The 57,671-nt window shown below is 61.2% G+C and carries 42 protein-coding genes, 1 pseudogene and 1 riboswitch (2 of these 44 cut by a window edge); of the genes and pseudogenes, 30 read left to right on the forward strand and 13 right to left on the reverse strand.

Annotated elements, in window-relative coordinates:
* Positions 1 to 2,770, reverse strand: partial view of a trifunctional transcriptional regulator/proline dehydrogenase/L-glutamate gamma-semialdehyde dehydrogenase gene (gene putA / locus BMZ46_RS13630; protein WP_074689597.1) — the 5' portion only. Its footprint begins 1,184 nt before the window's first position; the window shows 2,770 of its 3,954 coding nt (coding positions 1-2,770); its start codon is at positions 2,768 to 2,770; its stop codon lies beyond the left edge, outside the window.
* 456 nt (positions 2,771 to 3,226) lie between these two features.
* On the opposite strand from putA, the gene putP reads away from it, so the two are divergent.
* The 6 genes and pseudogenes from putP (at position 3,227) to BMZ46_RS13660 (ending at position 10,869) form a co-directional block, all read left to right on the forward strand.
* Positions 3,227 to 4,711 carry a sodium/proline symporter PutP gene (gene putP, locus BMZ46_RS13635; RefSeq protein ID WP_039766513.1) on the forward strand — a complete coding sequence of 495 codons (1,485 nt, stop codon included), beginning with the start codon at positions 3,227 to 3,229 and terminating at the stop codon, positions 4,709 to 4,711.
* Between the two features lie 228 nt (positions 4,712 to 4,939).
* Positions 4,940 to 6,946 (forward strand): annotated as a pseudogene (locus tag BMZ46_RS13640) (type VI secretion system tip protein VgrG); the annotation flags it as partial.
* Positions 6,947 to 7,998: 1,052 nt separating this feature from the next.
* The gene (locus BMZ46_RS13645; protein WP_074689598.1) at positions 7,999 to 8,388 is read left to right on the forward strand and encodes a hypothetical protein; all 390 of its coding nucleotides are present in this window, start codon (positions 7,999 to 8,001) and stop codon (positions 8,386 to 8,388) included.
* A gap of 6 nt (positions 8,389 to 8,394) precedes the next feature.
* A complete protein-coding gene (locus tag BMZ46_RS13650) occupies positions 8,395 to 9,138 on the forward strand; it encodes a DUF4123 domain-containing protein (RefSeq protein WP_371855304.1) in 744 nt (247 codons plus the stop codon).
* A gap of 331 nt (positions 9,139 to 9,469) precedes the next feature.
* Complete coding sequence (locus tag BMZ46_RS13655; RefSeq protein ID WP_074689599.1) at positions 9,470 to 9,790, forward strand: hypothetical protein; 321 nt, start codon at positions 9,470 to 9,472, stop codon at positions 9,788 to 9,790.
* 239 nt (positions 9,791 to 10,029) lie between these two features.
* Complete coding sequence (locus tag BMZ46_RS13660) at positions 10,030 to 10,869, forward strand: 23S rRNA (adenine(2030)-N(6))-methyltransferase RlmJ (protein ID WP_074689600.1); 840 nt, start codon at positions 10,030 to 10,032, stop codon at positions 10,867 to 10,869.
* 158 nt (positions 10,870 to 11,027) lie between these two features.
* Here BMZ46_RS13660 and msrA read toward each other — a convergent pair whose 3' ends face one another.
* The 5 genes from msrA to aceE all read right to left on the reverse strand — a co-directional run bounded on the left by msrA (position 11,028) and on the right by aceE (position 20,995).
* On the reverse strand, positions 11,028 to 11,693 hold the full coding sequence (gene msrA / locus BMZ46_RS13665) for a peptide-methionine (S)-S-oxide reductase MsrA (RefSeq protein ID WP_074689601.1): 666 nt from the start codon (positions 11,691 to 11,693) through the stop codon (positions 11,028 to 11,030).
* 105 nt (positions 11,694 to 11,798) lie between these two features.
* Positions 11,799 to 14,495 carry a putative bifunctional diguanylate cyclase/phosphodiesterase gene (locus BMZ46_RS13670; protein WP_039766525.1) on the reverse strand — a complete coding sequence of 899 codons (2,697 nt, stop codon included), beginning with the start codon at positions 14,493 to 14,495 and terminating at the stop codon, positions 11,799 to 11,801.
* A gap of 238 nt (positions 14,496 to 14,733) precedes the next feature.
* A complete protein-coding gene (locus tag BMZ46_RS13675; protein WP_074689602.1) occupies positions 14,734 to 16,131 on the reverse strand; it encodes an alkaline phosphatase D family protein in 1,398 nt (465 codons plus the stop codon).
* 278 nt (positions 16,132 to 16,409) lie between these two features.
* Positions 16,410 to 18,338 carry a dihydrolipoyllysine-residue acetyltransferase gene (gene aceF, locus BMZ46_RS13680; protein ID WP_074689603.1) on the reverse strand — a complete coding sequence of 643 codons (1,929 nt, stop codon included), beginning with the start codon at positions 18,336 to 18,338 and terminating at the stop codon, positions 16,410 to 16,412.
* Positions 18,339 to 18,349: 11 nt separating this feature from the next.
* The gene (gene aceE / locus BMZ46_RS13685) at positions 18,350 to 20,995 is read right to left on the reverse strand and encodes a pyruvate dehydrogenase (acetyl-transferring), homodimeric type (RefSeq protein ID WP_039766531.1); all 2,646 of its coding nucleotides are present in this window, start codon (positions 20,993 to 20,995) and stop codon (positions 18,350 to 18,352) included.
* A 262-nt stretch (positions 20,996 to 21,257) separates the two neighbouring features.
* Here aceE and BMZ46_RS29530 point away from each other — a divergent pair, with 262 nt between their 5' ends.
* From BMZ46_RS29530 to BMZ46_RS13760, 16 genes are all read left to right on the forward strand, one after another.
* Positions 21,258 to 21,383: a hypothetical protein gene (locus tag BMZ46_RS29530; protein WP_256574488.1), complete on the forward strand. Its 126-nt coding sequence runs from the start codon at positions 21,258 to 21,260 to the stop codon at positions 21,381 to 21,383.
* Entirely contained in the window at positions 21,380 to 24,319 is a 2,940-nt protein-coding gene (gene glnE, locus BMZ46_RS13690; RefSeq protein WP_074689604.1) for a bifunctional [glutamate--ammonia ligase]-adenylyl-L-tyrosine phosphorylase/[glutamate--ammonia-ligase] adenylyltransferase, read from the forward strand. The genes BMZ46_RS29530 and glnE overlap by 4 nt, the downstream gene beginning before the upstream one ends.
* Positions 24,320 to 24,370: 51 nt before the next feature.
* Positions 24,371 to 25,405, forward strand: a complete 1,035-nt coding sequence (gene waaF / locus BMZ46_RS13695) for a lipopolysaccharide heptosyltransferase II (protein ID WP_039766536.1) — start codon at positions 24,371 to 24,373, stop codon at positions 25,403 to 25,405.
* A 1-nt stretch (position 25,406) separates the two neighbouring features.
* On the forward strand, positions 25,407 to 26,468 hold the full coding sequence (gene waaC / locus BMZ46_RS13700) for a lipopolysaccharide heptosyltransferase I (protein ID WP_074689605.1): 1,062 nt from the start codon (positions 25,407 to 25,409) through the stop codon (positions 26,466 to 26,468).
* Positions 26,468 to 27,589 carry a glycosyltransferase family 4 protein gene (locus tag BMZ46_RS13705; RefSeq protein ID WP_074689606.1) on the forward strand — a complete coding sequence of 374 codons (1,122 nt, stop codon included), beginning with the start codon at positions 26,468 to 26,470 and terminating at the stop codon, positions 27,587 to 27,589. The genes waaC and BMZ46_RS13705 overlap by 1 nt, the downstream gene beginning before the upstream one ends.
* The gene (rfaP, locus tag BMZ46_RS13710; RefSeq protein ID WP_074689607.1) at positions 27,590 to 28,396 is read left to right on the forward strand and encodes a lipopolysaccharide core heptose(I) kinase RfaP; all 807 of its coding nucleotides are present in this window, start codon (positions 27,590 to 27,592) and stop codon (positions 28,394 to 28,396) included. It begins immediately after the preceding gene.
* Positions 28,396 to 29,130, forward strand: coding sequence for a lipopolysaccharide kinase InaA family protein (locus BMZ46_RS13715; protein WP_039766546.1), 735 nt, complete (start codon positions 28,396 to 28,398; stop codon positions 29,128 to 29,130). The genes rfaP and BMZ46_RS13715 overlap by 1 nt, the downstream gene beginning before the upstream one ends.
* Positions 29,127 to 29,879 (forward strand): lipopolysaccharide kinase InaA family protein, encoded by a 753-nt coding sequence (locus BMZ46_RS13720; RefSeq protein ID WP_039766548.1) that lies wholly within the window; start codon positions 29,127 to 29,129, stop codon positions 29,877 to 29,879. The genes BMZ46_RS13715 and BMZ46_RS13720 overlap by 4 nt, the downstream gene beginning before the upstream one ends.
* Positions 29,879 to 31,330, forward strand: coding sequence for a lipopolysaccharide kinase InaA family protein (locus tag BMZ46_RS13725; protein ID WP_074689608.1), 1,452 nt, complete (start codon positions 29,879 to 29,881; stop codon positions 31,328 to 31,330). The genes BMZ46_RS13720 and BMZ46_RS13725 overlap by 1 nt, the downstream gene beginning before the upstream one ends.
* Positions 31,331 to 31,489: 159 nt before the next feature.
* Positions 31,490 to 31,825: a YceK/YidQ family lipoprotein gene (locus tag BMZ46_RS13730; RefSeq protein WP_039766553.1), complete on the forward strand. Its 336-nt coding sequence runs from the start codon at positions 31,490 to 31,492 to the stop codon at positions 31,823 to 31,825.
* A gap of 172 nt (positions 31,826 to 31,997) precedes the next feature.
* Complete coding sequence (locus BMZ46_RS13735; RefSeq protein ID WP_007952261.1) at positions 31,998 to 33,755, forward strand: carbamoyltransferase family protein; 1,758 nt, start codon at positions 31,998 to 32,000, stop codon at positions 33,753 to 33,755.
* The gene (locus tag BMZ46_RS13740) at positions 33,739 to 34,869 is read left to right on the forward strand and encodes a glycosyltransferase (RefSeq protein WP_074689609.1); all 1,131 of its coding nucleotides are present in this window, start codon (positions 33,739 to 33,741) and stop codon (positions 34,867 to 34,869) included. The genes BMZ46_RS13735 and BMZ46_RS13740 overlap by 17 nt, the downstream gene beginning before the upstream one ends.
* A complete protein-coding gene (locus tag BMZ46_RS13745; RefSeq protein ID WP_074689610.1) occupies positions 34,869 to 35,765 on the forward strand; it encodes an antimicrobial resistance protein Mig-14 in 897 nt (298 codons plus the stop codon). The genes BMZ46_RS13740 and BMZ46_RS13745 overlap by 1 nt, the downstream gene beginning before the upstream one ends.
* Before the next feature lie 8 nt (positions 35,766 to 35,773).
* The gene (locus BMZ46_RS13750) at positions 35,774 to 37,219 is read left to right on the forward strand and encodes a PIG-L deacetylase family protein (RefSeq protein WP_039766562.1); all 1,446 of its coding nucleotides are present in this window, start codon (positions 35,774 to 35,776) and stop codon (positions 37,217 to 37,219) included.
* A complete protein-coding gene (locus tag BMZ46_RS13755) occupies positions 37,216 to 38,370 on the forward strand; it encodes a glycosyltransferase family 4 protein (RefSeq protein ID WP_039766564.1) in 1,155 nt (384 codons plus the stop codon). Before BMZ46_RS13750 ends, BMZ46_RS13755 begins: the two co-directional genes overlap by 4 nt.
* A 14-nt stretch (positions 38,371 to 38,384) precedes the next feature.
* Complete coding sequence (locus BMZ46_RS13760) at positions 38,385 to 39,269, forward strand: glycosyltransferase (RefSeq protein ID WP_039766775.1); 885 nt, start codon at positions 38,385 to 38,387, stop codon at positions 39,267 to 39,269.
* Positions 39,270 to 39,287: 18 nt separating this feature from the next.
* On the opposite strand, the gene BMZ46_RS13765 is transcribed toward BMZ46_RS13760, so the two are convergent.
* Positions 39,288 to 40,505, reverse strand: a complete 1,218-nt coding sequence (locus tag BMZ46_RS13765) for an acyltransferase family protein (RefSeq protein WP_074689611.1) — start codon at positions 40,503 to 40,505, stop codon at positions 39,288 to 39,290.
* A complete protein-coding gene (locus BMZ46_RS13770; protein ID WP_074689612.1) occupies positions 40,505 to 42,367 on the reverse strand; it encodes a bifunctional O-antigen ligase/aminoglycoside phosphotransferase family protein in 1,863 nt (620 codons plus the stop codon). Before BMZ46_RS13770 ends, BMZ46_RS13765 begins: the two co-directional genes overlap by 1 nt.
* Positions 42,368 to 42,521: 154 nt before the next feature.
* Between BMZ46_RS13770 and msbA the strand changes: the two genes are divergently transcribed.
* The 4 genes from msbA (at position 42,522) to hldE (ending at position 47,393) form a co-directional block, all read left to right on the forward strand.
* Positions 42,522 to 44,324: a lipid A export permease/ATP-binding protein MsbA gene (gene msbA, locus BMZ46_RS13775; RefSeq protein ID WP_039766570.1), complete on the forward strand. Its 1,803-nt coding sequence runs from the start codon at positions 42,522 to 42,524 to the stop codon at positions 44,322 to 44,324.
* Between the two features lie 233 nt (positions 44,325 to 44,557).
* A complete protein-coding gene (locus tag BMZ46_RS13780; RefSeq protein WP_074689613.1) occupies positions 44,558 to 45,262 on the forward strand; it encodes a sulfotransferase family 2 domain-containing protein in 705 nt (234 codons plus the stop codon).
* Positions 45,255 to 45,866: an adenylyl-sulfate kinase gene (gene cysC, locus BMZ46_RS13785; protein ID WP_074689614.1), complete on the forward strand. Its 612-nt coding sequence runs from the start codon at positions 45,255 to 45,257 to the stop codon at positions 45,864 to 45,866. Before BMZ46_RS13780 ends, cysC begins: the two co-directional genes overlap by 8 nt.
* A gap of 102 nt (positions 45,867 to 45,968) precedes the next feature.
* A complete protein-coding gene (gene hldE / locus BMZ46_RS13790; RefSeq protein ID WP_074689615.1) occupies positions 45,969 to 47,393 on the forward strand; it encodes a bifunctional D-glycero-beta-D-manno-heptose-7-phosphate kinase/D-glycero-beta-D-manno-heptose 1-phosphate adenylyltransferase HldE in 1,425 nt (474 codons plus the stop codon).
* A gap of 66 nt (positions 47,394 to 47,459) precedes the next feature.
* Here hldE and BMZ46_RS13795 read toward each other — a convergent pair whose 3' ends face one another.
* The 4 genes from BMZ46_RS13795 to BMZ46_RS13810 all read right to left on the reverse strand — a co-directional run bounded on the left by BMZ46_RS13795 (position 47,460) and on the right by BMZ46_RS13810 (position 50,904).
* Positions 47,460 to 48,428, reverse strand: a complete 969-nt coding sequence (locus BMZ46_RS13795) for a metal ABC transporter ATPase (RefSeq protein WP_074689616.1) — start codon at positions 48,426 to 48,428, stop codon at positions 47,460 to 47,462.
* A 31-nt stretch (positions 48,429 to 48,459) separates the two neighbouring features.
* Positions 48,460 to 49,272, reverse strand: coding sequence for an aldo/keto reductase (locus BMZ46_RS13800; protein ID WP_074689617.1), 813 nt, complete (start codon positions 49,270 to 49,272; stop codon positions 48,460 to 48,462).
* Positions 49,269 to 50,444, reverse strand: a complete 1,176-nt coding sequence (locus BMZ46_RS13805) for an NAD(P)/FAD-dependent oxidoreductase (protein ID WP_074689618.1) — start codon at positions 50,442 to 50,444, stop codon at positions 49,269 to 49,271. Before BMZ46_RS13805 ends, BMZ46_RS13800 begins: the two co-directional genes overlap by 4 nt.
* Before the next feature lie 127 nt (positions 50,445 to 50,571).
* Positions 50,572 to 50,904 (reverse strand): DMT family transporter, encoded by a 333-nt coding sequence (locus BMZ46_RS13810; RefSeq protein WP_007952237.1) that lies wholly within the window; start codon positions 50,902 to 50,904, stop codon positions 50,572 to 50,574.
* 103 nt (positions 50,905 to 51,007) lie between these two features.
* Between BMZ46_RS13810 and BMZ46_RS13815 the strand changes: the two genes are divergently transcribed.
* Positions 51,008 to 51,910 carry a LysR family transcriptional regulator gene (locus tag BMZ46_RS13815; protein WP_039766582.1) on the forward strand — a complete coding sequence of 301 codons (903 nt, stop codon included), beginning with the start codon at positions 51,008 to 51,010 and terminating at the stop codon, positions 51,908 to 51,910.
* Between the two features lie 11 nt (positions 51,911 to 51,921).
* Positions 51,922 to 53,202 (forward strand): lipid IV(A) 3-deoxy-D-manno-octulosonic acid transferase, encoded by a 1,281-nt coding sequence (gene waaA, locus BMZ46_RS13820; protein ID WP_074689619.1) that lies wholly within the window; start codon positions 51,922 to 51,924, stop codon positions 53,200 to 53,202.
* 31 nt (positions 53,203 to 53,233) lie between these two features.
* Here the strand turns inward: waaA and BMZ46_RS13825 are convergent, their stop codons facing one another.
* Positions 53,234 to 54,667, reverse strand: coding sequence for a TolC family outer membrane protein (locus BMZ46_RS13825; RefSeq protein ID WP_039766588.1), 1,434 nt, complete (start codon positions 54,665 to 54,667; stop codon positions 53,234 to 53,236).
* Between the two features lie 196 nt (positions 54,668 to 54,863).
* Positions 54,864 to 54,969: riboswitch (TPP riboswitch) on the forward strand.
* Positions 54,970 to 55,115: 146 nt separating this feature from the next.
* Between BMZ46_RS13825 and thiC the strand changes: the two genes are divergently transcribed.
* Both thiC and cytX read left to right on the forward strand, forming a co-directional pair.
* Positions 55,116 to 57,005, forward strand: coding sequence for a phosphomethylpyrimidine synthase ThiC (thiC, locus tag BMZ46_RS13830; protein WP_074689620.1), 1,890 nt, complete (start codon positions 55,116 to 55,118; stop codon positions 57,003 to 57,005).
* A 109-nt stretch (positions 57,006 to 57,114) separates the two neighbouring features.
* Positions 57,115 to 57,671, forward strand: the 5' end (the start) of a protein-coding gene (cytX, locus tag BMZ46_RS13835; RefSeq protein ID WP_074689621.1) for a putative hydroxymethylpyrimidine transporter CytX. The gene runs 736 nt beyond the window's last position; 557 of the gene's 1,293 nt are visible here — the first part of the coding sequence; it begins with the start codon at positions 57,115 to 57,117; its stop codon lies off the right edge, out of view.

A 57,671-nucleotide genomic window follows, 5' to 3' on the forward strand; every position in this document is an offset into this window, starting at 1 on the left:
GCAGGCACAGGACGCGCAGGGCCGAGCAACGCTGACCGGCGCTGTCGAAGGCCGACGACACCACGTCGATCACCACCTGTTCGGTCAGTGCCGAAGAGTCGACGATCATCGCGTTCTGGCCGCCAGTTTCGGCGATCAGCGGAATTGGACGGCCCTGGTTGTCGAGGCGGCCGGCGATGTTGCGTTGCAGCAGGCGGGCGACTTCGGTGGAGCCGGTGAACATCACGCCTTTGACGCGCTCATCGCCCACCAGACCGGCGCCGACGGTTTCACCGCGACCCGGCAGCAGTTGCAGCACGCCTTCCGGAATCCCGGCTTCGAGCAGCAGACGCACGGCTTGTGCGGCGACCAGCGGAGTCTGCTCGGCCGGTTTGGCCAGCACCGGGTTACCGGCGGCCAGTGCGGCGGCAACCTGACCGCTGAAGATCGCCAGCGGGAAGTTCCACGGGCTGATGCACACCACCGGGCCCAGTGGGCGGTGGGCGTCGTTGCTGAAATCGTTGCGTGCCTGCACCGCGTAATAACGCAGGAAGTCGACCGCTTCGCGGACTTCGGCGATGGCGTTGGCGAAGGTCTTGCCGGCTTCGCGGGCCAGCAGGCCCATCAGCGGCTGGATCTCGCCTTCCATCAAGTCAGCGGCACGTTCCAGAATCGCGGCACGTTCGGCGGGCGGGGTGGCCTGCCAGATCGGCGCGGCGTTGAGGGCGCATTGAATGGCGTTGTCGACGTCTTCGACCGTGGCTTCCTGCACGTGGCCGACCACGTCACGCAGATCGGACGGGTTCAGCACCGGTGCCGGCGCTTCGTTGCTGGAGGCGCAACCGAGCATCGGCGCGGCTTTCCAGTTGTTGTGCGCAGTCGCCAGCAGGGCGCAGGACAGTGAGGCCAGACGATGTTCGTTGGCCATGTCGATGCCGGCGGAGTTGGCGCGCTCGGAACCATACAGGTCACGCGGCAGCGGAATGCGCGGGTGCGGCAGGCCGAAACCACCTTCCACGGTTGCCATCTGCTCGATCTGCGCAACTGGATCGGCGACCAGTTCCTGAATCGAAATCGACTGGTCGGCGATGCGGTTGACGAACGAGGTGTTGGCGCCGTTTTCCAGCAGACGACGTACGAGGTACGCCAGCAGGGTTTCGTGGGTGCCGACCGGAGCGTACACACGGCACGGACGGTTCAGCTTGCCTTCGGAAACTTTGCCTACAACCTGCTCGTACAACGGTTCGCCCATGCCGTGCAGGCATTGGAATTCGTACTGGCCCGGGTAATAGTTCTGACCGGCAATGTGATAAATCGCCGACAGGGTGTGGGCGTTGTGCGTGGCGAACTGCGGGTAGATGACTTCCGGCACCGACAGCAGTTTGCGGGCGCAGGCGATGTAGGAAACGTCGGTGTACACCTTGCGGGTGTAGACCGGATAGCCTTCCAGGCCTTCGACCTGGGCACGCTTGATTTCGCTGTCCCAGTACGCGCCTTTCACCAGACGGATCATCAGGCGATGACGGCTGCGGCGAGCCAGGTCGATCACGTAGTCGATCACGTACGGGCAACGCTTCTGGTAGGCCTGGATCACGAAACCGATGCCGTTCCAGCCGGTCAGTTGCGGCTCGAAGCACAGGCGCTCGAGCAGATCCAGCGACAGCTCCAGGCGGTCAGCTTCTTCGGCGTCGATGTTCAGGCCGATGTCGTATTGCTTGGCCAGCAGGGTCAGCGACAGCAGGCGCGGGTACAGCTCGTCCATCACGCGCTCGTACTGGGCACGGCTATAACGCGGGTGCAGGGCCGACAGTTTGATCGAAATGCCCGGGCCTTCATAAATCCCACGGCCGTGGGACGCTTTGCCGATCGAGTGAATGGCTTGTTCGTACGAGGCCAGGTACTTCTGGGCGTCGTGTTCGGTCAGCGCCGCTTCACCAAGCATGTCGTAGGAATAACGGAAGCCCTTGGCTTCGAACTTGCTCGCATTGGCCAGGGCCTCGGCGATGGTTTCGCCGGTGACGAACTGCTCGCCCATCAGGCGCATGGCCATGTCGACGCCCTTGCGGATCATCGGCTCGCCGCTCTTGCCGATGATGCGGCTCAGGGAAGAAGTCAGGCCGGCTTCGTTGTGGGTGGAGACCAGTTTGCCGGTCAGCAGCAGGCCCCAGGTTGCGGCGTTGACGAACAACGACGGGCTGTTGCCCAAGTGCGGCTGCCAGTTGCCGGTGCTGATCTTGTCGCGGATCAGCGCATCGCGAGTGCCTTTGTCCGGGATCCGCAGCAGTGCTTCGGCCAGGCACATCAGCGCCACGCCTTCCTGGGACGACAGGGAAAATTCCTGCAACAGGCCCTGAACAATGCCTGCACGACCGCCGGCACTCTTCTGGTTACGCAGTTTTTCCGCGATGGTTGCGGCGAGTTTGTTGGTAGCTTCGGCCATCGGCGCCGGCAGGCGCGCCTGCTCGATCAGCATCGGCACCACTTCCGGCTCGGGGCGACGGTAAGCGGCGGTGATCGAGGCGCGCAGCACCGATTGCGGCAGGATGCTTTCAGCAAATTCGAGGAAGCATTGGTGCGCGTGATCGGTGTGGACTTCACCTGCGTCGTCGGTGTCCTTGGCGGACAAACCGTTCAGCTCGGTCAGGGTTGCACCACCCTCGAGTTTTTCCAGGTAATTGAAAATTGCCTGCTTGATCAGCCAGTGCGGTGTGCGATCAATCGAGGTTGCGGCGGCCTTCAGGCGCTCGCGGGTCGGGTCGTCAAGTTTGACCCCAAGGGTGGTGGTAGCCATATTTTTATCCTCATAGGTGCCGCAGTTGCGCGACAACAGCTGGCGGCAAGATTAGCCGCGAGCCGAAACAGGTGCAACCGGGTGCAACCCTTTTTTGTCGGAATATTCTGCAGCTCGTCAGGAAATAATTTCTGGTACGAAAGTGCTGCTCCTGCTTGGTGCTTTTGCTTCTAGAAAAGCGTTGTCACTGCGTTAAAAGGGAGCAAAAAGCCACTTCCGTAGGATAAATCCGACTGGGTGCAACTAATTCTCAAGAAACTGGTTGCACCTGTTTTGCTTTGTTGCATAGGATTCGCGCCCAAGGTGCAACCGGGGAAACCCGACGCACCGGCCAATGGCTTTCCTGGGGAAACATTGGTCATAAATGCGCGGCCGTGCGAATCGTCTGTCAGGCATCAGTCTGCAAACGGTGCAACCGCCGCCGCTACATAAAAACAAAGCCAGGGCACGTACGTAATGAGCGCAAGCAATCCAACCCTGATCACGTTCGTGATCTACATCGCAGCAATGGTGCTGATCGGCTTCATGGCCTATCGCTCCACCAACAACCTTTCTGACTACATTCTGGGTGGCCGCAGCCTGGGCAGCGTGGTAACGGCATTGTCCGCCGGCGCTTCCGACATGAGCGGCTGGTTGCTGATGGGCCTGCCGGGCGCCATCTACATGTCCGGCCTGTCCGAAAGCTGGATCGCCATCGGCCTGATCGTCGGTGCCTACCTGAACTGGCTGTTCGTCGCCGGCCGTCTGCGTGTTCAAACCGAGCACAACGGCGATGCGCTGACCCTGCCGGACTACTTCTCCAGCCGTTTCGAAGACAAAAGCGGTCTGCTGCGCATCATTTCGGCGGTGGTGATTCTGGTGTTCTTCACCATTTATTGCGCTTCCGGCATCGTGGCCGGTGCCCGCCTGTTCGAAAGCACCTTCGGTATGTCCTACGAGACCGCGTTGTGGGCCGGTGCTGCGGCGACGATTGCCTACACCTTCGTCGGCGGTTTCCTCGCGGTGAGCTGGACCGATACCGTACAAGCCACGCTGATGATCTTCGCCCTGCTGCTGACGCCGATCATCGTGCTGCTGGCTACCGGCGGCGTCGACACCACGTTCCTGGCCATCGAAGCACAGGACCCGAGCAACTTCGACATGCTCAAAGGCACCACTTTCATCGGCATCATCTCGCTGATGGGTTGGGGTCTGGGCTACTTCGGCCAGCCGCACATCCTTGCGCGCTTCATGGCCGCTGATTCGGTGAAATCGATCGCCAACGCCCGTCGCATCTCCATGACCTGGATGATCCTGTGCCTGGGCGGCACCGTGGCCGTGGGCTTCTTCGGTATCGCCTACTTCTCGGCGCACCCGGAAGTCGCGGGTCCAGTGACCGAGAACCACGAGCGTGTGTTCATCGAACTGGCGAAGCTGCTGTTCAACCCGTGGATCGCCGGTGTACTGCTGTCGGCCATTCTGGCTGCCGTGATGAGCACCCTGAGCTGCCAGTTGCTGGTGTGCTCGAGCGCCCTGACCGAAGACTTCTACAAGGCTTTCCTGCGCAAAAACGCTTCCCAGGTTGAGCTGGTCTGGGTCGGTCGTGCCATGGTGTTGCTGGTTGCACTGATCGCCATCGCGATGGCCGCCAACCCGGATAACCGTGTGCTGGGTCTGGTGTCCTACGCCTGGGCTGGTTTCGGTGCAGCGTTCGGTCCTGTGGTGCTGATCTCGGTGATCTGGAAGAAGATGACCCGTGACGGCGCTCTGGCCGGCATCCTGGTCGGCGCAATCACCGTGATCGTGTGGAAGCATTTCGAGCTGCTGGGTCTGTACGAAATCATCCCGGGCTTCATCTTCGCCAGTCTGGCGATCTACCTGGTCAGCCTGATGGGCCAGCCTAGCGCCGGCATGGTTCAGCGCTTTGAAGCGGCCGAGAAGGATTTCCATCTGAACAAGTGATGGGAATGAGCTGAGGCTCACAAGAAAACGGCCCGCTTCCTGCCAGGAAGCGGGCCGTTTTTTATTGCCTGCGATTTTTCCGAAGGAAAAGTCTGTAGTCGAATGCGCCGATTCTTGAAGGGGAGATCGAAGTTTCAAGTAGGGAAAATCTGATTTTTCAGTCACCCAACCTGCATCCCTTGCCCCTCATGCAGAATCGCCCGCCCTCAATCTGCAGAGAGACATCGGATGTTCGCGCCTGCCAATCAACCGCGTTTCACGTTGACCGTCGAAGGCGCCCAGTTTGACCTCAAAGTCCTTGAGTTCACGGGCAAGGAAGCCATCAGCCAACCCTTCCGCTTTGACCTGGAGCTGGTCAGTGAGCGGCCGGACCTGGATCTGGAAAGCCTGCTGCACTGTCAGGCTTTTCTGAGTTTTGATGAAGACGGTTCCGGTATCCACGGTCAGATCTATCGGGTTGGGCAGGGGGATTCCGGCAAGCGTCTGACCCGCTATCACGTCAGTCTTGTTCCGCGTCTGGCCTATTTGGGTCACCGGATCAATCAGCGAATTTTCCAGCATCAGAGCGTGCCGCAGATCGTGACGCAGATCCTCAAGGATCACGCGATCCTGCGCGATGCCTTTGAATTTCGCCTCGGCAGTGATTACCCGGCGCGTGAATATTGCGTGCAGTACGCCGAGAGCGATCTGGCGTTCATCCAGCGGCTGTGTGCCGAAGTCGGCATTCATTTCCATTTTCAGCACAGTCCCGATGGGCATCTACTCGTATTCGGCGACGATCAAACGGTATTCCCCCGTCTGGCCGAGCCGACGCTGTACCTGCCGGGCAGTGGCATGGCTGCGGCGGCGCCGGCGATCAAGCGCTTCACCGTTCGAGTGGAAACCCGCACCAGTGTGGTCACCCGGCGTGATTACGACTTCACCAAACCCCGGCTGGCGCTGCAAAGTCGCGCCGAAAGCGAGCAGCGCCCGGTGCTGGAGGATTACCACTTTCCCGGCCAGTTCACCGAGCGCGAAACCGGCAAGCAACTGGCCCAGCGCACCCTTGAGCGGCATGTCGCCGACTATCGTCAGGCCGAGGGCCGCAGCGATCAATCTGCCTTGGTCAGTGGACATTTCCTGCAACTGACCGAGCATCCGCGCCAGGATTTGAACGACCTCTGGCTGCTGACCTCTCTCGAACACCATGGCCGACAGCCGCAAGTGCTGGAGGAATCGGTCACCAGCGACGGTGATGAATTCCAGGGTTACCGTAATACCTTTCTCGCCACGCCGTGGGACGTGTTCTTCCGCCCGCCGATGGGCCCGGAAAAACCACGGATGCTCGGCTATCAACCGGCCGTGGTCACCGGCCCGAAAGACAGTGAAATCCATTGCGACGAGTATGGCCGGGTCAAGGTGCAACTGGCCTGGGATCGCGACGGTGAGCTCAATGAGCATTCCAGCTGCTGGCTGCGGGTCGCCAGCGGCTGGGCCCATGATCGTTATGGCAGCGTGCTGATTCCGCGGGTCGGCATGGAAGTGCTGGTGGGGTTCATCGATTCCGACGCCGACAAACCGCTGGTCATGGGTTGCCTGCCGAACGCCGCCACTCCGGTGCCGCTGGATCTGCCGGCCGACAAGACCCGCAGTATTTTCCGCAGCCAGAGTAGTCCCGGTGGTGGGGGCTACAACGAATTGCGTATCGAAGATCGCAAGGGCGCCGAGGAAATCTACCTGCGCGCCCAGCGAAACTGGACGCAGCATGTACTGAATGATCAACAGGTACAGGTGGATAACCAGCGCAGTGTTGTCGTCACCGGCCTCGCCAAACACGAGCTGAAAGCCGATGAGCAGCGCATCACCCACGGCCAGCGCCAGACCGAGGTGAGGCAGGACGACCACCTTACGGTGGCCGGCGACCGGCACATCCGCGTGAGCAATCAGGCGATCAACGCCAGTGCTCAATTCCACGTCAGCGCCGGTCAGCAAGTGGTGATCGACGGCGGCGCGAGCGCGACGATTCAGGCGGGCGGGCAGTGGATCAACATCGGCCCCGGCGGGATCTTCAGCAGCGTACCGATCGTTGTGGGTGGTGCGCCGATGGCGGCGATGAGTGCGGCGCCGACAGTGCCGGGGTTGCCGGAGAAACTGGTGGCGGCCCCGGCTGCGATTCTGACTGCCGCGCAAATCATGAGCCTTAAAGGTGATGCGCCTTTCTGTGAAGAATGCGAGCGCTGCAAGGACGGTGTGTGCCCAACTCCGACTCTGCCCCCGAGTAGCTTGACCGACTCCCCAAAGCCCTCGGCCCGGCCGACGCCTTCCGGCGTTGAGCCGGGCTTTCATATTGTTGAACAGGGAATGTCTCGGGCAGCGCTTGAATCAACGTTGTTCCCGCAGCCGGATCCTGCCGTGCTGGATAAATTCCGCAGTCTTAATCCACAACTCACGCAATACGCAAAACCCGGTCAACTTATTGTCCTGAGTGATCCACGTAATACGCAGTGCACGCGCGAAGAAGCGTTGTTGATGGAGGCGGCGCAGAAGGTTGATGCGGCGCTGACGCCAATGAGTGATGCGGAGGCTGAGTTTATGGTTCGACATCACGGTGAGATTCAGTCGTTTTTATCTCAGGGTTCGACGGCCGTGGGGATCGGCTCGGCGATGTTCAGTAATCATCTGGACAATCTTGGCAAGACGCTGGCAGAGCTGGAGATACTGCATAAGCAAACCTTTGATAAACACGGAAAGCTTCAGGGCGCTGATTTCTTTTCCAAGCGCAAAAAGTTGATGGCGCAGCTGGATGGCAGTCTTAGCCCGCTAGTGCGTAAAACGGCTGGTTTGCCCGATCATCCAAACCTGAAAAAAACGTTGGGTATTTCCAGCCGGAGTCTCGTTCACCATTGGAGCAAGGCTGGTATTGCGGGTGAGATTCCCGGATACGCAACGCATATTCAAGGCGTAAGTAAGGCCAGCAAGGTGATCAAGTTAGGTGGTTGGGTTGGGGTTGGTCTGGGGGCGACGGCTTCGGGGTTAAAGGTCAGGGAGACTTGCCGGCTAGGTACGGAGGAAGCTTGCAGGAAAGTGAAGTTCACCGAGACGGCGAAATTTGCCGGTGCATTTGGGGGAAGCCTCGGTGGTGGTATCGCGGGCTCTCTTGTATGCGTTGGCATTGGCCTGGGTACTGCAGGAACAGGTGGGGTGCTTTGCTCATTGGTTCTGGTCGGGGCTGGAACTTTTGGAGGGGGAGTGGGTGGCGAGATTTTGGGTGAAAAGGTTGGTGAGGTCATTTATGAGGGAGTCGGCACATGACGAAGGCTGATGAAATCTGGTTCGTTTTGACTTTTGGCGGAGTGTTCTTTGGTCTTGCTTTCATATCTGTTGTCGGTCAGGTCTATCTGGCTCTATTCAGAAAGGAGGCGATTTTTCGTTTTCTCAGTAATTCGCAAGGCGTGTCAGTGCGTAAGCCTCTGAGTGGTGGGGTTTTGGGTGCTTATTTCATGTTGGCGTGCATAGGCTCGTACCTGCTCCTGCCATCCCGGGCAATCAAGGGGGGGGCTTTGGATGGGAGTGACTTACTGAATTTTCCGAAGGGTTTGTTGCGTTTGATTCGCTTTGTGTATTTATCGGCATTTGGAAGTTTCGTAGTGATGGTTGTTTTTTTATTGGTTACGAACTTTATGGGGTGGATTGAATGAAATTGAATGACTGGCAGTTATAGGTTTATGAGAGACGATTCTGTTAGAAATTGGCTTCAAACCCACCCCCTTGACAGTGCTGAACAACTCTTCGCCATCTTCTGCAATGCGAGCATCGCCGAGCCGTTCAAAGTTTGGCAACGCTCGAAGTTTGCGTCGGCACCTAGCCCTGTTTGGGCGGATACGATCTATACCGAGTGGGATGCGGTGATGCCCTACGTGGGAATCGTCGACGCGGGCAGTGAGTTTCTGGATTGGGTGGCGACCACGGAGTCTCGCGACTGGGGTTGGCTGGCGGTTTCTTCGGCGGGGCTTGAGGCGGTGGTCGAGCACTTTCGCAGTTTGACCCAGGTGCTGATGCCGGACGGGAAAGCGGTGTTCTTCCGCTTTTGGGATGGGCGGTTTTTGTTGCCGATCCTTGAGTCGTCCGAGGTGGATGCCGGGCAATTGCTGCCGGTTCTCACGCGAGGCTTGATCAACGGTCAGGCCGTCGAGATCGGGGGCAGGGCGCGGGTCTCGGGTCGGGAGTTTCCCTGGTGGTCGGTGCCGGAAAAGCTGCTGGCGCAATTCGGTAGTGATGCCCGAATCAACAATGCCTTGCAGTGGTTGAGCGAGGAACAACCGGCGTTGTTCGAGGCGCTTCCCGCCGATGTCTTGCGCTGCAAGGTTGTCAGGTTTTTTGCGGTTTCAGCGTCGGACGAATCGTCGGCTTCGGCATTGCTGGACTACTTGCGGGACGAGTCAGAGTGAAATTTCCGGGCAAAGGCTTCGGACGTTTCCTGCGAGTTGCGGCGGTTTGCGTGAACTGGTGGGCGAGGTGGTGCGGGGATAGTCTTTGGTTGTCTCCGCAAGTGTGGAGACAGGGCGTAGGAGCCCTGATTTCAGAGCAGTGCATAAGCGTCGTTGCCCGATTTGCGGCAGTCTTCGCTCGACCGTAAGATCTTTTGCGGCGGTTATGCGCGGGCACGCTTCGGCGTGGCTGAGTGCTCTGGTCTCAGTCCTCCTACCCCGCGCATGGCTGCCACCCAATCCTGTAGGAGGGAAACGGTGTGCGCCTCTTTCACTACCAGAGGATTAAACAATGAGCACGCTTCATCCAGATCCACCCTACGAACCCTTCATCCCCCACCCCGACAACCGCCTCATGGCGCTGACCAGCAACTGCAACGACATGCCCACCCTGTTCATCGACACCCACGCCCCGCTCGACATCCTGATGGACGCCGCCAACTACCGCATCCGCGCCGTGATTCAGGTCCTGGAAAACATGTGCATGCGCGGCTCGGTCGAGTGCGACTCGGTCATCCTCAGCGACTTCGCCCAACTCTGCGTAATTCCGCTGCGTGACGGCTGTGATGTCTTGGATGTGATTGGCAAACGCCTACACGCCATACCGTCCTGACTCGATCGTTCCCACGTCGAGGCGTCAAACCGTCTACGTGGGAATGCCTCCAGGGATGCACCGCGTTCCAGGCGTCCACCGCAATTGGGGCTGATACCCCATGGACGCGGAGCGTCACGGGCTGCATTCCCACGCAGAGCGTGGGAACGATCATTAGTGCAGCGGCACGCCACTCAGCTGCGAGCCCCTGACTTGCCGCCCGGTAAAAGGTAAACTTCACGGCCCTCGCAGGAGCAGCCATGAATTATCGTCACGCCTTCCATGCCGGCAATCACGCCGATGTGTTCAAACACCTGACCTTGACCCGCCTCATCGCCCTGATGTCACGCAAGGAGCAGCCGTTTGCCTATCTCGACAGCCATGCCGGCATCGGTCTGTATGACCTGCAGGGCGATCAGGCCAACCGTACCGGCGAGTACCTGGAAGGCATCGCGCGGTTGTGGGATCAGCCGGATCTGCCGGCGCTGACTGCCGACTACATGAAAGTGCTGCACGAGATGAACCCGGATGGCCAGTTGCGTTATTACCCGGGTTCGCCGGAGCTGGCGCGGCGTCTGACTCGTTCCCAGGATCGGGTGATGCTCAACGAGAAGCACCCCGAAGACGGCGTCCTGCTCAAGGACAACATGGCCGGTGATCGTCGGGTCAAAGTGCATCTGGGCGAGGGCTGGCATGTCGCCCGGGCGATGTTGCCGGTGCAGGAGAAACGCGCGGTGATGCTGATTGATCCGCCGTTCGAACAGCTCGATGAAATGCAGCGTTGTGCGGCGTCGATGAAAGAGGCCATCGGCCGGATGCGCCAGACCGTCGCGGCGATCTGGTATCCGGTGAAGGATCAGCGCGCATTGCGTCGTTTCTATCAGGATCTGGCCGGCACCGGTGCGCCGAAGTTGTTGCGGGTCGAGCTGCTGGTGCATCCGCTGGATACGCCGAACAGCCTGAACGGCTCCGGGCTGGCGATTGCCAATCCGCCGTGGGGGCTGGAGGAAGAATTGCGTGAGCTGCTGCCGTGGCTGTCCAGGAAACTTGGGCAGACCCAGGGTGGGTGGCAGATGGACTGGTTGATCGCCGAAAGCTGATCAACCGTCAATGATCGTTCCCACGTCGAGGCGTCGAACCGTCCGCGTGGGAATGCCTCAATGGACGCTCTGCGTCCGCTATTGGGACGCGGAGCGTCCCGGGCTGCATTCCCACGCGGAGCGTGGGAACGATCAGTGGCCGCGATCAGTCGAGGTGGTCAGTTACCCGCCAGACTCGGTGGCATGCAAACGCCCGTGCCGCCAATCCCGCAGTAGCCTTCCGGATTTTTCGCCAGATACTGCTGGTGATAGGCCTCGGCGAAGTAAACGGTCGGCGCCTGTTCAATCTCGGTGCTGATTTCACCCAGACCCGCCTTCGACAATTCCGCCTGATAAACAGCCTTGCTCTTCAACGCCGCCTCCAGTTGCTCCGGATGGGTCGCGTAGATCACCGAACGGTACTGGGTGCCGATGTCATTGCCCTGGCGCATGCCCTGCGTCGGGTTGTGCAGTTCCCAGAACATCGCCAGCAGCTCTTCGTAGCTGACCTTGGCCTTGTCGAACACCACCAGCACCACTTCAGCATGGCCGGTCAGGCCCGAGCAGACTTCTTCGTAGGTCGGGTTTGGCGTGTAACCGCCGGCGTAACCGACCACGGTGCTGACCACGCCTTCGCGCTGCCAGAAGCGGCGCTCGGCACCCCAGAAGCAGCCCAGGCCGAAGATCGCGAAGTCGACGTCCTGAAAGAACGGGCCAAGCAACGGCGTTTCGGTGAAAACAAAGTGTTTTTCAGGCAGGGCCATTGGGGTTTCGCGGCCAGGCAGAGCTTGTTCTTTAGTCGGTAGCACGTTTTTGTTCACCAGAATTTCCGAGCGCAGAACCATGATCGTTCCTCTCAGTCAGGATGGGATGTCTATAAGCTGACCCACAGTGTGCCCAATGATGCCCGGTTAATCACCAGGCAAAATGTGCGGATAGTGTCCTGTGGGTTACAGAGAGAGCGGACCGCGCGGGTAGCGCTTGAGCGCCTGGATCAGCTCGCCGCCCGGAATTGGCCGGTCGAACAGGTAGCCCTGGCCGACGTCGCAGCGGTGCCGGCGCAGGAACGCCAGCTGCTCGGCGGTCTCGATGCCTTCGGCCACGACCTTGAGTTTCAGGTTGTGGGCCATGGCGATCACGGCGGAGGTGATTTCCATGTCGTCCTGGTTGTCCGGGATTTCATGGATGAAGCTGCGATCGATCTTGATGATGTCGATCGGGAATTTTTTCAGGTAGCTGAGCGACGAGTAACCGGTGCCGAAGTCGTCCATGGCCAGGGTCAGGCCCAGACGCTTGAGCTGGTCGAGCTGCAAGTGCGTGTCTTCGGTCGCTTCCAGCAGCAGGCCTTCGGTCAGTTCCAGCTCCAGCAGATTGGCCGGCAGCGCTTCTTCCTTGAGGATGTTGGCGATCGAGGCCACCAGATCCGGGTCGGAGAACTGTTTGGGCGACAGGTTGATCGCCACCTGCAGATTGCCCATGCCCGCAGCGGTCAGCGCTTTGCTCATGCGGCAGGCCTGGCGGGCGATCCACTTGCCGATCGGAATGATCAGACCGGTTTCTTCGGCGACGCTGATGAACTGGTCCGGGCGGATCATGCCGCGCTCCGGGTGATTCCAGCGCAGCAGCGCTTCCATGCCCAGCAGACGACCGCTGCGCAGGCACAGCTTGGGCTGGTAGAACACGTCCAGCTCGTTTTGGGTCAGGGCGCGGCGCAGGTTGTTCTCGACGAACAGCTTATAGCTGGCCTCGGCGTTCAGCGCTTCGGTGAACACCTGCACCTGATGTTTGCCGTTGGCCTTGGCCTTGTGCAGAGCGAGGCCGGCGTTGCGCATCAGGGTCTGCGGGTCGCGGCCGTGCAGTGGCGCGCAGGCCAGGCCCACGGAGCCGGTGACGCTGATCAACTGGTTGTCGACGAACATCGGTTTATCCAGCGTCGCCAGCAATTGGTTGGCGATCTGCTGCCCGGTGGCAAGGTCAGTGTCGTCGAGCAATACCGCGAATTCGTTACTGGCGAACCGCGCCAGACTGCCGCTCGGGCTCAGGCTGTTGCGCAGGCGCCGGGCCAGGCTGATCAACAGTTTGTCGCCGGTCTGGTGGCCGAGGCTATCGTTGATCCGCTTGAAGTTGTCGATGTCCACCAGCAGCAGGCTGATCGGGGTATCGCTATCCCGGGCGAAGCGTTCATCCAGATTGCGGATAAATGCAGGCCGGTTACCGAGGTTGGTCAGGTTGTCGGTATACGCCAGGCGCTCGATGCGCTGCTGCGCCAGCTTGGTCTGGGTGATGTCTTCGTAGATGCCGATGTAATGCGTCAGCTCACGGTTGTCGCCGTAGACCTTGGAGATCGACAGTTGGCCCCAGTAGGGTTCGAGGTTCTTGCGGCGGCTCTTGAACTCGCCCTGCCAGCTGTTGCTCTTGGCCAGCGCCGACGGCGCGTCGAACAGCAGCTCGCTTAAGTTTTCCAGGGCTGGCAACTCCGACAGGCGCTGGCCGTGGACTTCCTCGGTGGTGTACTGGGTGATCGCGGTGAAGCTCGGGTTGACGTACTCGACCACGCCGTCGCAGTTGACCAGCAAGAAGGCGTTGGCACTCTGCTCGACCGCGCGCTGGAACAGGTGCAGGGCGCTGGTGGCGGTACGGCGGTTGTGGTTGTTGATGACCTGGGCGAACTGGTCGGCGAGTTCACCGGCAAAGGCGATTTCGTCGGACTGCCAGGCGCGGGTGACGCCGGTCTGCTCCAGGCACAACACGCCGACCACCTGGCCGTCGACGCGGATGCTGGCGTCGAGCATGGCGTTGACGTCGCGCGGGCGAAGGGCTTCGGCCATTTCCCGGGTACGCGGGTCGCGCATCGCGTTGTGCGCGTCGATGGCACGGCTGCCGTGCAGGGCTTCCATGTAATCGGGGAAGCCGCTGACGTCGATCACCTCCGGCAGGATGTATTCCTGGGTGGCGCGGTGGTACGCCGAAATCGGCACCAGCTTCTGACCTTCGAGGTTCCACAGGCTGGCACAGTCGATTTCGTAGATATCGCAGGCGCAGCGGGTAATCAGTTCGGCGGCTTCTTGCAGGGAGTTCTGGCTGCTGTAGCGCTGGCGGGCCAGCAACAGGATCAGATCCTGTTGGGCGCGCACCCGCTCCAGATGCTGCAGTTGTTCCTGCTGGGCGCGCTGATTGAGCTCCAGGGCGATTTGCAGGCGTGAATTCTGGGTTTCAAGGTCGACGGACGGCAGCGAAGGTGCCTCGTCAAACACGTTGTCGACCGCCAGCAGGTAACCGCGCAGCAAGTGGCGGTTGTGCTGTCTGTAGGCTTCGCCGAGTTCGAGAATGCTCAGCGCACCGGCGGCGGTGTGCAGGGTGTAGCGCACCAGATAATGCGGGCTGTGACCGAGTTGTTGCTGGATCGCGTCGTGCAGTTGATAACGCGCTTCGGGTTCCATCAGGCTGGCATAGGGCGAGCCGACCAGAGCGCAGAGTTCGACGGCGGGCTGGCCGAACTGGCGTTCACAGTTGGGATCGAGAAACAACATGGCCCAACTGGCTTCATTCAAGCGCTCGAAACGCAGCATGCCGAGCCGCGAGGGCACAGGCAACTGCGTCACTACCTCGGCCACCATACGGCTGGCGGCATCGGGTTGGCTCTTCATGAAGGGAACTCGCTTGGAAATTTGCTGAACGCGCCGGGCTCGCGCCCTCTTTACTGTTGCCTGCGGCAAGGTTGCATCATTGCGGCACTGACTGACAAGAGACATGAAGGCCAAGTGCTATAAGAATATGTCGGCTGCAGTGAACATTTCTCCAGCACCCGCCGGAAACTAATGCTACCAAGCGTGAAAATGGCCGTTCCAGAGCCTTCCGGCATCCGGAACGGTCGTACCGCTGGATTTATCGCAACGGAATATCGATGGATTGCAGGTGCCTGCCATCCCGATCGTGATAGTTGACCTGGATTCGCCCGGCTTCAACCACCATGTGCGCGAAGTTGTCCTGGCTGACGACCTCGCTGGTCAGTTCGTGCCGGTATTCGCCTGACTCGGTTTGCGCCAGCGCCTGGTCGAGCGTGAAGGTCGCGGCGGTGGCGTAGGGCAGCAGTTTGCTGTTGCTCAGCGGCGAAGACACGACGGTGTGCACCTCGAAGTCCGGGTCTTCGCTGTGTGTCAGGCGACTGGTCAGCGAGCCATGCACATCACCGGAAATGAACACGACGTTCCTGATCCGATGCTGGCGGATGGTTTCCAGCAGGCGCAGACGCTGTTCGGGGAAGCCCGCCCAGGCATCATCGCCGTTCATTTTGCGGTCGGGGTAGAACATGACGCTGGTGACCACGAACTTGACCCGCGCCGGGCTATTGATCAACCACTTGCACAGCGCCTGTTCCTGTTCTTCATCGAGGATGCGCCGGTTGTCATTCGACAAGTTGCGGCGAGTTCGACTGTCCGTCACAAACCATTCAATATCGCCATCGGTGAATTGATACCAATAGTGCTTCAGTGTCGTGCGATCAATTGTTCCGCTGGTTGTTGTTGAACAGATCGGACTGTGACTCGCTTGATAAATATCGTAAGTCGCCATTGCATTGCGATAGAGAGTTTCATCGGACTCGTTGGCGTTCATCGGCCAGTTATCTTCTATTTCATGATCATCAAGAATCATGTAAGTCGAAGTCTCCGACATCAGTCGTCGAATATTAGGCAGGGAAAACGCCGCGCGATACTTTTCAATGAATTCGTCATAGTCGCGATCCGGGGCGAACAGATTCAAGTCGTCGGCGTAGATCTGATCGCCACACATCATGATTGCGCTGATTGCCGGTTGTGCACCCTCGATCAACTGGCTGATGGACGCGAAGATCCGGTCGCCCAGATGCGGGAGCACCGGGACGCCGGCGGTCATGCGCAGGTAACGGCAGGAGCCGAGGATGTAAGCGCGCGGCTGCAAAGGCTGGCTGCTGCGGGTGCGCAGGCGGTAAATCTCCCGTGGCCATTGCAGCGGCAACTCCGCCACGCTGTGGATGGTGTGGACGGGACTCATCGGGCTGAACCAGCCGGTCTGGTATTCGTATTCGGTGTCTGCCTTCAGATGATCGATTACGAATACTTCCGTCATGTCGCGGGTTGAATCAAGTTTGACAAACTGGGCGGGTTGCCATTGTTTCGAATCCAGTGGCCGGTAACGAATGCCGGCAAATACGGACGCATTATGTTGCAGTCCGCCACGAATAAATATCCGCGCCTGATTAGTTGATGTGTGGCCAATGATCGGGCCGACAGTAGGTTTAAGCATGTTCGAATCCATTCGAATAAGTGTTGGTAATTAATAAAGTTTCCCGGTTTGTTGGTGTAACTTCAGTGCGCCAAGGTTAGTTGCCTGGTGCTAAAAAATATCAATATAAAGTGGACTCGAGTCGTGGCCTATATCAGCGCAAGTTGTGGGAAAAGTTCGGGCGACAGTTATTTCAGGCAAAAAAAAGCCCCGCCAAACTGACGGGGTTGAGGTACGAGCGTGTGGCGCTCGAAAACGTGGAACGCGGTCGGCCCTCCGTTGCCGGAGGGCCGAGCGCTTTACAGCAGGATGGTGCGGATGTCCGCCAGCAGGTCGCTCAGACGCTTGGTGAAGCGTGCAGCAGCGGCGCCGTTGATCACACGGTGATCGTAGGACAGCGACAGTGGCAGCATCAGTTTCGGCTGGAAGGCTTTGCCGTCCCAGACTGGCTGGATGGTTGCCTTGGAAACACCGAGGATCGCCACTTCCGGCGCGTTGACGATCGGCGTGAAGCCGGTGCCGCCAATGTGACCGAGGCTGGAAATGGTGAAGCAGGCGCCTTGCATCTCGTCCGACGAAAGCTTCTTGGTCCGGGCTTTTTCAGCCAGGGAAGCAGCCTCGGCGGCCAGTTGCAGCAGGCTCTTCTGGTCGACGTTCTTGATGACCGGTACGAGCAGGCCATCCGGGGTGTCGACGGCGAAGCCGATGTTCACGTATTTCTTGCGGATGATCGCCTTGCCGCTTGGTGCCAGCGAGCTATTGAAGTCCGGCAGTTCCTTGAGCAGGTGCGCGCAGGACTTGAGCAGCAGCGGCAGGATGGTCAGCTTGACGCCGGCCTTCTCTGCGACAGCTTTCTGTGCGGTGCGGAACGCTTCCAGCTCGGTGATATCCGCCGAGTCGAATTGCGTCACGTGCGGCACGTTCAGCCAGCTGCGGTGCAGGTTGGCAGCGCCGACCTGCATCAGGCGGGTCATCGGCACTTCTTCGATTTCGCCGAAACGGCTGAAGTCGACGACCGGAATCGGCGGGATGCCCGCGCCACCGGTTGCGCCAGCAGCTGCGGCCGGTGCTTCCTTGGCCTTCTGCATCATGGCTTTGACGTAGGTCTGCACGTCTTCTTTCAGGATGCGACCGTGCGGACCGCTGGCGCCGACAGCGCTCAGCTCGACGCCGAACTCGCGAGCCAGTTGACGCACGGCAGGGCCGGCGTGAACTTTCGCACCAGGCTTGGCTGGAGCAGCAACCGGAGCGGCAGCAGGTGCAGCGGCTGGCGCCGGAGCACTCGGAGCAGCAGCGGCAGCTGGAGCCGGGGCAGCAGCCGGGGCGGCGCCTTTGACTTTCAGCTTGAGGATCAGATCGCCGGTGCCGACTTCGTCGTCCAGCTTGATGGAAACGCTTTCCACCACGCCAGCGGCAGGCGACGGGATTTCCATGCTCGCCTTGTCGGATTCCAGAGTGATCAGCGACTGGTCGGCTTCAACGCTGTCGCCAGCCTTGACCAGCACTTCGATGATCTTGGCCTTGCCGGCCGAACCGATGTCCGGAACGTGGATGTCCTGAACGCTGTCGGCAACCGGTGCAGCTGGCGCGGCGGCAGGTGCTGGAGCAGCAGCGGCCGGAGCAGCAGCCTGAGCCGGAGCGGCCGCAGCAGGGGCGGCAGCACCCGCCACTTCCAGGTCCAGGATCAGGTCGCCGGTGCCGACTTCGTCGTTCAACTTGACGCTGATGGCCTTGACCACGCCAGCGGCAGGCGACGGGATTTCCATGCTCGCCTTGTCGGATTCCAGGGTGATCAGCGACTGATCAGCCTCGACGGTGTCGCCGACCTTGACCTGGATCTCGATGATCTGGGCCTTGCCCGACGAACCGATGTCCGGCACGTGCACTTGCTGAACCGAAGCGGCAGCCGGAGCTGCGGCTGGCGCAGCCGGTGCAGGCGCAGCTTCGGCCTTGGCGGCAGGCGCAGCAGCCGGAGCAGGGGCCGCTTGCGCGGCGCCCTCGACTTCCAGCTCCAGCAGTTCGTCGCCTTCTTTCAGGCGATCGCCCAGCTTCACTTTCAGGCTCTTGATGACGCCGGCTTTCGGGGCCGGCACTTCCATGCTGGCCTTGTCCGATTCCAGAGTCAGGATGCTCTGGTCGGCTTCGATACGGTCGCCGACCTTCACAAACAGTTCGATTACTTCACCTTCACCGCTGCCGATGTCAGGTACGCGAATGAGTTCGCTCACAGAGTTTCTCCTCAGCAGTCCAGTGGGTTGCGTTTTTCCGGGTCGATGCCGAACTTGGTAATGGCCTCGGCCACGACTTTAGGTTCGATATCACCACGGTCAGCCAGTGCTTCCAGGGCTGCCAACACCACGAAATGACGGTCGACTTCGAAGAAATGACGCAGTTTCTTGCGGCTGTCGCTGCGGCCGAAACCGTCGGTGCCCAGGACTTTGAATTCCTTGGACGGTACCCACTGACGGATCTGCTCGGCGAACAGCTTCATGTAGTCGGTCGATGCGATGACCGGACCCTTACGGCCGCTCAGGCATTCTTCGACGTAGCTGCGCTGAGGCTTCTGGCCAGGTTTCAGACGGTTGCTGCGTTCTACGGCCAGGCCGTCGCGACGCAGTTCGTTGAAGCTGGTGACGCTCCACACATCGGCGCCGATGTTGAACTCTTCACGCAGGATCTTCGCCGCTTCACGGACTTCACGCAGGATGGTGCCGGAGCCCATCAGCTGTACGTGGTGCGCCGCATCGCGGGTGTCTTCTTCGAGCAGGTACATGCCTTTCTTGATGCCTTCTTCGGCACCGGCCGGCATGGCTGGCTGCTGGTAGGACTCGTTCATCACGGTGATGTAATAGAAGATGTCCTGTTGCTCTTCGGTCATCTTCTTCATGCCGTCCTGAATGATCACCGCCAGCTCGTAGCCGTAGGTCGGATCGTAGGTGCGGCAGTTCGGGATGGTGGCAGCCAGCAGGTGGCTGTGACCGTCTTCGTGCTGCAGGCCTTCACCGTTCAGGGTGGTACGGCCGGCGGTGCCGCCGATCAGGAAGCCACGGGTACGGCTGTCGCCAGCGGCCCATGCCAGGTCGCCGATACGCTGGAAGCCGAACATCGAGTAGAAGATGTAGAACGGCAGCATTGGCTGGTTGTGGCTGGAGTACGAAGTACCGGCGGCGATGAAGGAGCTCATGGCGCCTGCTTCGTTGATGCCTTCTTCAAGGATCTGACCTTTCTGGTCTTCCTTGTAGAACATTACCTGGTCTTTATCGACTGGCTCGTAGAGCTGGCCGACGGACGAGTAGATGCCCAACTGACGGAACATGCCTTCCATACCGAAGGTACGGGCTTCGTCCGGGATGATCGGAACGATGCGCGGGCCGATTTCCTTGTCCTTGACCAGTTGCGCGAGGATTCGCACGAACGCCATGGTGGTGGAAATTTCACGGTCGCCGGAACCATCGAGGATTGCCTTGAGGGTGTCCAGATCCGGAGTCGGTACGCTGAAGCTCTGGGCGCGACGCTGAGGCACGAAACCGCCCAGTGCGGCACGACGCTCGGCCAGGTAACGGGCTTCGGCGCTGTTTGGCTCCGGCTTGAAGAACGGCAGGTTTTCCAGCTCTTCGTCTTTCACCGGGATGTCGAAGCGGTCGCGGAACAGCTTCAGGCTGTCGACGTCGACTTTCTTGGTGTTGTGCGCGGTGTTCTTCGCTTCGCCCGCACCGGTACCGTAACCCTTGATGGTCTTGGCCAGGATGACGGTCGGTTGTTCTTTGTGGTTGACCGCTTCGTGGTACGCCGCGTAGACCTTGTACGGGTCGTGGCCGCCACGGTTGAGTTTCCAGATCTCGTCGTCGGACAGATCAGCAACCATCGCCTTGAGTTCTGGCGTGTTGAAGAAGTGTTCACGCACGAACGCGCCGTCTTTGGCTTTGTAGTTCTGGTACTCGCCGTCGATGACTTCGTCCATGCGACGTTGCAGGATGCCGTCGGTGTCCTTGGCCAGCAGTGGGTCCCAGAAACGGCCCCAGATGACTTTGGTCACGTTCCACTGAGCACCGCGGAACACGCCTTCGAGTTCCTGGATGATCTTGCCGTTGCCGCGAACCGGGCCGTCGAGGCGCTGCAGGTTGCAGTTGATGACGAAGATCAGGTTGTCCAGCTTCTCGCGGCCGGCCAGGGAGATCGCGCCCAGGGATTCCGGCTCGTCGCACTCGCCGTCGCCCAGGAAGCACCAGACTTTCTGTTTGCCCGGCTGGATGAAGCCGCGGTGTTCCAGGTACTTCATGAAGCGTGCCTGGTAGATCGCCTGGATCGGGCCCAGACCCATGGATACGGTCGGGAACTGCCAGAAGTCAGGCATCAGCCAAGGGTGCGGGTAGGACGACAGGCCCTGACCGTCGACTTCCTGGCGGAAGTTGTTCATCTGGTCTTCGGTGATGCGGCCTTCCATGAATGCGCGGGCGTAGACGCCTGGCGAGGTGTGGCCCTGGAAGTAGATCAGGTCGCCGCCGTGTTCGTCGGTCGGGGCCTGGAAGAAGTAGTTGAAGCCGATGTCGTACAGGGTCGCACTGGAAGCGAAGCTGGAGATGTGACCACCCAGGTCAGAATCTTTCAGGTTCGTACGCATTACCATGGCCATCGCGTTCCAGCGTACCAGCGAGCGAATGCGGCGTTCCATGAACAGGTCGCCAGGCATGCGTGCTTCGTGGGTAACGGGGATCGTGTTGCGGTAAGGCGTGGTGATGGCGTAAGGGAGCTGCGAACCGCTGCGGGTTGCCAGTTCACCCATACGGGTCATCAGATAGTGAGCACGGTCTTCGCCTTCTTTGTCGAGAACCGATTCCAGGGCGTCCAGCCATTCCTGGGTTTCGACGGGATCGAGGTCTTGCATGGCTTGCTCCAGGGCGGAAAGGCTTCCAGAATCGGTTGCCTGAGTTTGCGACTGGCCTTGTGGGCAGACGATTTAAAATTCTTGGATTGCCGACAGGTTGTTCCGGCGGCGTGTAGTTTTACTACAAATCATCCGGCATTTCAGCCTTTCGAATGTATAGACGAGTAGTAAAACTACAGATGAAAGGCTTGTGGCCTCCGACTGCGTTGTGAGAATAATCGTTAAGGTTGGTCTTTAGCCATCCGAAAAAGGTGAAAGTTTGATGCTGGCTGCCAAAGAAAAAGAAATTTCAGCTATTTCTCACTTTTGTTCGACAGTCCTTCGCGTAGCGGTTTTTCATTCATCACTACAAGCGGCCATTTACACGCCGATCAAGGATAGACCATGACCCTGCCCGCGCTTGCCGAACTGCCCGCCATTCTCCTGCCGTTGGTCAGCCGATCGGAGCAGTCGTTCCGTGCGGCCGTCGCACAACTGGAAGACGATCACGGCTTCTCGTCCTGGACGCCGGAACGCTGGGCGCAGTTCGCCCGCGTCAGCGCCGCCAGCGATTTCGTCATTGAACAGAGCGTTCGTGACCCTTTGATGTTGTTGTCGCTGGTGCAGTCCGGCGAACTCGACCGGGCATTCGCTCCCGGTGAGTTGTGCGGGCAGATGGCGGATGCGGTCGCCACCGCGCAGACCGAAGACGAATTGGGCCGCGTCCTGCGCCGTCAGCGCACCCGGCATCAGGTGCGGATCATCTGGCGCGACCTCAACCGTCAGGCCGATCTGGTGCAGACTTGCCGCGATCTCTCGGACATGGCCGACGCCAGCATCGATCAGGCCTATCAATGGTTGTACCGCCGCCATTGCGAGCAGTTCGGCACGCCGACCGGCCGGCGCAGCGGCGAACCACAGCAAATGGTCATCCTCGGCATGGGCAAGCTCGGCGCGGTCGAGCTGAACCTGTCGTCGGACATCGACCTGATCTTCGCCTACCCCGAGGGCGGCGAAACCGTCGGCGTGAAGCGCCCGCTGGACAACCAGGAATTCTTCATTCGTCTCGGCCAGCGCCTGATCAAGGCCCTCGACCCGATCACCGTCGACGGTTTCGTGTTCCGTGTCGACATGCGTCTGCGCCCGTACGGCTCGTCCGGCGCGCTGGTGCTGAGCTTCAATGCGCTGGAGCAGTATTACCAGGATCAGGGCCGCGACTGGGAACGCTACGCGATGATCAAGTCGCGGGTGGTGGCCGGCGATCAGGTGGCGGGCGAGCAATTGCAGGAAATGCTGCGGCCGTTCGTTTACCGGCGCTATCTGGACTTCTCGGCGATCGAAGCGCTGCGCACCATGAAGCAGCTGATCCAGCAGGAAGTGCGGCGCAAGGGCATGGCCGACAACATCAAGCTGGGCTCCGGTGGTATCCGTGAAGTCGAGTTCATCGCCCAGGCTTTTCAATTGATTCACGGTGGTCGCGACCTGAGTCTGCAACAGCGCCCTCTATTAAAGGTGTTGAGCACGCTCGAAGGGCAGGGCTATCTGCCGCCAGCGGTCATCAGCGAGCTGCGCGAAGGCTACGAATTCCTGCGTTACACCGAACACGCGATCCAGGCGATTGCCGACCGCCAGACCCAGATGCTCCCGGACAGCGCTCAGGATCAGGCGCGAATCGCGTTCATGCTCGGTTTCGCCGACTGGGAAGCGTTCCACGAGAAGCTGATGTTCTGGCGCGGCCGGGTGGCCTGGCACTTCGCGCAAGTGATCGCCGATCCCGATGAGGACGAGGGCGCCGAGAGTGAAGTGGTGGTCGGCGGAGAATGGCTGCCGCTGTGGGAAGAGGCGCAGGACGAAGAGGCGGCCTGTCGCCAGTTGGAGGAGGGCGGTTTCGCCGACGCGACCAAGGCCTTGAAGGCATTGGCGAGCCTGCGTGCCAGCCCGCAGTTGCGAGCGATGCAGCGTCTGGGGCGCGAACGTCTCGATGCCTTTATTCCGCGCCTGCTGGCTCAGGCGGTGGAGCACGAAAATCCCGATCTGGTGCTGGAGCGGGTGCTGCCGCTGGTCGAGGCGGTGGCCCGGCGTTCGGCTTATCTGGTGTTGCTGACGGAAAACCCCGGCGCGCTGCGGCGTTTGCTGACGCTGTGCGCCGCCAGCCCGTGGATCGCCGAGCAGATCACCCGTTTCCCGCTGCTGCTCGATGAACTGCTCAACGAAGGCCGCCTGTTCAAGCCGCCGCTGGCACCGGAACTGGCTGCCGAATTGCGCGAGCGCCTGACCCGGATCCCGGAAGACGACCTCGAACAACAGATGGAAGCCCTGCGCCATTTCAAACTGGCGCACCGCTTGCGCGTCGCCGCCTCGGAAATCGCCGGCAGCCTGCCATTGATGAAAGTCAGCGATTACCTGACCTGGCTGGCCGAAGCAATTCTTGAGCAAGTGCTGGCCCTGGCCTGGCGCCAGACCGTGGCCAAATACGGCACGCCACTGCGCACCGATGGCACGCTGTGCGATCCCGGCTTCATCATTGTCGGTTATGGAAAAGTCGGCGGGATCGAGTTGGGGCATGGTTCGGATCTGGATCTGGTGTTCATCCACGATGGCGATCAGCAGGCCGAAACCGATGGCCCGAAACCGATCGATGGCACGCAGTTTTTCACCCGGCTCGGCCAGCGGATCATTCACTTGCTGACGGCGCAGACCAACTCCGGCCAGCTGTACGAAGTGGACATGCGCCTGCGTCCGTCCGGGGCGTCCGGGCTGCTGGTCAGTTCGCTCGGCGCGTTTGCGCGCTATCAGGAAAATGAAGCCTGGACCTGGGAACATCAGGCCCTGGTGCGGGCGCGGGTGCTGGTGGGCAGCCAGGATGTCGGCCAGGCCTTCGAGAGCGTCCGGGCCCAGGTGCTGGGCAAGGCTCGGGATCTGGCGAAACTGCAACAGGAAGTGAGCGAGATGCGCGCCAAGATGCGCGACAACCTCGGCAGCAAGAGCACCGCCGCCGGCACCGGGGCGAATGCCTTCGAGTCCACGGCGCCGTTCGACCTCAAGCAGGACGCCGGAGGTATCGTCGATATTGAATTTATGGTGCAATACGCGGCCCTGGCGTGGTCGCAGACCCACCCGCCGTTGCTGCGCTGGACGGACAATATCCGCATTCTGGAAGAGCTGGAGCACGAAGGGCTGATGCCGGCCGAAGACGCCAGCCTGTTGCGCGAGGCCTACAAGGCCTATCGTTCCGCCGCCCACCGGCAGGCCTTGCAGAAGGACGCCGGGGTGATACCGGGCGATCAGTTCGCGGACGAACGGCGGCAGGTGATGCGGATCTGGCGTGAGCTGGGGCTAAGCTGATTCTCGAGACGGGGAGGCGTGAAGCCTCCCCGGTTCGTTTATGGAAACCACATGAATATTCTGATCGTTGGGCCCAGTTGGGTCGGTGACATGGTGATGGCGCAGACACTGTTTCAGTGTCTCAAGCAGCGCCACCCACAGTGCGAAATCGACGTGCTGGCCCCGGAGTGGAGCCGGCCGATCCTCGAACGCATGCCCGAAGTGCGCAAGGCCTTGAGCTTCCCGCTCGGCCACGGCGCGCTGGAGCTGGCGACCCGTCGGCGAATCGGCAAATCCCTGGCCGGTCAGTACGACCAGGCGATCCTGCTGCCGAACTCGTTGAAGTCGGCGCTGGTGCCGTTCTTCGCCGGCATCCCGAAACGCACCGGCTGGCGCGGCGAATTCCGCTACGGCCTGCTCAACGACGTGCGCACGCTGGATAAAGAGCGTTATCCGCTGATGATCGAGCGTTTCATGGCGCTGGCTTACGAGCCGAACGCCGAGCTGCCAAAACCTTATCCGCGCCCGAGCCTGCAGATCGATCCGGTGACCCGCGAGGCCGCATTGGCCAAGTTCGGCCTGACCCTCGACCGCCCGGTGCTGGTGCTGTGCCCCGGCGCCGAATTCGGTGAAGCCAAACGCTGGCCGTCCGAGCATTACGCCAAGGTCGCCGAGGCGCGCATCCGTGAAGGCTGGCAGGTCTGGCTGTTCGGTTCGAAGAACGATCACGCGGTGGGCGAAGACATTCGCGCGCGGCTGATTCCGGGCCTGCGCGAAGAGTCCGTGAATCTCAGTGGCGGCACTTCGCTGGCCGAGGCCATCGACCTGATGTCCTGCGCCGACTCGGTGGTCTCGAACGATTCCGGTCTGATGCACGTGGCCGCTGCGCTCAATCGCCCGTTGGTGGCGGTCTACGGTTCGACCTCGCCGGGTTTCACCCCGCCGCTGGCCGAGCATGTGGAAATCGTCCGCCTGGGTCTCGATTGCAGCCCTTGCTTCGATCGCACCTGCCGTTTCGGCCATTACAACTGCCTGCGCCAGCTGATGCCGGACGCGGTCAACGATGCCTTGCAGCGTTTGCAGGGCTCTGTGGTCGAGGTCCATTAACTTGCGGGTATTGCTGATCAAGACTTCATCGCTGGGCGACGTGATTCACGCGTTGCCGGCGCTGACCGACGCCGCCCGGGCGATTCCCGGGATCAAGTTCGACTGGGTGGTGGAAGAAGGCTTCGCCGAGATTCCGACCTGGCACCCGGCCGTAGGCAAAGTGATTCCGGTGGCGATCCGCCGCTGGCGCAAAAACATCTGGAAAACCATCACCAGCGGCGAGTGGAAACGCTTCAAGCAATCCGTTCGGGCGAACAAATATGACCTGGTGATCGACGCTCAAGGCCTGCTGAAAAGCGCCTGGCTGACCCGCTACGTCAAAGCCCCGGTGGCCGGTCTCGACAAGGGCTCGGCCCGCGAGCCGATCGCCGCGCGTTTTTATGACCGCAAACTGGCGGTGGCCCGTGGGCAGCACGCCGTCGAGCGCGTGCGCCAGTTGTTTGCGATTGCTTTGGGTTACGACTTGCCCAAAGGCCTGGGCGATTACGGCCTCAACGTCGAGCGTCTGGTCGAGCTGCCGCGCAAGAATGCCTACGTGGTGTTCCTCCACGGCACCACCTGGGACACCAAGCACTGGCCGGAAGCCTACTGGCGCGAGCTGACCGAACGGGTCGGCTACCTCGGCGTCGGGATCAAGCTGCCGTGGGGCAATCCGCTGGAGAAGGCCCGGGCCGAGCGCATCGCCGCCGGTTTCAAGCACGCCGAAGTGTTGCCGAAGCTGAACCTGGCCGGGGTCGGCAAGGTATTGGCCGGCGCCCAGGCCTGCGTCGCGGTGGACACCGGCCTCGGTCACCTTGCCGCCGCTTTGGATGTGCCGACGATTTCCCTGTTCGGCCCGACCAATCCGGGCCTGACCGGCGCCTACGGCAAGCTGCAGATTCACCTCGGCAGCGATTTCCCGTGCGCGCCGTGCCTGCAAAAGAAATGTACGTATCAACCGACCGCGCAGGATGCCCGTCAGTTTGACCTGAAACGCGAGTGGCCCCTGTGCTTCACGCGTCTGAATCCCGAGCGTGTTGCCAGCCGACTGAGCACGTTGTTGATGGCTGAGGAGCTGCGCTGATGCAATTGGCTTTTGTCCTGTACAAATATTTCCCCTTCGGCGGTTTGCAGCGCGACTTCATGCGCATCGCCCTCGAATGCCAGAAGCGCGGGCACCAGATCCGCGTCTACACCCTGATCTGGGAAGGCGACGTGCCGCCCGGTTTCGAAGTGCTGGTGGCGCCGGTCAAGGCGTTCTTCAATCACCGGCGCAACGAAAAGCTCAGCGCGTGGATGGAAGCGGACCTGGCCAAGCGCCCGGTGGATCGCCTGATCGGCTTCAACAAGATGCCGGGGCTGGACGTCTACTACGCCGCCGACGGCTGCTTCGAAGACAAGGCGCAGAACCTGCGCCATTCGCTGTATCGCCGCTGGGGCCGCTACCGCCACTTCGCCGAGTACGAGCGTGCAGTGTTTGCCAAAGACGCGAAGACCGAAGTGCTGATGATTTCCGAAGTGCAGCAGCCGCTGTTCATCAAGCATTACGACACGCCGCTGGAACGCTTCCACCTGCTGCCGCCGGGCATTGCCCAGGATCGTCGACGCCCTGCGGATGCCGACCAGATTCGCGCCGGTTTCCGCGCCGAATTCAACCTCAAGGACGACGAACTGCTGCTGGTGCAGATCGGCTCCGGATTCAAGACCAAGGGCGTCGATCGCAGCCTGAAAGCACTGGCCGCATTGCCCGCCGAGCTGAAGAAACGCACCCGGCTGTTTGTAATCGGCCAGGATGACCCCAAATTGTTCCAGATGCAGAGTGCGACGCTGGGCCTGGGCGACAACGTGACGTTCCTCAAGGGGCGCAGCGATATCCCGCGTTTCCTGCTCGGCGCCGACCTGTTGATCCACCCGGCGTACAACGAAAACACCGGCACGGTGCTGCTTGAAGCGCTGGTCGCCGGGTTGCCGGTGCTGGTCAGCGCGGTCTGCGGTTATGCCCATTACATCGCCGAGGCCGACGCCGGGCGAGTGCTGGACGAGCCGTTCGATCAGGCGCAACTGACGCAATACCTGACTGACATGTTGAACGACGACGCTGCACGGGCGGCCTGGAGCCGCAACGGTCTGGCCTTCGCCGAGACGGCCGACCTCTACAGCATGCCGCAGCACGCGGCCGATGTGATTCTGGCGGAGCACGCTTAAATGAAGTTGATGCTGGCTGAACCGTTCAAGAGCCTGTGGGCCGGACGCGACCCGTTCGCCGAGGTCGAGGGCTTGCAGGGCGAGGTGTACCGCGAGCTGGAAGCCCGCCGGACGTTGCGAACGGAAGTCGACGGCAATGGCTTTTTCGTCAAGATTCACCGCGGTATCGGCTGGGGAGAGATCTTCAAAAACCTGCTGACCGCCAAGCTGCCGGTACTCGGCGCGGGCCAGGAATGGAGAGCCATCCAGCGCTTGCAGGAAGTCGGCGTGCCGACCATGACCGCCGTCGCGTACGGCGAGAAGGGCAGCAACCCGGCGGATCAGCATTCGTTCATCGTCACCGAAGAGCTGGCGCCGACCATCAGTCTTGAAGACTTCAGCATCGACTGGGTCAAGCAACCGCCGGAGCCGAAACTCAAGCGGGCGCTGATCGCCGAGGTCGCGCGCATGACCGGCATGATGCACCGCGCCGGGGTCAACCACCGCGATTGCTACATCTGCCACTTTCTGCTGCACACCGACAAACCGATCACCCCGGAAGACTTCAAACTCTCGGTGATCGACCTGCACCGTGCCCAGACCCGCCCGGCGATCACCCAGCGCTGGCGCAACAAGGACCTGGCGGCGCTGTACTTTTCCGCGCTGGACATCGGTCTGACCCGCCGCGACAAATTGCGCTTCCTCAAAGGCTACTTCCAGCAACCGCTGCGCCAGATCCTGGCCGAAGAAGCGCCGTTGCTGAGCTGGCTCGAAGGCAAGGCCAACAAGCTCTATGCGCGCAAGCAACGTTACGGGGATGCGCTCTGATGGCGGGTTGGAATCTGGAGCCTGAGTACAGTGAACTTGCGCAGTATTTCGGTAGCCTCGAAGCGGTATTTGCCCTGCAGGGCGAGCGCCTGACCCGCGATCCCTTGTCCGAAGTCATTCGCGTGCAGCTCAACGGCGTCAACTATTACGTCAAGCGCTACAGCGGTGCCGGCAAGGGCCTGCGGCGTTATCTGGGCAAGCCCCGGGTGAAGATGGAATGGCAGAACCTCAAGCGCTTCGCCAAGTGGGGCATTCCCACCGCCGAAGTGGTGGCGTGGGGTCTGGAGCGCAACGGCATGGCTTACGATCGCGGGGCGATGATCACCCGTGAACTGCCGCGCACCGAAGACCTGTCGGCGCTGGCCGAGCGCAACGATCCCAAGCTCAGGGATCGTGCCTGGGTCGACGGCGTCAGCCGGCAACTGGCCGGTTATACACGTGTCATGCACGACCACCGCTTTACCCATAACGATCTGAAGTGGCGCAACCTGCTGATCGACGATCAGGCGCAGTTGTATCTGATCGACTGCCCGAACGGCGATTTCTGGCGCGGTTTCTGGCTCAAATACCGGATCACCAAGGATCTGGCCTGTCTCGACAAGGTGGCCAAGTATCACCTGTCGAACACCCAGCGCCTGCGCTTCTACCTGCAATACCGCCAGCGTGACCGGCTGAATGCCGCCGACAAGCAACGGATTCGCCACGTGGTGAGATTTTTCGAGGGACGCGAATGACTGATTTTCTGGCCGCTGAAGACCGTGCGCTGCTGGAACGCCACGGTCTCGGCACGTTCGATGCGCTGTGGTCCAAGCAGCTCGACGCCGTGGATGAGCCCAACACCGATGGCGGGGGCTGGAGCAGCGTGTTTCGTCTGGAGCTGGAGGGGCATGGCTATTACCTCAAGCGCCAGTGCAATTACCTGACCCGCACCCTGCACGCGCCCTTCGGCGAGCCGACGTTCGCCCGGGAATTTCGCAACATCAGTCGTTACAACAAGCTCGGCATCCCGGCGTTGCAGGCGGCGTTCTTCGGTGAGCGCAAGGTCAACGGCGAAGTCCGTGCGATCCTGCTGACCCGGGCGCTGGATGGCTGGGACGATCTCGATTCGCTGTTGCAGCGCTGGTCGGACCTCGATGCCGCGCAGCAATCGGCGATTCTCAAGTCTTGCGGCCTGTTGGCGCGCCATCTCCACAGCATGCGTCAGGTGCACGGCTGCTTCTATCCAAAGCACATTTTCCTGCGCGCCGAGGGCGACGGCTATCAGGCGCAGTTGATCGACCTGGAAAAGACCCGGCCGTTGCTGTTCGGTCTGCGTGACCGGGTCAAGGACTTGGAACCACTGCTGCGCCGAGCGCCGGAGTGGAGTGACGCGCAATTGCGTGAGTTGCTGGCGGCGTATCTCGATCAGCCGACGGGCAGTTCGCTGGTGGATGCCTGGGTCACGCGGCTGACCGCGCGGCGCAGTCGCAAGGAGGCCCGCTGATGCAGCTGTCCGACCTGAAAAATGCCGGGCGCACGCCGAGTCTGCCGCTCACGGTTTCGCTGGCCGATGCGGCGGGCGCCGCCGATTTGCAGTTGCTCAGTCTGTTGCGGGTGTTGCCGGGGCAGCGTTACGTCGGTGCCGGTGTGTGGCGCGGGCGTCCGGTGCTGGCCAAGTTACTGGTCGGCAACAAGGCTGCGCGGCATTTTCAGCGTGAGCTGGAAGGGGTGAAACTGCTCGCTGCTCAGGGCATGACCACGCCGTTGCTGCTGGCTGATGGATTGACGGAGGGCGAGGGTGGCTGGCTGCTGTTCGAGTTCCTCGAAGGTGCCGAAAGCCTGGGCGATGCCTGGAACAAGGTCGAATCCTTGCCGGTGCTGGCCGACGAACAATCGGCGGTGCTGGCCGAAGCGCTTGGTGCCATTGGTCAGTTACACGGCAAAGGTTTGTGGCAGGAAGACCTGCACCTGGACAACCTGTTGCGCCACGGTGGTCAGCTGTATCTGATCGATGGCGCCGGCATCTGTGCAGAAAGTGCCGGCCAGCCATTGTCCCGGCAGAAAGTGCTGGAAAACCTCGGGGTGTTTTTCGCCCAGTTGCCCAAGTCGCTCGAGCCGTTCACCGAAGAATTGCTGGTGTATTACCTGCTGAGCAACAGTGAACACGCGCTGCCGCTGGAGGCCTTGCAAAAGCAGATCGACAAGGTGCGCGCCTGGCGCTTGAAGGACTTCCTGATCAAGGTCGGTCGTGAATGCACGCTGTTCAGCGTCAAGCGCGGCGCGTTCGGTCTGCGGTCGATTCGCCGCGAGGAAGAGCCCGCGATGCTGCCGGTGCTGGAACAGGCCGATGCCTTGCTCGATCAGGGCCATCTGTACAAGACCGGCGGCGCGGCCAGCGTCGGCAAGGTCGAGGTTGCCGGGCGTCCTCTGGTGATCAAGCGTTACAACATCAAGAATTTTGCCCATTGGCTCAAGCGCTTCTGGCGTCCAAGCCGCGCCTGGCATTCCTGGCGCGAAGGCAATCGCCTGGCGTTTCTCGGCATTGCCACGCCAAAACCGCTGGCAGTGCTGGAAACCCGTTTTCTCTGGCTGCGCAGCAAAGCCTATCTGATCACCGAGCACCTGGCCGGGCCGGACATCATCGAACGCTTTGCGCCGTATGTTGAAAGCGGTGCGGCGCCGGAAGCCGAGTTGCAGGCGCTGGATCAGTTGTTTGCACGATTGATCGCCGAACGCATCAGCCATGGTGACTTCAAGGGTCATAACCTGTTCTGGCAGGAAGACCGCTGGGCCTTGATCGATCTGGACTCGATGTGCCAGCACGGCTCGGTGAGCAGCTTCGCTCCGGCCTATGCCCGGGATCGTGCGCGGTTCATGCGCAACTGGCCTGAGAGCAGTGCGCTGTATCAGGTAATTGATCAGCGCTTGCCCAGGGATGTAGCGGGCGCTGCGTGATTATTTTCGCCAGCGCGTAAGACGTTTCTGCAGTTGAATTCGGGTAAGGCATGTGGCGACAAATCCTTGTGATTTGTCCTACGGCCTTTCCGGAAGCCATGAACTGCCCCTCGCAAAACCCCGATGCTAGTTTGCCCCGACGTTCCCGGAGGGCAAATCTTGACCATCAAAAACGCTATCACGATCGGCGCATTATCCCTGGCACTGTCCGGCTGCGGCACCGCCGTCACGGTGTTGCAGGACGACGACGGCGCCACGCGCGGCCTGCGCAAACAGAAGACCTACTGTCAGTCGATTCCGCGCATCTACAGCGGGCTTGCCCATGATTTCTGCCTGCTGCACGCGCCGCCCGATCCTACCGGCATTCTGGTACCGGTCGTCCTGCTCGACCTGACCCTGTCCGGTGTGTTCGATACGGCTTTCCTGCCGTACACGATCTATCGCCAGGCGGTGGACGGGAATATCAGTGTTTATTGGCGACCAAGCCGTGGATAGTCCCATGGACAAGGGTTCTGTGGGTTGAACGACATGGGGCAATTCGCGCAGGGTCATTCCCGCCACGTTTACGCTATAATCCCGCCCTTTAGCTGTCTCTCGCCCGGTGCGAGGGCACATCATTTTTCAAGGCGCATCGCGCCTGAATGCAGACTAAAGAGGCTAGACCCCTGTGGCATTGACGATTCTTGGCCTGTCCGGCGCCCTTAGCCATGATCCTTCAGCAGCCTTGTACATCGACGGCAAGCTGGTCGCGGCGGCTGAGGAAGAGCGCTTCGTGCGCGATAAACATGCAAAGAACCGCATGCCCTACGAATCGGCGAAGTTCTGCCTGGAGCAGGCAGGCATCAAACCGTCCGACGTAGACGTGGTCGCGATTCCGTTCGCTCCGATCAGCATTTTCGGCAAGGCCCGCTGGCAGTACGCCAAGCGTTACTGGTACGCCCCGGACCGTGCACTCGACGCGATCCTGATGGGCAACCGTCGCTACAAGCGCTATCGCAACAAGATCGTCTGGTGTCTGGAGCAACTGGGCTTCGATCCGAAGAAAATCAAGATCGAGCCGGTTGAACACCACTTGGCCCACGCTTCCAGCGCCTACCACTGCTCGGGTTTCAAAGAGAAAACCGCGATCCTCGGCATCGACGGCAAGGGCGAGTACGCCACGACCTTCTTCGGTTATGGCGAGAACGGCAAGATCCACAAGATCAAGGAATTCTTCGATCCGGACTCCCTCGGCGGCCTGTACGGTGCGATCACCGAGTTCCTCGGTTTCGACATGCTCGACGGCGAGTTCAAGGTCATGGGCATGGCGCCGTACGGTGACGCCAGCAAATATGATTTCTCGCGCCTGGCTTCGTTCGAGAACGGCGAGCTGGTGATCAACACCGACTACGCCAACGTGATCGGCCTGCGTCGCTATAAAGAGAAGGGCAAGGGTTACTACTTCTCGCCGAAGCTGATCGAGTGGCTGGGTCCGAAGCGCGAAGGCGATATTGCCGACGAGCCGTACATCCATTACGCCGCCAGCATTCAGGCGCTGTTCGAAAAAATCGCGCTGCAGATGATCGACTACTACCTGGGCGACGTGCTCAAGGAAACCGGCAAACTGGCCTATGCCGGTGGCTGTGCGTTGAACGTCAAGCTCAACCAGAAAATCATCGCCCGTGATGACGTCAAGGAACTGTTCGTACAGCCTGCCTCCGGCGATGCTGGCACCGCAGTCGGCGCAGCAGCTTACGTGTCCAACGCCCGTGGCGTGCCGGTCGAGAAGATGGAACACGTCTACCTCGGCCCGTCGTACAGCAACGAAGACGTGATCGCCGCGTGCGCCCGTCACGAGAACAAGCCGACCTGGCGCAAGCTCGACAACATGCCGGAGCAGATCGCCAAAATCATGGTCGATGGCAACCCGGTGGCCTGGTTCCAGGGCCGCATGGAGTTCGGTCCGCGTGCACTGGGCGGTCGTTCGATCATCGGCTGCCCGAGCGTGGCTGGCGTGGCTGACCGCATCAACCACCAGATCAAGTTCCGCGAGCGCTGGAGGCCTTTCTGCCCGTCGATGCTCGACACCGTTGCGCCGCAGATGATCAAGATCGATCACCCGGCGCCGTTCATGACCTTCACCTTCGAAGTGGCGGAAGAGTGGAAGACCCGCGTGCCGGAAGTCGTCCACGAAGACGGTACGTCCCGGGCCCAGGTGCTCAAGCGCGAATACAACCCGCGCTACTACGACATGATGAAGGCGCTGGAAGTGCTGACCGGCAACGGCGTGTCCCTGAACACCTCGCTCAACCGCCGCGGTGAACCGATGATCTGCTCGCCGACCGATGCCCTGAACATGTTCTTCGGCTCGGATCTGCAGTACCTGATCATGGAAGACATCCTGGTGGTCAAAGAAGGCGCAAACGCTTATGACACGCTCGGCTGAACGCCATGTGCTGCAGTTCTGTCACGGCTATGACGGGCCGTTCCTCGACTGCGCGCGGCAGTACGCCAGCCTGTTCGCGGGCACCGGTTATCGGGTCACCACGGTCTTTTTGACCGGGGCTGCCGATAGCGAGGTGGCCGCAGCCTGCGCCTCCGATGAAGTGTTGTTCATGGAATACAGCTCCAAGGCCATTCGTGGCCTGAAGCTGGGCGCCATCGGCGATCTGCGCAAGATCGCCGCTTCACGCAATTTCAGTTTCTGCATCGCCCATCGCTTCAAGCCGATCTACATCGCCTTGCTCGGCACTTCGCTGCCGGTGATTGGCGTGCACCACGCGTTTGACGATTACAAACGCGGTTCGCGCAAACTCTTTGCGCACATTTTCCGCAAGCGTCTGAGCCTGCTCGGCGTGTCCGATGCGGTGCGCGACGACATGCGTCGATGCCTGCCGAAATGGCCGGCGGCGCGCATCCAGACCCTCTACAACCGCATCGATGTCGCGGCGTTGCAGATGAGCCAGGTGTCCGCCCGTGAAGCCCGCGAGACCCTTGGTCTGTCGGCGGATGCCTTCATTGTCGGCAACGTCGGTCGCCTGCACCCGGACAAGGATCAGGCCACGCTGCTGCGCGGTTTTGCCGCGGCGCTGCCCGGTCTGCCGGCCAACAGCCAACTGGTGATTCTCGGCAAGGGGCGTCTTGAGGATGAACTCAAGGCGCAGGCCCGTGAACTGGGCGTTGGAGATCGGGTGCTGTTTCTCGGCCAGGTGCCGGACGCGCGTAATTATTTCCGGGCATTCGATGTGTTTGCCTTGAGTTCCGACCACGAACCGTTCGGCATGGTGCTGCTGGAGGCCATGGCCGCCGGCGTGCCGTTGCTGGCCACGGCGTGCGGCGGGGCGAAGGAAGTGGTCGAAGGCGTCGGGATCCTGTTTCCGCTGGGTGACGCCGAGCATCTGGCCCAGGGCCTGAAACATCTGGCCGGTATGGACGAGCAGCAGCGTCGTCAGTGCGCCGAGATGATGTTCGACCGCCTGCGCGAGCGCTTCTCCGACCGCGCCGTACGCGACACCTTCTGGCATTTGCCGCAAGTTACCGATCTGGCACCGAGGGGCTGATGCTCAACCGATTTCAAGGCTGGCGCGAACGTGGCTGGTCGCCCGTTGACGCCTCAACTTATGCACAGGCCTGGCAGCGTTTTGGCGGCAGCGTCGCGACTCATCCCATGGTCGTCGAGCGTCTGGCGGATCTGGCCGGCATCCCGGTGCGCTATCTGGCCTGGGAGCAGCAGGGCGAAATCAAAGCCGCGATCCCGACCTGGGGCCGCGACCTGGCCTTGTCCAAGGACGTGCTCAAGCGCAACGGCAAGAAAGGCCTGTTCGACCTGGGCAACGCCGAGCTGATCCTGCCGGCCACCGCCGATGCCCAGGCCCCGCTGCGCCATCGCGGGCGCTACCTGTCGGCGCTCAACGAAAACCGCTTCAGCGGCCTCAAGTTGCAGCCCGAACAACTGGCTATGGCCCGTACCCCCGAAGAACTGTCGAAGAAGTTTCGCTACAACCAGCGCCGTGAACTGCGCCTGCTGGAAGAGGCGGGCGGCGTGGTGCGGCCGGTCAGCGACTTCTCCAGTGCGGAGTTGGCGGCGATCTACTGCGACCTGTTCCAGCGTCGCTGGGGTTTCCCGGCCACTGGCGCGGCACGCATGGCCGAAGTCATCGAACTGTTGCGCGAGCTGTTGATCGGCTCGGTGATCTTCCTCAACGACGCACCGATCGCCATCCAACTGGTGTACCGCGTCGAAGCCCCGGAGTGGATCAGCGTCGAGTACATCAACGGCGGCGTCGACCCCGAAACCCGTGAATTCAGCCCCGGCAGCGTCCTGAGTTTTCTCAATACGCAAAGTGCCTGGGAGCAGGCGCGGGCACTGAACAAGCCGCTGCGCTTTTCCTTCGGTCGCGCCGACCGTGAATACAAGGATCGCTGGTGCAATCCTGTGCCGGTCTTCACCGTATGAGTCAGCCCATGAGCCGCAAACAGCAATTGCTCAAGCGTCACCGGCGCAATAAACGCATCGGCCTGTTGATCGCATTGATCGTGTTGATCATCCTCGGCGTGCTGGTGGCCTGGTGGTTGCCGCTGGTGTTGGCGGTGATTGGCTGGATCGCTCACGAAGCGTGGTTCGCCGATCACCTGTTCTATTCGCCGAAAGACGATTACCAATACAGCTTTCCGCCGTTCACTCCGCAGCCAAAAGTGCATTTGAACGGTGAGCAATTGCGCCTCGACGAGGGCGTGATGCTGGTGGACGACGCCACGCTGATCCTCGCCGTGAAGGTCAAAAGCAGCTTCCTGGGACGCTTCTTCGACCCTCGGGTCGAGCTGGCCGGTGGCACAAATCCCGATGTGCAGACGTTCGAGCGCGGCGTCAACGGTCTGCGTTATCTGAACCTCAGTGGACAGGCGCAGGCGCTGTCGCAAGGCCAGTTGCGTCTGCGCGGGCGCTTTTGCCGGGTCTCCGGCGAGCCGGTGCTGTGGGCGCTGGAGCAACCGGACTACCGTCAGCAGCGGGTGATGGTCATCGCCCCTCACGCCGACGATGCCGAACTGGCCGCCTACGGACTGTACAGCCAGGCCAAAGAAGCCTGGATCGTGACCCTGACCGCCGGCGAGATCGAAGCCGAACACTATCAACAGATGGGACTGAACAAGGTCGACGCGGCGCGGCTCAAGGGCCGCTTGCGTGCCTGGGACAGTCTTGCCGTACCGCGCTGGGCCGGGGTGCCGCAGGAGCATTGCGTGCAACTCGGGTATTTTTGCCTGCAATTGGCGGCGATGCAGGCTGCGCCGAATCAACCCGTTGGCTCGCGGGAAGCCGATCTGAGCGACACACGCCTGTTCCGTCAGCTGAATCCGTTTGCCTTGCCCGGCGATGCCGACGGCGCGCCGACCTGGAACAATCTGCTGGCCGACCTGCGTGATGTGCTGTTGCGTGCGCGCCCGGATGTGATCGTGCTGCCGCACCCAACGCTCGATCCGCATCCCGACCATATCTGCGCCCAAGAGGCGGTGCTGGAAGCCTTGCGCGGTCTCGATTACCAACCGACGCTGCTCGGTTACGCCAACCACTTGCACGACAACGACCGTTGGCCGATGGGCGACAGCGGGCAGGGCATTGCCCTGCCGCCGACGTTCGATGCGACCCTCGCGATGCAGCCGCTGTGCCTGCCGCTGTCGATCGAACTGCAGCGGGACAAGGCCATGGCGCTGGGCATGATGCATGACCTGCAGCCACCGGCGCCGTTCAAGCGTCGCCTGCGCCGGCTGTTTCAGCGACTGCTGGCTGGTCGGCGTCCATCGGTCTACGGCGAGAACGAATTTTTCCGCAAAGCGGTCAGACGCCAGGAGTTGTTCTGGGTACTGAAGCAGAGCGAAACAGGCGCGACGGGATCGCACCGGGGAGAGGTATGAGTCAACGCGCAAAGGTGCTGCAGCTGCAGCCCGATTACAACGTCAAATCCCATGATTTCGCCGACCTTGCCGAGCAAATCGTCAAGGCGCTGCCGACCGATCGTTACGAAGTGACCGCCGCCTTCCTGCGCGGTAAACCCGGACCGGGCGAGGCGGTCAGCCGTGCCGACCGTTCGGTGTATTTCGAGTTTTCCGACAAGTCCCTCAAAGGCATGCGCCTGCGGGCGATGTGGCAGCTGTACAAGTTCTGCCGCCGGGAAAAGTTCGACGTGGTGATCTGCAACCGCTTCAAACCGGTGAACATGATGCTGACGCTCAACCGCTGGTTGAAGGTGCCGTTGTGCATCGGTATTTCCCACGGCTTCGGCGAGTACGACCGCTTCTACCGTCGTCGCCAGACTCAGCGCCTGATCGACCGCCACTGGCGTTTCGTCGGCGTTTCGCCGGCGGTCAAACAGTACCTGCTGGACTGCGATTGCGGTTTCACTGATCAGAACACCTACGCGATCACCAATGCCATCGACATCGAGCAGGCCGAGGGTTTGCAGCACAGCCGCGAACGTGCGCGCGAATTGCTGGGGATCGATCCGAAGGTGCGCCTGATCGGTGCGCTGGGGCGGCTGGTGTCGGTCAAGGGCCACACTTACCTGTTGCAGGCCTTCGCCCAACTCAAAGACAAATACCCGAACACCCAACTGGCAATCATCGGTGCCGGACGCCTGCAGGCGCCGCTGGCCGCCGAGATCGAACAGTTGGGACTGAGCGGCCGGGCGCACCTGCTGGGCTTCAAGGAAAACGCCCTGCAATACGTGCGCGCGTTCGATATCTGGACCATGCCGTCGCTGGCCGAAGGTCTGGGCCTGGCCTTGCTGGAAGGCATGAGCGGGCATCTGCCGGTGATCGCCTCGAACGTGCCGGCCATGCTGCCGCTGATCGAGGGTGCCGGTGGCCTGTCTATCACCCCCAAGGACGTACCGAGCCTGGTGGCGGCGCTGGACACCTACCTCGCGCTGTCGGATGACGAGCTCAAGGCCAAGGGCGAGCAGGCCTACCGCTATTTGCAGGAACAGCACGACATCGAGGTCTTCCGCCAGGAATACCTGAACCTGATCGACTCCGGCCTGGAGCAGGCCCGCAAGGAACAGCCATGAGCGATACAAGTGCCCTGAGCGGTGCCCAGCCCCTCGTCACCGTCATCATCGCGTCCTACAACCACGGGCCGTACATCGAGGAAAGCATCCTCAGTGTCATCAATCAGACCTACCGGAACATCGAGCTGCTGGTGGTCGACGACGGTTCCAAGGACGACAGCGTCGAGCGCATCAAGGCCCTGCAGGAAAAGCACGGCTTCGATTTTCGTGTGCAGCAGAACCAGGGCCTGACCAATACGCTCAACGGCGCCATCGCGCGGGCCAAAGGCAGCCTGATCGTACCGTTCGGCTCCGACGACATCATGTACCCGGACCGGATCGCCACCCAGGTCGCCTATATGGACGGCAAGCCGGAAGTGGGCATCTGCGCCGGCAACATCGAGCTGATGGACGCCGACGGCAATCTCTATCCGGAAAAGCGTCAGCGCCGGGACGTGCCGTTCCGGCGCCTGGATTTTGATGACATGTTCCTGGAGCGCAAGCCGTATCCGCCGGCGCCGACCCTGATGATCCGGCGTGAGGCGCTGGACAAGGTGGGCGGGTTCGACCCGACGATTCGTCTTGAAGATCTGTACATCGAGCTGAAAGTGACCCGCGCCGGGTACTTCATCGATGGCCTGAACGTGGTGATGGCGCGCTATCGCAAGCACGCCACCAATTCCTACAAGAACCACCGTTTCATGATCGAAAACATTCTGCGCACCTATGCGCTGTTCAGCGATCATCCGCTGTACGACGAAGTGCGCTACAAGTCGCTCAACTCGATGTTCCTGAAAACCGCCAACCGCGATCGCAAACTGGCGCGGGAGCTGCTGGCGCAGATTCCTTTCAAGGCCTGGAACAAGAAGACCTGGCGCGGTTTGGGCCGGTTGCTGTTCTCGCCGCTGGAAAAGGACTGAGGTCGTTGTCGCTCGCGGTCAGCGAGCGACTTTTTCCGACAGTTTCTTGCTGCCTTTCTGACGCTGGCGAATCCATTGCACCACGTTCCTGCCCGCATTCATGCCGGGTTGCTCGATGTAAAGGAATGTCGCGCTGCTGATCAGAATCAACAGGCACGTGCAGGCAGCCATCAACGGCAGGTAAACCCAGGTCTCACGGGCATCGAGGTCCAGCGCCAGCGGCAGGCGCTGAACCATCAGCCAGAGCACGAAACCATGGAGCAGGTAAGTGCTGTAGCTGATCTCCCCCAGCCAGCGGATGCTGCGCGGTTTCAAGGCGCCGAACAGGGTGTTGCCCGAAGCCACGATCACAAAAAACAGCGACAGCAGAAACAGCGGAGCGGTTTTGAACGCCCGGTTGAACACGGTGAACGCCAATGCCAGCGCCACCAGGGCAATTACGCTGGCCAGCGTCGTGCGGCTCCAGGCCACCAGCTGCGGGCGCCGGACCCAATAGGCGGCGGCAATTCCGCCGAGAAAACTGGCCAGGAAATGCTTCTTGAGCGAATGCTCCCAGCCGACCAACTGGTACAGCGCGTAAATCCCGATCAGGCACAGCACTACTTGCAGCCAGTTGCCGCGATAGACGAATACCAGGGCCGCCAGTGGCAGCGCCAGATAGAAAAACACTTCATAGGCCAGCGTCCAGGTGACGTTGGAGATCAGCATGCCGGTTTGCGGGTACTGGTTGACGTCGGGGCGATCGAACGTCAGCCACAGCAGGCCCTGTTTGAACAGCTGTGGCACCGGCTCCTTCAGTTGCCAGTTCTGCAGGTAGAACACGGTGACGAACACCGCCAGCATCAATGGCAGATACAGCGGATACAACCGGAACACTCGCGAAATACCGAAGGCCAGCCAGTCGTGCTGACGGCCCTGGGCCAACAGACGACTCCAGAACAGAAAACCGGTAATCATGAAGAACAGGGCCACGCTGCCCTGGCCCAGCATCGAGTAGAAATTGCTCGGCGGAAACTCGAACACGCCCGTGCGCAGAAAGATCCAGGTAATGATCGAGTGATGCACGAATACACCGAATGCCAGATAGCCGCGCAGGCCATCGATGCTGGCATAGCGGCTTTCACCCGAATGCTGCAGATGGCGTGCGATTTTCGGCACGGCCCGCAGCAGCAACGCGGCGGTGACGGTGGCCAGCAGATAGGCGGCCGGCGCAATGAACGGACTGGTCTGAATCATCAATGAACCCGAGCCGGCGTGTTGCCGGCCAGCACTTGCCTGTGCAGATTGTCTACGGCGGATTTCGACGCCGTTACGGCGTACCCCTGGAGCAGCGCTTCGAGGTGATCCTCGAACAGCCAGCGTTTGTCGACGGTGTAGCGTTGCATGTGGCGCAGATTACGCTGGCGCAGTGACAGGCTGAGGGGTGAAGGGTAGATCCGCAGGTCGGCCAGATCGATCAGCCCGAACTCGCCATCCTCCAGCACCAGCACATTGCCCAGATGCAGCGAGCGGAAATACACACCCTGCTCATGCAGGCCGGCCATGAATTTGCCAAAACGCTCCACCAGCGCCTGTCGCACGGCCGGCGCGGTGATTCCCTGCAAGACCTGGCGCAGGGTATGGCCTGGCAGCGGCGTGTAATGTACGGCACTGCTGCCGTCGTCGAGGCGATACAGGTCCAGCACCTGGGGCGTGGGAATGCCCATCCGGCGCAACTGCTCGCTGTTGACGGCAAACCGCTCGGAATACGGATTGAAACTGCCCGAGGTATACCAGCGGCGGCGGCGAAACAGCTTGAGAAAGCTGCCATCGGACAGGCGCAGCACCTTCGGCCCCAGACCGTCCTCTTCAATCACCTGAGCGTCAGTACTCAGCTGTTGCAGCGCGGATGCCGAAAGCTTCCGGACCGGCATTGTCAAAAGGCGTCGGGCACGCTGATTGATGCTCAGGGCTGCAATCAGTGCCAGCGGAATCCACAGCAGGAACCAGTGCTCCTTGGGTCTCGAGATGATCCCGCCACCCTCGGTCAGTCCGGCACCGATGCCGAAGACCAGCCAGGTCGAGGCGATGATCAGCAGCGGCTGCACGCGCTGGCGCCAACTGCTCAGCAACCCCCAGGCCTGAAAAAACAGCCAGGGCAGCATGCCGAAGATGCCGACGTAATAAAGCACGCCCAGCGCAAAGCTGTGGGGTTCCTGGAAGTTGTAACCGACACCCGGGTCAATCGAAAGTGCTGCGTTGTAGCCGTGGCCGATCCATGGGTGTTCGGCGATTTTTTCCAGGGCTTGCTGCCAGATTTCGAAACGGTAGGAGTCACCGCGTTCGATGATCATCTTCGAGAACAGCATCAACACGGTTGCGCCAGCGACCGCCAATGTCCCCAGCAGCACCAGTGAGCGTCGGTTCCAGCAAATCAGGCTCAGCCACAATGCTGCCATGGTCAGCGCCACCAGCGGGGTGCGCGAGCCGGTCCCGATCACGGCCATGAACATGATCAGCATCGCGGGGATGCTGAGCCAGTACAGCCGGCGATTCTTGCAGGTCATGCTCAGGCTGAGCCAGTAGGCGCAGAAAAATCCGAACAGATGGGAGCTGAGCAACGGGTTGTCAAACGCGCCGCCGCCGATCAGGCGCTCGCCGGGTGCAGAGTGGAGCACGAATGGAATCAGGAAAATGATCGTTGCGACCAGGGCCACCAGCGCGGCGCCGAACAGTAATGGCGAAAGAATGTCGCTGCGGTAACGAACCAGCAGGAAACACCCGGCGAACAGCATCAGGGTATGCAGCGGGGGTTTGAACATGCCGCCTATCGGCTCCCCCTGCGGCCCCCAGCAAAGGCTCAGCAGTGCCCAGGCGGCAAACAGCAGCAACGCAATGAATACTGGCTCACGCAGCATTTCCTTGAGTTCCCTGGGGCGCAGGCACAGTGCAATCAGCGTCGGAATGCTGAACAAACCGTAAAACAGCTTGTGATGAATACTGCGACCCGGCAGGAAAAACAGCGCGCACAAGAGCAGGAAGTAGCCGACGGGAAGTATCCACAGGCTGATGAAATCGAAAATTCGATTGGACGTACTGCTGAAGCCGCGAAGTTGCATGCTGAGAGATTCAATCCTGAAGTTGATCGGCCATTTCGATGATGGCTATTTGACGCTGAAAAAGACGCATAACAATAACAGCCTTTGGCCGATTGCCAGAACCCTGAAGAAGCTGTGCTAAAGTCAGCGTCCTTTTTATCGACTTTCGCGTGATATGACCGACTCCAGTCCCGCCGCAAGCCCTTCGAGCTTGAAAATCTACTTCCGCCTGCTCGGCTATGTCCGGCCGTACATCAGTCTGTTCCTGATCAGCATCGTCGGTTTTCTGATTTTTGCCTCGACCCAGCCGATGCTCGGCTACATCCTCAAGTACTTTGTCGACGGTCTGTCCAATCCCGAGGCAGTACTGTTTCCCACCGTGCCTTACCTGCGCGACCTGCAACTGCTGCAGGCCGTACCGCTGCTGATCATCCTGATCGCCGCCTGGCAGGGGCTGGGATCTTATCTGGGCAACTATTTCCTGGCCAAGGTTTCCCTGGGCCTGGTGCATGACCTGCGGGTACAGCTCTTCAACAACCTGCTGGTCCTGCCCAACCGTTATTTCGACAAGCATAACTCCGGTCACCTGATTTCGCGCATCACCTTCAACGTGACAATGGTCACGGGGGCGGCAACAGATGCGATCAAGGTCGTAATCCGTGAAGGCATGACGGTGATCTTCCTGTTCGCCTCCCTGCTGTTCATGAACTGGAAGCTGACGCTGGTGATGGTTGCGATCCTGCCGCTGATCGCCGTGATGGTGCGCACCGCCAGCAAGAAATTCCGCAAGCAGAGCAAGAAAATCCAGCTGGCCATGGGCGACGTGACCCACGTGGCGTCGGAAACCATCCAGGGCTATCGCGTGGTACGCAGCTTTGGCGGCGAAGCCTACGAGGAAAAGCGCTTCCTCGATGCCAGCCAGGGCAATACCGACAAGCAGCTGCGCATGACCCGCACCGGGGCTATCTACACGCCGCTGCTGCAACTGGTGATCTACAGCGCTATGGCGATCCTGATGTTCCTCGTGCTGTACCTTCGCGGCGACGCCTCGGCCGGTGACATGGTCGCCTACATCACGCTCGCGGGCCTGCTGCCCAAACCGATCCGTCAGTTGTCCGAAGTCAGTTCGACCATCCAGAAAGGCGTGGCCGGGGCCGAAAGCATTTTCGAGCAACTGGACGTCGAGCCGGAAGTCGATACCGGCACGGTCGAGCGCGACTCGGTCAGCGGTCGCCTCGATGTACGCAACCTGAGCTTCACCTATCCGGGCACCGAGCGTCAGGTGCTCGATGACATCAGTTTCTCGGTCGAGCCGGGGCAGATGGTGGCGCTGGTGGGGCGTTCGGGCAGCGGCAAGTCGACCCTGGCCAACCTGATCCCGCGCTTCTATCACCACGACAAGGGCGAGATCCTGATCGACGGTGTGGAAGTCGAGCAATACAAACTGCTCAATCTGCGTCGCCACATTGCCCAGGTGACTCAGCACGTCACGCTGTTCAGCGACACCGTGGCCAACAATATCGCCTATGGCGATCTGGCAGGGGCACCGCGCGAAGACATCGAAAAAGCAGCGCGTGATGCCTACGCGATGGACTTCATTTCGCAACTGCCCGAAGGCCTGGACACTCAGGTCGGCGAGAACGGCGTGCTGCTTTCCGGCGGCCAGCGCCAGCGTCTGGCGATTGCCCGGGCCTTGCTCAAGAACGCGCCGCTGCTGATTCTCGACGAGGCCACCTCGGCCCTCGACACCGAATCCGAGCGACACATTCAAGCTGCCCTGGATCAAGTGATGAAGGGCCGTACCACGCTGGTGATCGCTCACCGTCTGTCGACCATCGAGAAAGCCGACCTGATTCTGGTCATGGATCAGGGCCGGATCGTCGAGCGCGGCACTCACGACGACCTGCTGGCACAGAACGGCTATTACGCGCGTCTCAACGCCATGGGCCTTGACGCCCCGGCCGAAGACATCGCCTGATCCCCCGGAAAACCTTGTGGGAGCGAGCCTGCTCGCGACAGCGGTGCAACAGTCAACATCAATGTTGAAGGTGCATGCGTCATCGCGAGCAGGCTCGCTCCCACATTCATTTGTATCCAGTCCTTTACCCTTCTTGACCAAACCGGCATAAAACCGGCCGTCGCGCTTGTTAAGGTTCCTGAACGAACTCTGACTTCAATCGAAGGGGCCATCCTCTTCGCGCGGGTGCTGGCATGCTGCAACGTTATCTGTGGAAATTGCTGCCCAAGCCGCAGCGGGCCTTTCTGCTGGGGCGCCTGTCGGTGGTCGACCGGCAAGTGGTGAACAAGTCGATGTCGGCCAGTCTGGCGTTTCCCGCTGCCTTCGAGCAGCGCGACTGTCTGTTTATCCACGTGCCCAAATGCGCCGGCAGCAGCTTGTGTGCGGCGATGTTCGACGGCTGGCGTCCGGGACACTTGCCGTTGTACTGGTACGAAGAGCAATTTCCCGAGCAATATGCCGCCGCCTACAAGTTCGCCTTTGTGCGCGACCCGCTGGAGCGCGCCTATTCGGCTTACGCCTTTTTGCATGGCAACACCTTGAGCGGGCGCGATCACGCCGCTCAGCAAATGGTTCGCCAGTATCGGGATTTTGATGACTTTGTCGCACGCTGGCTGCACCCGGAGACGATCTCGCGGCAACTGCACTTTGCTGCGCAAACCGACTTTCTCACCGATTCACTGGGGCATCTGGCCCTGGACTTCATCGGTTACCAGGAGCATCTCGAGCAGGATTTCAAACAGGTCTGCGAGCGCTTGGGGATGGTGTGTCAGTTGCCGCACGTCAACAGCTCCCGGCAGCGCCAACCGCTGAAGGCGCGGGAGTTCTGCACGGCGCGAACCCGTCGGCTGGTGCGTCGGGCCTATCAGCGTGACTACGAGTTGCTCGGTTATGAATGAGGCTCTGCGCAGTCTGGCGACACTGCCTGTCATCAGCCCCTATAGCCTTGCGCTGTCTCGCCAGGCGCGAGCCGCGCTCAAGGGGCAGCGGCCGCGTTGCCTGTGGCTGACCGGACTGTCCGGCGCCGGCAAGTCAACCCTGGCCAATTCGCTGGACCTGCACTTGCATCAGTTCGGGCTGCACACATTTCTGCTCGATGGCGACAACGTACGCAACGGATTGTGTCGTGATCTGGGCATGGACGATGCCGGCCGCCGGGAAAACACCCGGCGCATGGCGGAAGTCGCCCGGCTGATGGTCGATGCCGGCCTGATTGTCATCGTCGCAGCGATCTCGCCATTTCGTGCCGAGCGAGACGCTGCGCGGCAACTGTTTGCCAAGGGCGACTTCATCGAAGTGCATGTGAGCACTTCGCTCAAAGAGTGTGAGCGTCGTGATCCTAAAGGCTTGTATCAGGCCGTACGTCAGGGCCGTATCCAGCATTTCACTGGTATCGACAGCCCTTACGAGGCGCCGTTGGCGGCGGAGTGCCGGATCGACACGCAAGCCCTCGAGTTGAGCGAAGCCTGCGAGCGGTTGGCAACTTTTCTGCTTAAAAAATGAGCAAAAAAGCCAGCTGTTTCATCCTGTTGCAGCCACCGCACAAGCCTTCGCCAACCCTGTGTTAATATCGCGCCCCTGTTCATTTTGTATGTGGGTTGCTCCATGAAGTTGTCCATGCCGCGATTCGATCAAGCCCCTGTCTTGGTGGTCGGCGATGTCATGCTCGACCGTTACTGGCATGGTGGTACCTCACGGATTTCCCCTGAGGCGCCGGTTCCTGTCGTTAAAGTCGAGCAAATCGAAGACCGTCCGGGCGGTGCCGCCAACGTTGCCTTGAACATTGCCGCGCTGGGTGCGCCGGCGTCGCTGGTCGGTGTGACCGGTGACGACGAAGCCGCCGACAGCCTGAGCAACAGCCTCAAGGGTGCGGGCGTGCGAGCCTTGTTTCAACGCATCGCGCACCAGCCGACCATCGTCAAGCTGCGGGTCATGAGCCGGCACCAGCAATTGCTGCGTATCGACTTCGAAGAACCGTTCGCCACCGACGCCCTGGCCCTCGGCGTGCAGGTCGATGATCTGCTCGAAGGCATCAAGGTGCTGGTGCTGTCCGACTACGGCAAAGGTGCCCTGAAAAACCATCAGGCGCTGATCCGGGCCGCTCGTGCCAAAGGCATTCCGGTGCTGGCCGACCCGAAGGGCAAGGATTTCTCGATCTACCGTGGCGCGAGCCTGATCACCCCGAACCTCAGCGAATTCGAAGCCATCGTCGGCGGTTGCGCCGATGAGCACGAGCTGGTGGCCAAGGGCGCGACGCTGATGCATGACCTGGATCTCGGCGCGCTGCTGGTGACCCGTGGCGAACACGGCATGACCCTGCTGCGTCCGGATCATCCGGCCCTGCATCTGCCTGCGCGGGCCCGTGAAGTGTTCGACGTGACCGGTGCTGGCGATACGGTGATTTCTACCTTGGCAGCCGCGATTGCCGCTGGCGAAGAATTGCCGCACGCGGTAGCGCTGGCCAACCTGGCAGCGGGCATCGTGGTCGGCAAGCTGGGTACGGCGGCGATCAGCGCCCCGGAACTGCGTCGCGCCATTCAGCGTGAAGAAGGTTCCGAGCGTGGCGTGCTGGGTCTGGAGCAACTGCTGCTGGCAGTTGCCGATGCCCGGGCGCACAACGAGCGGATCGTGTTCACCAATGGCTGCTTCGACATCCTGCATGCCGGCCACGTGACCTACCTCGAGCAGGCGCGAGCGCAGGGCGATCGGCTGATCGTCGCGATCAACGACGATGCTTCGGTCAGCCGCCTGAAAGGGCCGGGCCGGCCGATCAACAGCGTAGACCGGCGCATGGCGGTTCTCGCCGGTCTCGGCGCGGTGGACTGGGTCATCAGCTTCGCTGAAGGCACCCCGGAAAACCTGCTGCGCGAGGTCAAGCCGGACGTGCTGGTGAAGGGTGGCGATTACGGCATCGATCAAGTGGTCGGCGCCGATATCGTCAAAGCCTATGGCGGCACCGTTAAAGTGCTGGGGCTGGTGGAAAACAGCTCGACCACGGCGATTGTGGAAAAAATCCGCAAGTCCGAGTGATGCAAACATAAAGACCGCGCCTGCGAGGACTCTCCGGAGTTACTCGCAGGCGCGGTCTTTTGCCGTTCAGGAATTCACTTTCTTGCGCGGCACGATCTTCTTCAGCAATTGCCTGGCCTTGCCGCGCAAGCGCGCCAGCCCCGTGTCCTTGGGTGGCGGCGTCAAACCCTGCTGGCGCAGCCAGTCTTTCCAGCGAATCCGCTCATCGCGCACCAGCCAGCCGTCCTGCCGGGCGAAACTTTCCGCCAGATAAAGACCGCGAGTGCCCGCCGGGTACAACTGACCTTTCTTCAGCGTATACAACTCAGGCAGCGGTTCGCCGTCCTGCAACGGCATCAAGTACAGATCGGGGCGCTTGCGGTCGAGCCGGGCGACCAGTTGATCGCCTTCCAGCCGTTCATCGACATGGAACAGGCTGAGGTTCTTGGCTTCCTTGGGCACGTCCAGTCGCAAGTCGTAGATCAATTGCAGGGACGCGGTCGGCAAGTGCACGTAAGCCCTCGGCCGTTCGAGCAGTTGCAGATTGGCGCAGCGCACCGGCCGCGCCGAGCCGGACAGCGGCGTCAGGCGAAAGGGCAGGGCCTCGCGATAATGCAGCGCCGATGAGTACGGCGCCGGCAGCCAGGTGTCGTTGAAACGCCCGCCGAGCCAGCCTTCCGGTGTTTCCAGCAGGCATTCTTCGGCAATCTCCTGGATGGCCGTGTGCAGCGGGATATTCAGTTCATGCGCCGGTACGTAGCCGGAGATCAGTTTGAGCACCACATCACCGCGATCCTGCCGCCGCTGGCGTACCAGCACCCAATAATCGCGATTCTGCCAGTGCAGGGTCAGGCGCACCGAGACGCCGAGGTTGGCCAGCTCCAGCGCAAAGCGCTCGGCATCGGCCACGCTGACCGGCTTGCGCCGCTGCAGGGTCTGGGCGAAATTCAACGGCATGCCCACGCTCTGGTAGGTCAGGCCTTCCGGCGTGGCTTCGACGAACAGCGGCAGCGTCTTGAAGTTGCTCGGGTTCTTTCTGATGAGCGTACGCGGCATGTCGGCTCCTGCTTAAGGCCGCGAGGCGGCGTCAGTGACCACGAAGGACCTGGGCAACGGTCGCAACGTTATGGGCGAGGTGCAGCGGATTGATTGTCCCGACGATGGCACTGGCCACGCCGGGCTGGGCGAACAGCAATTCGAAGCTGGCGCGCACCGGATCCACGCCGGGACTCAGGCACACATGACCGCTGGCCAGGGCCTTCTTCACCAGAATGGCTTTACCGTGGGCAGCAGCATAGTCAATGACCGCCTTCTCGTTTTGTTCGTTCAGATTGTAGGTGACCATCGCGCAGTCGCCTTGCTCCAGTGCTTTGAGGCCACCGTCGACGGTTTTGCCGGAGAAGCCGAAGCCGCGAATCTTGCCCTCGGCCTTCAGTGCCGCGAGGGTTGCGTAGACTTCGCTGTCGTTGAGAATCGCCAGATCGTTGCCGTCGGAGTGCACCAGCACCAGGTCGATAAAATCGGTTTCAAGACGTTGCAGGCTGCGCTCCACCGACATCCGCGTGTGAGCGGCGCTGAAATCGTGGGTCGATTGGCCGTCGACAAATTCTTCGCCGACCTTGCTGACGATCACCCAGTCCTGACGCTCGCCGCGCAGCAGCGGGCCGAGGCGTTCTTCGCTGCGGCCATAGGCTGGCGCAGTATCGATCAGGTTGATACCCAGCTGGCGCGCCTGCTTGAGCAACATACGCGCGGCGTCGTCGTCGGGGATCTGGAAGCCGTTGGGATATTTCACGCCCTGGTCGCGGCCAAGTTTGACGGTGCCCAGGCCCAGCGGCGAGACCAGCAGCCCGGTGCTGCCCAGCGGGCGATGCAAATCGTGCAGGGTCGGCAGGCTCATGGCAGCAGTTGCTCCCAGGCGGGAACGCCCATCGGTGGTTTTGGCAGCTCGGGCAACGGAGCTGCGTGGCTTGGCTGGATGCCGTCGCGTTCCAGGGAGGCAATCACCCGGTCAGCGAAGTCCGGGGCCAATGCGAGCTTGGTTGGCCAGCCGACCAGCAGGCGACCTTCTTCGGCGAGGAACGCGTTGTCCGGGCGGGTAAGACCGGTTTGCAGCGGTTCGGCGCGATCGACGCGCAGGGTCGCCCATTGCACGGTGCTCAGGTCGATCCATGGCAACAACTGGCCAAGTTCTTTCTGGGCGGTGGCGATCTGTTCGGCCGGCTCACGGGCCACGCCTTCGGATTCGGCAATGTCGCCGCCCAGATACCAGACCCACTGACCGTCAGCGGCCGGGTGGGTGGTCACGGTGATGCGCGGCTTGGTGCCGCCACCTAGGCAGTGCGCATACAGCGGCTTCAAGCCCGGGCCCTTGGCGATGATCATGTGCAGCGGCCGGCGTTGCATGGCCGGATGAGTCAGGCCCAAAGCAGTCAGCAGGTCGGCGGTACCGGCACCGGCACTGAGGACGATGCGCTGGGCACGAATCTCGCGGCCATCGACTTTCAGACCGACCAGCACACCGCTTTCCAGTAACGGCTCGATGCCGTGGCCGGCGAGCAGACCGTCGCCCGACAAATCCGCCAGACGCTGAATCAGGCTTGGCACGTCGATCACCAGTTCGGCGAGACGGTAGACCTTGCCCTTGAAGCGTTTGTCTTGCAGGGCCGGCGGCAGTTGATCGCCCTTGACCTGATCGACCCGGCCACGCACCGCTTTGCTGGCGAAGAAACTGGTCAGATTGCCGGCCAGGGTGCCCGGCGACCAAAGGTAATGGGCTTCGGACAACAGGCGCACGCCGGTCAGGTCCAGTTCGCCGTTGCCGGCCAGGGCTTCACGCCAGCGGCGCGGCATGTCGGCGATGGCTTCCGAGGCACCGGTCAGCGCACCGTGCAGCGCGTACTTGGCGCCGCCGTGGATGATGCCCTGGGACTTCACACTCTGCCCGCCGCCGAGGCTGGCACTTTCCACCAGCACGGTCGAGAAACCCTGGCGACGCAGGCGCGCGTTCAGCCAGAGACCGGCGACACCCGCGCCGACAATCAGCACGTCGGTGGAAATTGGAGATGGCATGCAACGACCTCAAGGCTCAAATAAGCCGCAAGTTTCAAGCTTCAAGCTGCAAGCTGCAACCCGAAGGGGAAAAATCGGCTTGGCTTGGCTTGGCTTGCAGCTTGTGGCTTGAAGCCTGTCGCTGCTGTTAATGGCCGGCGGTTTTCGAGAAGAGTTGAATCACCACCACGCCGAGCACGATCAGCGCCATTCCGAGCATCGCCGGGATATCTAGCTTCTGCCCGTAGATGAACAGCGCCGCGACACTGACCATCACGATGCCCATGCCGGCCCATACCGCATAGGCCACGCCCACCGGCACGCTGCGTACCACCAGGGTCAGCATCCAGAACGCAATGGCGTAGCCGACGATGACCAGCACCAGTGGCAATGGCGTGCTGAAGCCTTTGACGGCTTTCATCGAAACGGTCGCGATCACTTCGGCACAGATGGCGATGGCCAGGTAGACGTAAGCGTTCATGTTCAAATCCTCGTGTGTAGCATTGCTTTCTGAGGCGGCATTCTAGTGACTCCCCAGATGGGGTAAAGTCATTACCTATCTGTTTAAGAGATGGGTTGGCCTGATGAGCATGCAATGGAATCTGGAGCAGTTGCGGGTGTTTGTCGGCGTTGCCGAGCAGCGCTCGTTTTCCGCCGTGGCACGTCAGCAGCGTAAGGCACAGTCGGCGATCAGCAGCGCGATTGCCATGCTCGAGGACGACCTCGGTGTCAGTCTGTTCGAGCGTAGCAGCGGCCGTCAGCCGAGTCTTACCGAAGCGGGGGAGGCGTTGCTGGAGGAGGCGCGTGAAGTGTTACGCCAGTGCGAGCGCCTGAACGGCCGGGCCGTGGCCATGATGCGCGGGCAGGAAGCGCAGCTGCGGGTGGCCCAGGATGAGGCGATGCCCTATCAGGCGCTGGTGGAAAGCTTCGCCGCCCTGGCCGAGCAGTTTCCCAGTCTGGAAGTCCAACTGACCAGCGCCGCCCAAGGTGAGGTTTCACGCAAACTGGTGGAGCGCCGGGCCGATCTCGGGCTGCTGTTCTATCACGATGAAATCCCTGAAGCGCTGGAGCGCCGGGTGCTGGGCAGTGTGGAAATGGTCACGGTCTGCGGCGTCAACCATCCCTTGGCAGCGCAGGCTTACGTCACCTGCCAGCAACTGGCGCAGCATCGGCAGTTGTTGATGTCGACCCAGACCAGCATTTATCCCGGCAACGAACCGGCCAGTCCGCAGGTATGGCGCGCTGACAGTTTCTACGTGATGGCCGAATGGCTGGTGCGTGACCTCGGCTGGGCCTGGCTGCCGCGCCACGTGGTGCAGTACTCGGCGTATCAGGGCCTGATGGTGGAACTGGACAGCGAATGGACGCCGCCGGCGCTGGTGGTGGAACTGGTCTGGCGCCGTGACGAACCCCTCGGGCCGGCGGCGCGCTGGCTGGCGGAGCGATTTGCCATACACCTGCGGGCGATCGGCGGCAAAAGCCGATAAACTCCGCCGCCATGAATAGAACTCTCTATACCGCGCTGTTTTACCTGGGGCTGCCATTGGTGGCGATTCGGCTGTGGCTGCGTTCGCGCAAGGCACCGGCGTATGCCAAGCGGATTGGCGAACGTTTCTCCTATGGCATGCCGACCTTGCAACCGGGCGGCATCTGGGTTCACGCCGTGTCGGTGGGCGAGAGCATCGCGGCTGCGCCGATGATCCGTGCGCTGCTGCAACGTTATCCACAACTGCCGATCACCGTGACCTGCATGACGCCGACCGGGTCGGAACGCATTCACGCAATGTTCGCCAACGAGCCACGCATCCAGCACTGCTATTTGCCGTATGACTTGCCCTGCGCGGCGGCGCGTTTTCTGGATCGCGTGCAGCCGAAACTGGCAGTGATCATGGAAACCGAGCTTTGGCCCAACCACATTCACCAATGCGCCAAACGCGGGATTCCGGTGGCGCTGGCCAACGGACGCCTGTCCGAGCGTTCGGCCAAAGGCTATGGCCGCTTCAGCAAACTGACCGCGCCGATGCTCGCCGAGATGAGCCTGTTCGCCGTGCAGACCGAGGCCGAAGCCCTGCGCTTCCGTGATCTCGGTGCGCGTGCGGAGACAGTTGAAGTCACCGGCTCGATCAAGTTCGACCTGACCATCGACCCGCAACTGCTGCAACGCGCCGCTGAACTGCGCGGCCAATGGCAGGCGCTGGAACGGCCGGTATGGATCGCCGCCAGCACCCATGAAGGCGAAGACGAAGTGGTGCTGAATGCCCATCGCCGTTTGCTGGCCAACCATCCCGATGCACTGCTGATTCTGGTGCCGCGTCACCCCGAGCGTTTCAACTCGGTGTTCGAGTTGTGCCAGCGTGAAGGCTTTGCCACGGTGCGCCGTTCCACCGGCGCGAGCGTCGATGCGCAGACTTCGGTGCTGCTCGGCGACACCATGGGCGAATTGCTGTTTCTTTATGCCTTGGCCGACAGCGCGTTCGTCGGCGGCAGTCTGGTAGCCAACGGCGGGCACAATCTGCTGGAGCCGGCGGCGCTGGCGAAACCGGTGATCAGCGGACCGCATCTGTTCAACTTCCTCGACATCGCCGCGCAACTGCGCAGCGCCGGGGCGTTGGCCGAGGTGGATGATGCCGAAGGTCTGGCGATAGAAGTGCAGCGTCTGTTCGAACTGCCGCGCGACGCACAGCGCATGGCCGATGCCGGGCTGAGCGTGATGCGCCGCAATCAGGGCGCGTTGCAGCGCTTGCTCGATGGCCTGGGAAGGTTGATCGACCGCGCATAAAAAAACGCAGCCTCGGGGCTGCGTTTTTTGTTTAAGGCCGGGCCTTGAGCTGGGCTTCGGCAGCCTTGGCCAGATCCGGCGGCAGGAAATCCTTGTCCGGGTTGTAGTCGGCTTTCAGATAACGCGTCAGATCCTGCAGGTCGCCTGGGTTCAATGTCCCCGCTGCCTGCTTCAGACGCAGGTTGTCGAGGATGTAGTCGTAGCGGGTGTTGTTGTAGTTGCGCACCGAGGTGTAGAGCTGACGCTGGGCGTCGAGCACATCGACGATGTTGCGCGTCCCCACCTGGTAACCGATTTCCGTGGCTTCCACCGCGCTCTGGTTGGAAATGATCGACTGGCGGCGCGCCTGCACCTGCTCGACGTCGGTGTTTACCGCGCGGTGCAGGTTGCGGGTGTTCTCCACCACTTGCCGGCGCAGGCCTTCACGCTGCTGTTCGGTCTGGTCCAGCCGTGAGTAGGACTCGCGCACCTGGGAGCTGGTCAATCCGCCACTGTAGATCGGAATGTTCAGTTGCAGGCCCACGGTGCTCTGCTCGACATTGCCACTGTATGGCGTACCAAACGCGTTCGGGTTGGAGAAGCCGAGGGCGTCGTTGTCGCCTTTTTCGTATTTGGCCACCGCGTCGAGGGTCGGTAGGTGGCCGGCCTTGCGCTGTTTCAGGGTCTGTTCGGCGGAACTGACCGCGTAGTTGCTGGCCAGCAGATTGAGGTTCTGTTTCGCGGCGGTATCGACCCAGGCCTTGGCGTCGTTCGGCGCCGGCGGCAGGATCGGCAACGTGTGGACGATGCCCTGGATCGAGTTGTACTGGCGGTTGGTCAGGGTGATCAGCGCTTGGAACGCATCATCGACCTGACGCTGGGCGACGATCCGGTTGGCCCGCGCGGTGTCGTAGCTGGCTTGCGATTGCAGCACGTCGGTCTTGTCCGACAGACCCACATCGAAGCGCTCGTTGGACTGGTCGAGCTGGCGCTTGAACGCGGCTTCCTCGGCCTTGGTCGAGGCCAGGTTGTCCTGGCTGCGCAGCACGTTGAAGTAGCTTTCGGCGGTTTGCAGGATCAGGTTCTGCTCGGTGGCCGAGAGTTGCAGCGCGGCCTGCTCATTGACGTCCTTGGCGGCCTGGTACTGGAACCAGCGATCGGCGCGGAACAGCGGTTGCGCCAGCGTCGCCTGATAGGAGTGCGCGCTGCGATTGGCGATGGCCGAGGGCTGGTCGATCGAGGTGCGCACATTGGCGACTTCAGCGCCGCCCGACAGGTTCGGCAGCAGCCCGGCGCGGGCCTGGGGCACCACTTCTTTCTGCGCACCGTACTGGGCGCGGGCGGCGGCCAGGTCGGCGTTGTTGTCGACGGCTTCCTGATAAACGCTGACCAGATCGGTCCTGGTCGATAAAGGCGCTTCTGCTGCCCAGGCCGTTGCGGTGGACGCACAAGACACGGCGACAGCCAGTGAGAGTTTGCGCAGCATGAGGCGATCCCTAGCATGAATATTATGGAAATAATCCGGGCGCCAAAGGTAAGGCGCGGCCCATGCAGCGTCAAGGCGCAGCATGGCGTAGCGAGTGTAGTAGCGCCGGCGGCAGGCAACAATCTGCCAATTGCGCCATTCATCATGGTGTTTGCCACGGTGTTGGCGTTCTTTGCCGGTTGTGTCTAGACTGGCCGGGTTCTTGTCGGGGTGCCTTGCTATGAGGCTGAGATCGAATAATTTCGGATCCCGTTGAACCTGATCAGGTTAGCGCCTGCGTAGGGAACAAGATTTCTCGTCACCCGGCGAGTCCTCTTGTGCTTCGTCCGGGATATTGTTCGACAATCGAACGCTCGACGACGATGCACAGCACCAGTCCTGGTGCGTCCGTGCCTTTCAGGTTCTGCTCCGACAATCCACTGCCTGGATGCTGTCTGGAGAGCCCGTGATGACTACAAAATCTAAAAATGCGATCAACCTGAGTGACTCGGCCAAGGTCGACGAGCAGTCGGTTCAACCGTTCACCCGTTCGCAAAAAGTCTACGTTCAGGGCTCCCGCCCGGACATCCGCGTGCCGATGCGCGAAATCACCCTCGATGTGACCCCGACCGACTTCGGCGGCGAAATCAACGCGCCGGTCACCGTCTACGACACCTCCGGCCCGTACACCGATCCGAACGTGGTGATCGACGTGCGCAAAGGTCTGGGCGACGTGCGTTCGGCGTGGATCGACGACCGTGGCGACACCGAGCGCCTGCCAGGCCTGAGCTCGAATTTCGGTCAGGAGCGTCTGGCCGATCCTGAGCTGACCAAACTGCGTTTCGCCCACGTCAACAACCCGCGCCGCGCCAAGGCCGGGGCCAACGTCAGCCAGATGCACTACGCGCGCAAAGGCATCATCACCGCCGAGATGGAATACGTCGCCATCCGCGAAAACATGAAGCTGCAAGAAGCCCGCGCTGCCGGCCTGTTGAAACAGCAGCACGCCGGCCACAGCTTCGGTGCGAGCATTCCGAAAGAAATCACCCCTGAGTTCGTGCGCGAAGAAATTGCCCGTGGTCGCGCAATCATTCCGGCCAACATCAACCACGTCGAACTCGAGCCGATGATCATTGGCCGCAACTTCCTGGTGAAGATCAACGGCAACATCGGCAACAGCGCGCTGGGTTCGTCCATCGAAGAAGAAGTGGCGAAACTGACCTGGGGCATTCGCTGGGGTTCGGACACGGTGATGGACTTGTCCACCGGCAAGCACATCCACGAAACCCGCGAGTGGATCATCCGTAACTCGCCGGTTCCGATCGGCACCGTGCCGATTTATCAGGCGCTGGAAAAAGTGAATGGCGTCGCCGAAGACCTGACCTGGGAGCTGTTCCGCGACACGCTGATCGAGCAGGCGGAGCAGGGCGTCGACTACTTCACCATCCACGCCGGCGTGTTGCTGCGCTACGTGCCGCTGACCGCCAAACGTGTGACCGGCATTGTGTCCCGTGGCGGTTCGATCATGGCCAAGTGGTGCCTGGCGCACCACAAAGAGAACTTCCTCTACACCCACTTCGACGAAATCTGCGAAATCATGAAGGCCTACGACGTCAGCTTCTCGCTGGGCGACGGTCTGCGTCCGGGCTCGATTGCCGACGCCAACGACGAAGCGCAATTCGGCGAACTGGAAACCCTCGGCGAGCTGACCAAGATCGCCTGGAAGCACGACGTGCAATGCATGATCGAAGGCCCCGGCCACGTGCCGATGCAGTTGATCAAGGAGAACATGGACAAGCAGCTGGAGTGCTGCGACGAGGCGCCGTTCTACACCCTCGGCCCGCTGACCACCGACATTGCGCCGGGCTACGACCACATCACCTCCGGTATCGGTGCGGCGATGATCGGCTGGTTCGGTTGCGCGATGCTCTGCTACGTGACGCCGAAGGAACACTTGGGCCTGCCAAACAAGGATGACGTGAAGACCGGGATCATCACCTACAAGATCGCGGCCCATGCGGCGGATTTGGCCAAGGGGCACCCGGGCGCGCAGATCCGCGACAACGCCTTGAGCAAGGCGCGTTTCGAATTCCGCTGGGAAGACCAGTTCAACCTCGGTCTGGACCCGGACACCGCCCGTTCGTATCACGATGAAACCCTGCCGAAGGATTCGGCGAAGGTCGCGCATTTCTGTTCGATGTGCGGGCCGAAATTCTGCTCGATGAAGATCACTCAGGAAGTCCGCGAATACGCGGCCAACCAGCGGATCGACGCGGTCGACGTGGACGTCGCCCGGGGCCTGGCGGAACAGGCCGAGCGGTTCAAGAAGGAAGGCAGTCAGCTGTACAAGAAAGTCTAGCCACGAGCGGCAAGCTACAAGCTACAAGAGGAGAAGCAGTCCGCATATCGCTTCTGACTTGTAGCTTGCAGCTTGCAGCTTTTTTTCTGCTTCTCTGTGAGAAACGTCCTTGAGCATTCAACCCGGTACTTATTCCCCCGACCTCGCCGTGCCCGCCAACCAGCGTGTGTTCGGCGGTCGCGATCTGTTTTCCCTGTGGTTTTCCCTCGGCATCGGCCTGATGGTGTTGCAGACCGGCGCGTTGCTGGCGCCGGGGCTGGGCCTGTCGGGATCGCTGCTGGCGATTTTCCTCGGCACCCTGGTCGGCGTCCTGTTGCTGGCTGCCGTCGGCGTGATCGGCAGCGACACCGGCCTGTCGTCGATGGCTGCGCTGAAACTCAGCCTCGGCAGCAAAGGCGCGAGCCTGCCGGCGCTGCTCAACCTGCTGCAACTGATCGGTTGGGGTTCGTTCGAAATCATCGTCATGCGCGATGCGGCCAGCCTGCTCGGCACCCGTGCGTTCAGCGAAGGTTCGCTGTGGGCCAGTCCGATGCTGTGGACGCTGTGCTTCGGCGCATTGGCGACATTGCTCGCGGTCAGCGGGCCGTTGACGTTCGTGCGCAAGATTCTGCGCAAGTGGGGCATCTGGCTGATTCTGGCCGCGTGCATCTGGCTGACCTGGAACCT

The sequence above is a fragment of the Pseudomonas sp. NFIX49 genome (genome assembly GCF_900115915.1).
Taxonomy (GTDB): domain Bacteria; phylum Pseudomonadota; class Gammaproteobacteria; order Pseudomonadales; family Pseudomonadaceae; genus Aquipseudomonas; species Aquipseudomonas pharyngis.

Bases quoted from the DNA above. Each gene is read 5' to 3' on its own strand.
- putP (WP_039766513.1), top strand. From the start codon at position 3,227: ATGAGCGCAAGCAATCCAACCCTGATCACGTTCGTGATCTACATCGCA.
- BMZ46_RS13645 (WP_074689598.1), top strand. From the start codon at position 7,999: ATGACGAAGGCTGATGAAATCTGGTTCGTTTTGACTTTTGGCGGAGTG.
- BMZ46_RS13650 (WP_371855304.1), top strand. From the start codon at position 8,395: ATGACTGGCAGTTATAGGTTTATGAGAGACGATTCTGTTAGAAATTGG.
- BMZ46_RS13655 (WP_074689599.1), top strand. From the start codon at position 9,470: ATGAGCACGCTTCATCCAGATCCACCCTACGAACCCTTCATCCCCCAC.
- BMZ46_RS13660 (WP_074689600.1), top strand. From the start codon at position 10,030: ATGAATTATCGTCACGCCTTCCATGCCGGCAATCACGCCGATGTGTTC.
- msrA (WP_074689601.1), bottom strand. From the start codon at position 11,693: ATGGTTCTGCGCTCGGAAATTCTGGTGAACAAAAACGTGCTACCGACT.
- BMZ46_RS13670 (WP_039766525.1), bottom strand. From the start codon at position 14,495: ATGAAGAGCCAACCCGATGCCGCCAGCCGTATGGTGGCCGAGGTAGTG.
- BMZ46_RS13675 (WP_074689602.1), bottom strand. From the start codon at position 16,131: ATGCTTAAACCTACTGTCGGCCCGATCATTGGCCACACATCAACTAAT.
- aceE (WP_039766531.1), bottom strand. From the start codon at position 20,995: ATGCAAGACCTCGATCCCGTCGAAACCCAGGAATGGCTGGACGCCCTG.
- BMZ46_RS29530 (WP_256574488.1), top strand. From the start codon at position 21,258: ATGCTGGCTGCCAAAGAAAAAGAAATTTCAGCTATTTCTCACTTTTGT.
- glnE (WP_074689604.1), top strand. From the start codon at position 21,380: ATGACCCTGCCCGCGCTTGCCGAACTGCCCGCCATTCTCCTGCCGTTG.
- waaF (WP_039766536.1), top strand. From the start codon at position 24,371: ATGAATATTCTGATCGTTGGGCCCAGTTGGGTCGGTGACATGGTGATG.
- BMZ46_RS13705 (WP_074689606.1), top strand. From the start codon at position 26,468: ATGCAATTGGCTTTTGTCCTGTACAAATATTTCCCCTTCGGCGGTTTG.
- rfaP (WP_074689607.1), top strand. From the start codon at position 27,590: ATGAAGTTGATGCTGGCTGAACCGTTCAAGAGCCTGTGGGCCGGACGC.
- BMZ46_RS13715 (WP_039766546.1), top strand. From the start codon at position 28,396: ATGGCGGGTTGGAATCTGGAGCCTGAGTACAGTGAACTTGCGCAGTAT.
- BMZ46_RS13720 (WP_039766548.1), top strand. From the start codon at position 29,127: ATGACTGATTTTCTGGCCGCTGAAGACCGTGCGCTGCTGGAACGCCAC.
- BMZ46_RS13725 (WP_074689608.1), top strand. From the start codon at position 29,879: ATGCAGCTGTCCGACCTGAAAAATGCCGGGCGCACGCCGAGTCTGCCG.
- BMZ46_RS13740 (WP_074689609.1), top strand. From the start codon at position 33,739: ATGACACGCTCGGCTGAACGCCATGTGCTGCAGTTCTGTCACGGCTAT.
- BMZ46_RS13745 (WP_074689610.1), top strand. From the start codon at position 34,869: ATGCTCAACCGATTTCAAGGCTGGCGCGAACGTGGCTGGTCGCCCGTT.
- BMZ46_RS13750 (WP_039766562.1), top strand. From the start codon at position 35,774: ATGAGCCGCAAACAGCAATTGCTCAAGCGTCACCGGCGCAATAAACGC.
- BMZ46_RS13755 (WP_039766564.1), top strand. From the start codon at position 37,216: ATGAGTCAACGCGCAAAGGTGCTGCAGCTGCAGCCCGATTACAACGTC.
- BMZ46_RS13765 (WP_074689611.1), bottom strand. From the start codon at position 40,505: ATGATTCAGACCAGTCCGTTCATTGCGCCGGCCGCCTATCTGCTGGCC.
- BMZ46_RS13770 (WP_074689612.1), bottom strand. From the start codon at position 42,367: ATGCAACTTCGCGGCTTCAGCAGTACGTCCAATCGAATTTTCGATTTC.
- msbA (WP_039766570.1), top strand. From the start codon at position 42,522: ATGACCGACTCCAGTCCCGCCGCAAGCCCTTCGAGCTTGAAAATCTAC.
- BMZ46_RS13780 (WP_074689613.1), top strand. From the start codon at position 44,558: ATGCTGCAACGTTATCTGTGGAAATTGCTGCCCAAGCCGCAGCGGGCC.
- cysC (WP_074689614.1), top strand. From the start codon at position 45,255: ATGAATGAGGCTCTGCGCAGTCTGGCGACACTGCCTGTCATCAGCCCC.
- hldE (WP_074689615.1), top strand. From the start codon at position 45,969: ATGAAGTTGTCCATGCCGCGATTCGATCAAGCCCCTGTCTTGGTGGTC.
- BMZ46_RS13795 (WP_074689616.1), bottom strand. From the start codon at position 48,428: ATGCCGCGTACGCTCATCAGAAAGAACCCGAGCAACTTCAAGACGCTG.
- BMZ46_RS13800 (WP_074689617.1), bottom strand. From the start codon at position 49,272: ATGAGCCTGCCGACCCTGCACGATTTGCATCGCCCGCTGGGCAGCACC.
- BMZ46_RS13805 (WP_074689618.1), bottom strand. From the start codon at position 50,444: ATGCCATCTCCAATTTCCACCGACGTGCTGATTGTCGGCGCGGGTGTC.
- BMZ46_RS13810 (WP_007952237.1), bottom strand. From the start codon at position 50,904: ATGAACGCTTACGTCTACCTGGCCATCGCCATCTGTGCCGAAGTGATC.
- BMZ46_RS13815 (WP_039766582.1), top strand. From the start codon at position 51,008: ATGAGCATGCAATGGAATCTGGAGCAGTTGCGGGTGTTTGTCGGCGTT.
- waaA (WP_074689619.1), top strand. From the start codon at position 51,922: ATGAATAGAACTCTCTATACCGCGCTGTTTTACCTGGGGCTGCCATTG.
- BMZ46_RS13825 (WP_039766588.1), bottom strand. From the start codon at position 54,667: ATGCTGCGCAAACTCTCACTGGCTGTCGCCGTGTCTTGTGCGTCCACC.
- thiC (WP_074689620.1), top strand. From the start codon at position 55,116: ATGACTACAAAATCTAAAAATGCGATCAACCTGAGTGACTCGGCCAAG.